This window comes from Streptomyces sp. NBC_00075 (assembly GCF_045041225.1).
Lineage (GTDB): Bacteria > Actinomycetota > Actinomycetes > Streptomycetales > Streptomycetaceae > Streptomyces > Streptomyces adonidis.
On record NZ_CP108243.1, the window covers coordinates 10,106,192 to 10,163,862 of the forward strand.

At 71.4% G+C, this 57,671-nt stretch carries 47 protein-coding genes (2 of these 47 running past the window's edge); 25 read left to right on the top strand and 22 right to left on the bottom strand.

Translation table 11 applies throughout. The annotated features are described in order from the left end of the window. The 5 genes from OG787_RS44190 to OG787_RS44210 form a co-directional block, all read left to right on the top strand. On the top strand, positions 1 to 48 hold the 3' portion of the coding sequence (locus tag OG787_RS44190) for a MurR/RpiR family transcriptional regulator (RefSeq protein ID WP_369029947.1). 819 nt of this gene lie to the left of the window's left edge; 48 of the gene's 867 nt are visible here — the last part of the coding sequence; its start codon lies beyond the left edge, outside the window; its stop codon occupies positions 46 to 48. A 46-nt stretch (positions 49 to 94) separates the two neighbouring features. Next, complete coding sequence (locus OG787_RS44195) at positions 95 to 1,276, top strand: cytochrome P450 (protein WP_405539070.1); 1,182 nt, start codon at positions 95 to 97, stop codon at positions 1,274 to 1,276. Positions 1,277 to 1,329: 53 nt separating this feature from the next. Then, positions 1,330 to 2,115 (top strand): cyclase family protein, encoded by a 786-nt coding sequence (locus OG787_RS44200; protein WP_369029945.1) that lies wholly within the window; start codon positions 1,330 to 1,332, stop codon positions 2,113 to 2,115. Next, positions 2,112 to 3,752 (top strand): thiamine pyrophosphate-binding protein, encoded by a 1,641-nt coding sequence (locus tag OG787_RS44205; RefSeq protein ID WP_405539071.1) that lies wholly within the window; start codon positions 2,112 to 2,114, stop codon positions 3,750 to 3,752. The genes OG787_RS44200 and OG787_RS44205 overlap by 4 nt, the downstream gene beginning before the upstream one ends. 325 nt (positions 3,753 to 4,077) lie before the next feature. Then, positions 4,078 to 7,944: a glycoside hydrolase family 2 TIM barrel-domain containing protein gene (locus tag OG787_RS44210; protein ID WP_405539072.1), complete on the top strand. Its 3,867-nt coding sequence runs from the start codon at positions 4,078 to 4,080 to the stop codon at positions 7,942 to 7,944. A 19-nt stretch (positions 7,945 to 7,963) separates the two neighbouring features. On the opposite strand, the gene OG787_RS44215 is transcribed toward OG787_RS44210, so the two are convergent. Further along, on the bottom strand, positions 7,964 to 9,163 hold the full coding sequence (locus OG787_RS44215) for a CdaR family transcriptional regulator (protein WP_405539073.1): 1,200 nt from the start codon (positions 9,161 to 9,163) through the stop codon (positions 7,964 to 7,966). Between the two features lie 170 nt (positions 9,164 to 9,333). Between OG787_RS44215 and OG787_RS44220 the strand changes: the two genes are divergently transcribed. From OG787_RS44220 to OG787_RS44235, 4 genes are read left to right on the top strand one after another with little or no spacing between them, the layout of a single operon-like run. Beyond that, positions 9,334 to 10,266 (top strand): substrate-binding periplasmic protein, encoded by a 933-nt coding sequence (locus OG787_RS44220; RefSeq protein WP_405539074.1) that lies wholly within the window; start codon positions 9,334 to 9,336, stop codon positions 10,264 to 10,266. A 12-nt stretch (positions 10,267 to 10,278) separates the two neighbouring features. After that, complete coding sequence (locus OG787_RS44225) at positions 10,279 to 11,055, top strand: amino acid ABC transporter permease (RefSeq protein WP_405539075.1); 777 nt, start codon at positions 10,279 to 10,281, stop codon at positions 11,053 to 11,055. Beyond that, the gene (locus OG787_RS44230; protein ID WP_405539076.1) at positions 11,052 to 11,846 is read left to right on the top strand and encodes an amino acid ABC transporter ATP-binding protein; all 795 of its coding nucleotides are present in this window, start codon (positions 11,052 to 11,054) and stop codon (positions 11,844 to 11,846) included. Before OG787_RS44225 ends, OG787_RS44230 begins: the two co-directional genes overlap by 4 nt. Further along, positions 11,843 to 13,132: an NAD(P)/FAD-dependent oxidoreductase gene (locus OG787_RS44235; RefSeq protein WP_405539077.1), complete on the top strand. Its 1,290-nt coding sequence runs from the start codon at positions 11,843 to 11,845 to the stop codon at positions 13,130 to 13,132. Before OG787_RS44230 ends, OG787_RS44235 begins: the two co-directional genes overlap by 4 nt. Positions 13,133 to 13,176: 44 nt before the next feature. Here the strand turns inward: OG787_RS44235 and OG787_RS44240 are convergent, their stop codons facing one another. Then, positions 13,177 to 14,922 (bottom strand): SpoIIE family protein phosphatase, encoded by a 1,746-nt coding sequence (locus OG787_RS44240; RefSeq protein ID WP_405539078.1) that lies wholly within the window; start codon positions 14,920 to 14,922, stop codon positions 13,177 to 13,179. A 784-nt stretch (positions 14,923 to 15,706) separates the two neighbouring features. After that, a complete protein-coding gene (locus tag OG787_RS44245; protein WP_405539079.1) occupies positions 15,707 to 16,459 on the bottom strand; it encodes an SDR family NAD(P)-dependent oxidoreductase in 753 nt (250 codons plus the stop codon). Between the two features lie 271 nt (positions 16,460 to 16,730). Between OG787_RS44245 and OG787_RS44250 the strand changes: the two genes are divergently transcribed. From OG787_RS44250 to OG787_RS44265, 4 genes are all read left to right on the top strand, one after another. After that, entirely contained in the window at positions 16,731 to 18,251 is a 1,521-nt protein-coding gene (locus OG787_RS44250; protein ID WP_405539080.1) for an aminotransferase class V-fold PLP-dependent enzyme, read from the top strand. A gap of 87 nt (positions 18,252 to 18,338) precedes the next feature. Continuing rightward, positions 18,339 to 19,454 (top strand): NAD(P)-dependent alcohol dehydrogenase, encoded by a 1,116-nt coding sequence (locus OG787_RS44255; protein ID WP_405539081.1) that lies wholly within the window; start codon positions 18,339 to 18,341, stop codon positions 19,452 to 19,454. Next, positions 19,451 to 21,562, top strand: a complete 2,112-nt coding sequence (locus OG787_RS44260) for an AMP-binding protein (RefSeq protein WP_405539082.1) — start codon at positions 19,451 to 19,453, stop codon at positions 21,560 to 21,562. The genes OG787_RS44255 and OG787_RS44260 overlap by 4 nt, the downstream gene beginning before the upstream one ends. An 8-nt stretch (positions 21,563 to 21,570) precedes the next feature. Then, positions 21,571 to 22,965: a salicylate synthase gene (locus OG787_RS44265; RefSeq protein ID WP_405539083.1), complete on the top strand. Its 1,395-nt coding sequence runs from the start codon at positions 21,571 to 21,573 to the stop codon at positions 22,963 to 22,965. Here the strand turns inward: OG787_RS44265 and OG787_RS44270 are convergent. Continuing rightward, positions 22,916 to 23,317 (bottom strand): DUF5997 family protein, encoded by a 402-nt coding sequence (locus OG787_RS44270; RefSeq protein WP_405539085.1) that lies wholly within the window; start codon positions 23,315 to 23,317, stop codon positions 22,916 to 22,918. The genes OG787_RS44265 and OG787_RS44270 overlap by 50 nt on opposite strands. A 79-nt stretch (positions 23,318 to 23,396) precedes the next feature. Here OG787_RS44270 and OG787_RS44275 point away from each other — a divergent pair, with 79 nt between their 5' ends. After that, positions 23,397 to 24,119: a LysR substrate-binding domain-containing protein gene (locus OG787_RS44275; protein WP_369029929.1), complete on the top strand. Its 723-nt coding sequence runs from the start codon at positions 23,397 to 23,399 to the stop codon at positions 24,117 to 24,119. Between the two features lie 103 nt (positions 24,120 to 24,222). Here OG787_RS44275 and OG787_RS44280 read toward each other — a convergent pair whose 3' ends face one another. Continuing rightward, a complete protein-coding gene (locus tag OG787_RS44280; protein WP_405539086.1) occupies positions 24,223 to 25,623 on the bottom strand; it encodes an esterase/lipase family protein in 1,401 nt (466 codons plus the stop codon). A gap of 323 nt (positions 25,624 to 25,946) precedes the next feature. On the opposite strand from OG787_RS44280, the gene OG787_RS44285 reads away from it, so the two are divergent. Then, the gene (locus OG787_RS44285; protein ID WP_405539088.1) at positions 25,947 to 27,779 is read left to right on the top strand and encodes a helix-turn-helix domain-containing protein; all 1,833 of its coding nucleotides are present in this window, start codon (positions 25,947 to 25,949) and stop codon (positions 27,777 to 27,779) included. Between the two features lie 88 nt (positions 27,780 to 27,867). Here OG787_RS44285 and OG787_RS44290 read toward each other — a convergent pair whose 3' ends face one another. Both OG787_RS44290 and OG787_RS44295 read right to left on the bottom strand, forming a co-directional pair. Continuing rightward, a complete protein-coding gene (locus tag OG787_RS44290) occupies positions 27,868 to 28,566 on the bottom strand; it encodes an HAD family hydrolase (RefSeq protein WP_405539089.1) in 699 nt (232 codons plus the stop codon). Between the two features lie 31 nt (positions 28,567 to 28,597). After that, a complete protein-coding gene (locus tag OG787_RS44295) occupies positions 28,598 to 29,074 on the bottom strand; it encodes an Lrp/AsnC family transcriptional regulator (protein ID WP_369029925.1) in 477 nt (158 codons plus the stop codon). Between the two features lie 208 nt (positions 29,075 to 29,282). Between OG787_RS44295 and OG787_RS44300 the strand changes: the two genes are divergently transcribed. Next, positions 29,283 to 30,794: an FUSC family protein gene (locus OG787_RS44300; protein ID WP_405539090.1), complete on the top strand. Its 1,512-nt coding sequence runs from the start codon at positions 29,283 to 29,285 to the stop codon at positions 30,792 to 30,794. A 37-nt stretch (positions 30,795 to 30,831) separates the two neighbouring features. Further along, on the top strand, positions 30,832 to 31,905 hold the full coding sequence (locus tag OG787_RS44305; protein ID WP_405539091.1) for a lactonase family protein: 1,074 nt from the start codon (positions 30,832 to 30,834) through the stop codon (positions 31,903 to 31,905). A gap of 118 nt (positions 31,906 to 32,023) precedes the next feature. On the opposite strand, the gene OG787_RS44310 is transcribed toward OG787_RS44305, so the two are convergent. The 3 genes from OG787_RS44310 to OG787_RS44320 all read right to left on the bottom strand — a co-directional run bounded on the left by OG787_RS44310 (position 32,024) and on the right by OG787_RS44320 (position 35,129). Next, positions 32,024 to 32,944 carry a sirohydrochlorin chelatase gene (locus OG787_RS44310; protein ID WP_369029922.1) on the bottom strand — a complete coding sequence of 307 codons (921 nt, stop codon included), beginning with the start codon at positions 32,942 to 32,944 and terminating at the stop codon, positions 32,024 to 32,026. Between the two features lie 267 nt (positions 32,945 to 33,211). Then, on the bottom strand, positions 33,212 to 33,889 hold the full coding sequence (locus OG787_RS44315; protein ID WP_369029921.1) for a uracil-DNA glycosylase: 678 nt from the start codon (positions 33,887 to 33,889) through the stop codon (positions 33,212 to 33,214). Positions 33,890 to 34,043: 154 nt separating this feature from the next. Continuing rightward, positions 34,044 to 35,129, bottom strand: coding sequence for a WD40/YVTN/BNR-like repeat-containing protein (locus OG787_RS44320; protein WP_369029920.1), 1,086 nt, complete (start codon positions 35,127 to 35,129; stop codon positions 34,044 to 34,046). 212 nt (positions 35,130 to 35,341) lie between these two features. On the opposite strand from OG787_RS44320, the gene OG787_RS44325 reads away from it, so the two are divergent. Continuing rightward, a complete protein-coding gene (locus OG787_RS44325) occupies positions 35,342 to 35,908 on the top strand; it encodes a hypothetical protein (RefSeq protein ID WP_369029919.1) in 567 nt (188 codons plus the stop codon). A gap of 527 nt (positions 35,909 to 36,435) precedes the next feature. Here the strand turns inward: OG787_RS44325 and OG787_RS44330 are convergent. The 3 genes from OG787_RS44330 to OG787_RS44340 all read right to left on the bottom strand — a co-directional run bounded on the left by OG787_RS44330 (position 36,436) and on the right by OG787_RS44340 (position 40,482). Further along, a complete protein-coding gene (locus tag OG787_RS44330; protein ID WP_369029918.1) occupies positions 36,436 to 38,436 on the bottom strand; it encodes a HEAT repeat domain-containing protein in 2,001 nt (666 codons plus the stop codon). Between the two features lie 196 nt (positions 38,437 to 38,632). Continuing rightward, positions 38,633 to 39,439: a pectate lyase gene (locus OG787_RS44335; RefSeq protein ID WP_369029917.1), complete on the bottom strand. Its 807-nt coding sequence runs from the start codon at positions 39,437 to 39,439 to the stop codon at positions 38,633 to 38,635. A gap of 62 nt (positions 39,440 to 39,501) precedes the next feature. Then, positions 39,502 to 40,482: a polysaccharide lyase family 1 protein gene (locus OG787_RS44340; protein ID WP_369029916.1), complete on the bottom strand. Its 981-nt coding sequence runs from the start codon at positions 40,480 to 40,482 to the stop codon at positions 39,502 to 39,504. A gap of 402 nt (positions 40,483 to 40,884) precedes the next feature. On the opposite strand from OG787_RS44340, the gene OG787_RS44345 reads away from it, so the two are divergent. From OG787_RS44345 to OG787_RS44355, 3 genes are all read left to right on the top strand, one after another. Further along, the gene (locus tag OG787_RS44345; protein WP_405539092.1) at positions 40,885 to 42,207 is read left to right on the top strand and encodes a PHB depolymerase family esterase; all 1,323 of its coding nucleotides are present in this window, start codon (positions 40,885 to 40,887) and stop codon (positions 42,205 to 42,207) included. A gap of 119 nt (positions 42,208 to 42,326) precedes the next feature. Then, complete coding sequence (locus OG787_RS44350) at positions 42,327 to 43,670, top strand: SGNH/GDSL hydrolase family protein (protein WP_405539093.1); 1,344 nt, start codon at positions 42,327 to 42,329, stop codon at positions 43,668 to 43,670. Positions 43,671 to 43,711: 41 nt separating this feature from the next. Then, the gene (locus tag OG787_RS44355; RefSeq protein ID WP_405539094.1) at positions 43,712 to 46,093 is read left to right on the top strand and encodes a SpoIIE family protein phosphatase; all 2,382 of its coding nucleotides are present in this window, start codon (positions 43,712 to 43,714) and stop codon (positions 46,091 to 46,093) included. A gap of 27 nt (positions 46,094 to 46,120) precedes the next feature. Here the strand turns inward: OG787_RS44355 and OG787_RS44360 are convergent, their stop codons facing one another. Next, positions 46,121 to 47,203 carry an NADH:flavin oxidoreductase/NADH oxidase gene (locus OG787_RS44360; RefSeq protein ID WP_369030111.1) on the bottom strand — a complete coding sequence of 361 codons (1,083 nt, stop codon included), beginning with the start codon at positions 47,201 to 47,203 and terminating at the stop codon, positions 46,121 to 46,123. A gap of 143 nt (positions 47,204 to 47,346) precedes the next feature. Between OG787_RS44360 and OG787_RS44365 the strand changes: the two genes are divergently transcribed. Then, the gene (locus tag OG787_RS44365) at positions 47,347 to 47,715 is read left to right on the top strand and encodes an ArsR/SmtB family transcription factor (protein WP_369029913.1); all 369 of its coding nucleotides are present in this window, start codon (positions 47,347 to 47,349) and stop codon (positions 47,713 to 47,715) included. On the opposite strand, the gene OG787_RS44370 is transcribed toward OG787_RS44365, so the two are convergent. Both OG787_RS44370 and OG787_RS44375 read right to left on the bottom strand, forming a co-directional pair. Next, positions 47,626 to 49,023, bottom strand: coding sequence for a nucleobase:cation symporter-2 family protein (locus OG787_RS44370; protein WP_369029912.1), 1,398 nt, complete (start codon positions 49,021 to 49,023; stop codon positions 47,626 to 47,628). The two genes, OG787_RS44365 and OG787_RS44370, sit on opposite strands and share 90 nt — an antisense overlap. 171 nt (positions 49,024 to 49,194) lie before the next feature. Further along, on the bottom strand, positions 49,195 to 50,547 hold the full coding sequence (locus tag OG787_RS44375) for an FAD-dependent oxidoreductase (RefSeq protein ID WP_405539097.1): 1,353 nt from the start codon (positions 50,545 to 50,547) through the stop codon (positions 49,195 to 49,197). A 204-nt stretch (positions 50,548 to 50,751) separates the two neighbouring features. Between OG787_RS44375 and OG787_RS44380 the strand changes: the two genes are divergently transcribed. Then, complete coding sequence (locus OG787_RS44380; RefSeq protein ID WP_405539099.1) at positions 50,752 to 51,225, top strand: DUF6214 family protein; 474 nt, start codon at positions 50,752 to 50,754, stop codon at positions 51,223 to 51,225. A gap of 67 nt (positions 51,226 to 51,292) precedes the next feature. On the opposite strand, the gene OG787_RS44385 is transcribed toward OG787_RS44380, so the two are convergent. After that, positions 51,293 to 51,949, bottom strand: coding sequence for a DUF305 domain-containing protein (locus tag OG787_RS44385; protein WP_405539100.1), 657 nt, complete (start codon positions 51,947 to 51,949; stop codon positions 51,293 to 51,295). Between the two features lie 192 nt (positions 51,950 to 52,141). Here OG787_RS44385 and OG787_RS44390 point away from each other — a divergent pair, with 192 nt between their 5' ends. Further along, the gene (locus tag OG787_RS44390) at positions 52,142 to 53,644 is read left to right on the top strand and encodes an LVIVD repeat-containing protein (protein WP_369029908.1); all 1,503 of its coding nucleotides are present in this window, start codon (positions 52,142 to 52,144) and stop codon (positions 53,642 to 53,644) included. Between the two features lie 294 nt (positions 53,645 to 53,938). Here OG787_RS44390 and OG787_RS44395 read toward each other — a convergent pair whose 3' ends face one another. The 5 genes from OG787_RS44395 to OG787_RS44415 form a co-directional block, all read right to left on the bottom strand. Next, positions 53,939 to 54,628, bottom strand: coding sequence for an HAD family hydrolase (locus tag OG787_RS44395; protein ID WP_405539103.1), 690 nt, complete (start codon positions 54,626 to 54,628; stop codon positions 53,939 to 53,941). 52 nt (positions 54,629 to 54,680) lie between these two features. Next, positions 54,681 to 55,034, bottom strand: coding sequence for a twin-arginine translocation signal domain-containing protein (locus tag OG787_RS44400; RefSeq protein ID WP_369029905.1), 354 nt, complete (start codon positions 55,032 to 55,034; stop codon positions 54,681 to 54,683). A 134-nt stretch (positions 55,035 to 55,168) separates the two neighbouring features. After that, entirely contained in the window at positions 55,169 to 55,855 is a 687-nt protein-coding gene (locus tag OG787_RS44405; RefSeq protein WP_405539105.1) for a phosphatase PAP2 family protein, read from the bottom strand. A 64-nt stretch (positions 55,856 to 55,919) separates the two neighbouring features. Beyond that, a complete protein-coding gene (locus OG787_RS44410; RefSeq protein WP_369029903.1) occupies positions 55,920 to 56,855 on the bottom strand; it encodes a M56 family metallopeptidase in 936 nt (311 codons plus the stop codon). A gap of 79 nt (positions 56,856 to 56,934) precedes the next feature. Beyond that, entirely contained in the window at positions 56,935 to 57,504 is a 570-nt protein-coding gene (locus OG787_RS44415; protein ID WP_369029902.1) for a DUF5134 domain-containing protein, read from the bottom strand. A 156-nt stretch (positions 57,505 to 57,660) separates the two neighbouring features. Between OG787_RS44415 and OG787_RS44420 the strand changes: the two genes are divergently transcribed. Beyond that, on the top strand, positions 57,661 to 57,671 hold the 5' portion of the coding sequence (locus OG787_RS44420; protein WP_405539108.1) for an FUSC family protein. Its footprint extends 1,672 nt past the window's final position; 11 of the gene's 1,683 nt are visible here — the first part of the coding sequence; the start codon lies at positions 57,661 to 57,663; its stop codon lies off the right edge, out of view.

Here is a 57,671-nt window from a genome sequence, read left to right on the forward strand (position 1 = left end):
GAGGAGTTCGACGCGCGGGCCGCAGCGCGCGGACTGTTCGTCGAGTGAGCGCTTCCTGCCCAAGTGCCGCCCACCGAGAGGGAGTTCGCACCCCATGACACCCCACCTCGTCGACTCCTGCCCCCTCGGCGCCGAGACCACCCTCGCCGAACTCGCCGACGACCCGCACGCCCGCCTCGCCCTGCTCCGCGCACACGAACCGGTGTCCTGGCTGCCGGAGTTGGGCGGCTGGCTGGTCACCCGACGTGACCTCGCGCTGACCGTGATGCGGGACTCCGGGACGTTCACCGTCGACGACCCGCGCTTCTCCACCGCGCAGGTCGTCGGCCCCAGCATGCTGTCCCTCGACGGCGACGAACACACCCGTCACCGCGAGCCCTTCAACGCCCCCTTCCGGCCCCGGGATGTGCGCGACGGCTTCACCGCGTGCATCGAACGCGAGACCGACCGGCTCATCACCGCCCTCCCGCCGACCGGCGCCGCCGAACTCCGGCGCGCCTTCGCCGGACCGCTCGCGGTCGCCGTCGTGACCGAGGCGCTCGGCCTCACCGGCACCACCGCCGACACCGTCCTCTCCTGGTACGACGCCATCGTGCGGTCGGTCTCCGACATCACCGCCGGACACACGGCGAGTTCCGCCGGCACCGCGGCCTACGCCCAACTGCGGGCCGCCGTGGAAGCCACCGTCGCCGACCGGGACACCGCCTCCCTCCTCGGCTCCGCCGCCGGACGGCTGACCGTGCCCGAGGTGGCGTCCAACGCGGCCGTGCTGATGTTCGGCGGCATAGAGACCACCGAGGCGATGATCACCAACGCGCTGCTCCACCTGCTGGGGCATCCCGACCAACTCGCCGACGTCCGGGCCGACTTCGACCTTCTGGACGGTGCGATCGAGGAGTCGCTGCGCCTCGAACCCGGCGCGGCCATCGTGGACCGCTACGCCACCCGCGACACCGTCCTCGGCCCGGCCACGATCCGCCGCGGCGACCTGGTCACCGTCTCCCTCACCGGCGCCAACCGCGACCCGGACGTCTTCCCCGACCCCGACCGCTTCGACGTCCGCCGCGACAACGCCCGCCTCCAACTGGCCTTCGCCCACGGCCCGCACTACTGCATCGCCGCACACCTGGCCCGCCTGGAGACCCGTATCGCCCTCCACCGCCTCCTCGAACGCCTGTCCGGCCTGCGCCTCGACCCGGACCACCCCGTCACCCCGCAGGGCCTGGTCTTCCGCAAGCCGGCCACCCTGCATGTGCTCTGGGACGCTCCCGCCTGACACCACGTCGGACTGGGATGCTGGAGGCTCCAGCAGCGTCCCAGGAGGCATCCATGTCCCAGCCGTCCGTCCTCGCTTCGTTGGTGTCGGGCCTGCGCGGCGGGTCGATCGAAGTCGTCGACCTCACCGCGCCGTTGTCGTCGTCCACACCGGTGCTCCAGCTGCCTCCGCCCTTCGGCCAGACCGCCGTGTTCGAACTGGAGGAGATCAGCAGGTACGACGACCGGGGGCCGGCCTGGTACTGGAACAACTTCCGCAGCGGTGAGCACACCGGCACCCACTTCGACGCACCCAACCACTGGGTCACCGGCAAGGACCTCGCCGACGTGGCCTCCGTTCCGGCGGGCCGGCTCATCGCCCCGGCGGCGGTGCTGGACTTCACCGCCGAGGCGGCACAGGACCCGGACTTCCTGGTCGAGGTCGACCACGTGAAGGCCTGGGAGGCCGAGCACGGCCAACTCCCCGATGGGGGCTGGCTGTTGCTCCGTACGGGCTGGGACGCCCGCTCGCACGCCCAGGAGCCGTTCCTCAACGCGGACGAGAACGGCCCGCACACCCCCGGCCTGTCCCCGGAGTGCGCCCGTTGGGTGGCCGAGGAGTCGCCGGTGATCGGTCTCGGCGTCGAGACGGTGGGCACGGACGCCGGAGGCGCGCACTCCTTCGACCCGGCGTTCCCCTGCCACACGTATCTGATGGGCAGCGACAAGTACGGCCTGACCCAGCTCCAGAACCTCGCCGCGCTGCCGCCGACCGGTGCCGTCGTCGTCGCGGGCCCGCTGCCCATCGTCAGCGGGTCCGGGTCCCCGGCGCGTGTGCTCGCCCTGGTGGAGCGGTCATGAAGGTCGCGGAAGTCGTCGGACGGGCGCTGGCCGCCTCCGGCATCGACCATGTGTTCGGCGTCGTCGGCTCGGGCAACTTCCACGTCACCAACGCCCTGGTGGCGGCGGGTGCGCGGTTCGTCGCCGCACGGCACGAGGGCGGCGCGGCGACGATGGCCGACGCGTACGCGCGGACGAGCGGCGCGGTGGCCGTGCTGAGCGTGCACCAGGGGCCGGGCCTGACGAACGCCGTCACCGGGATCGCCGAGGCCGCCAAGAGCCGCACCCCGCTCCTCGTACTGGCGGCCGAGGTCACCGAGCCGAAGTCCAACTTCTACGTCGACCAGGAGGCCCTGGCCGAGGCGGTCGGCGCGGTCACCGCGCGGATCACCTCGGCCGAGGACGCCGTGGACGTGACCTGCGACGCTGTCCGACGCGCCCTGCACGAACGGCGCACGGTCCTGCTCAACCTGCCGCTCCAGGTACAGAGCCTGGACGTCCCCGACGGAGCCCTGGCACAGGTCGCGCCACCGCCCGAACGGCAGCCGGTCGTACCGTCGGCGGCCGACGTGACGGCGTTCGCGGACCTGCTCGGGCGCGCGCGACGCCCGGTCTTCGTCGCCGGCCGGGGAGCACTTGGGACCGGCGCCCGGGATGCCCTCATGGACCTCGCCGAGCGCCACGGCGCACTGCTCGCGACCTCGGCCGTCGCCCGTGGCCTCTTCCATAGCAGCCCCTGGTCGCTCGACGTCTCCGGCGGCTTCGCGTCACCCCTGGCCGTCGAACTGATCCAGGGCGCCGACCTGATCGTGGGCTGGGGCTGCGCCCTCAACATGTGGACCATGCGGCACGGCGCCCTGATCGGCCCCGAGGCGACGGTCGTCCAGGTCGACGACCAGGCATCGGCGCTCGGCGCCCACCGGGAGGTCCGGCTCGGCGTCACCGGCGACGTGGCACTCACGGCGCGGCACGTGCTCGACGCGGGCGGCGACCAACGGCAGGGCTACCGCACGGTCGAGGTCGGCGAGGCGATCGCCGCCCGGGTACGGATGCGGGACGTGCCGTACGAGGACGAGGGCGGCCGGGAGCGGATCGACCCGCGCACGCTCAGCATCGCGCTCGACGACATCCTCCCCGCCGAACGGGTGATCGGCGTCGACTCGGGCAACTTCATGGGGTATCCGAGCGCGTATCTGTCGGTACCGGACCAGCACGGCTTCTGCTTCACGCAGGCCTTCCAGGCGATCGGCCTGGGCCTGGCGACCACGATCGGCGCGGCGCTCGCCCGGCCGGACCGGCTTCCGGTGGCCGCGCTCGGGGACGGGGGCGCGCTGATGGGTGCCGCCGACCTCGACACGGTCCGGCGGCTCGGGCTGCCGATGGTGGTCGTCGTCTACAACGACGACGCGTACGGCGCGGAGGTCCACCACTTCGGGCCCGACGGGCATCCGCTCGACACGGTTGTGTTCCCGCCGACGGACATCGCCGCCGTGGCCCGGGGCTACGGCTTCGAGGCGGTCACCGTGCGCGCGCCGGCCGACCTGAAGGCCGTACAGGACTGGGTGGCGGGACCGCGCTCCGCGCCGCTGCTCATCGACGCCAAGGTGACGCGCGAGCACGGGTCCTGGTGGCTGGAGGAGGCGTTCAGGGGGCACTGAGCCCCGCCGACCGAGACGGAGTCCTGCCGAGCCATCAGAACCCGACCATCAGAACCGACCATCAGGATCGAACAGAGTCCGACAAGATTATTGCTTCGGCTGTGTTCGAAGTCCTAGGGTGAGGCTGGCTCGGCAGCTCCCACTGTCACCAGCAGTTGTGTGCTGACCCCATGTCAACTCCCGCACCGCCCAGGTGGGTTGAGCCGCCACCGATGACCACAGCGCTGCCGGATTCCGGGTCGGATTGTCAACAGGAACGAACAGGATCTGACGCTCTCTCAGTCCGTGCGGCGCACTGTCTGTCGTACCGAGGAAGGTCACGGTCATGCCGCACCCCCACGACTTCGCCGTCAGCCGCCGCCGTCTCCTGGAGGGAGGGGCCGCCGTTCTCGGCGCGCTCGCCCTGTCCGGAGCGACCACCGCCCAACGGGCCGTCGCGGCAGACGCGTTGGACGCCACGCCCGAGTGGAACGGCCACATCGACGTCTTCCGCCTCGGCACCGAGCCTCCGCACACCACGCTGATGCCGTACGCGACCGTCGCCCAGGCCCTCGCCGCCGACCGCACCCGCTCCCCGTACCGGCTGACCCTCGACGGCACCTGGAAGTTCGCGTACGTCGACCGCCCCGACGACCGGGCCGCCGACTTCTACCGCACCGATGTCGACGACAGCACCTGGGACACCATCCCCGTCCCCTCCGCCTGGCAGCTGCACGGCTACGACAGCCCGATCTACATCAACAGCGACTACCCGTGGTGGGGCGCCAACGGCCGGGGTGAGGACGCGCAGCCGCCCGCAGCCCCGACCCGCCACAACCCCGTGGGCCAGTACCGGCGCACCTTCACGCTCCCGCGCGACTGGTCGGGACGTCGGACGTTCCTGCACTTCGAGGGCGTCAAGTCCGCCCACTACGTATGGATCAACGGGCAGTTGGTCGGCTACCACGAGGACTCCTACGACCCCTCCGAGTACGACATCACCCCGCACCTGAAGCCCGGCACCAACCAGATAGCCGTCGAGGTCTACCGCTACTCCGACGGCGACTGGCTGGAGGACCAGGACATGATCCGGCTGAGCGGCATCTTCCGCTCGGTCTACCTGTACTCGACGCCCGCCGTGCGGCTGCGCGACTTCCGCCTCGACACCCCGCTGAGCGACGATTACACGGCGGCGGATCTGTCGGTCACCGCGAACGTGCGGGACTACGGCGGCCAGGGCGCCGGCCAGTACTCCGTCGAGACCCAGCTGTACGACGCGGGCGGGCACCCGGTCTGGTCGCGTCCGTTGCAGCAGACCGTCGCGCTCGGCGCAGGCGAGGAGACGTCCGTACAGTCCGCGAAGGCCGTCCCCGCGCCGCGCCTCTGGTCGGCCGAACACCCCAACCTCTACACGGCGGTTCTGCGGTTGCGCGACCCCGCCGGCAAGGTGATCGAGACCCTCTCCCACCGGGTCGGTCTGCGCGAGTTCGCCCTCAAGGACGGGCTGATGCGCATCAACGGTCGGCCGGTCTCCTTCCGGGGCACCAACCGACACGAGATGCACCCGGTCCACGGCTCGGCGCTCACCCGCGCGGACATGGTCGAGGACATCGGCATCATCAAACGGCTGAACATCAACACCGTCCGCACCTCGCACTACCCGAACAACCCGCTGTGGCTGGAACTCGCCGACGAGTACGGCCTGTACCTCGTCGACGAGACCAACCTCGAGACCCACGGCATCCGGGGCGAGTACCCCGGCAACCACGCCGAGTGGACCACCGCGTGCGTGGCCCGCGCCCAGAACATGGTCCACCGAGACAAGAACCACGCCTCGGTCGTCATCTGGTCGCTCGGCAACGAGGCGGGCGGCGGCACGACGTTCAACGCCATGTACGACTGGATCCGCTCCTACGACACCACCCGCGTCATCCAGTACGAGGGCGACGACCGCCCCGGGATCAGCGACATCCGCTCCGAGATGTACGACAGTCCCGCGCGCGTCGAGCAGCGGGCGAAGGACACCGCCGACACCCGGCCGTACGTGATGATCGAGTACTCCCACGGCATGGGGAACTCCAACGGCAACTTCAAGAAGTACTGGGATCTCGTCCGCCGCTACCCCGTCCTCCAAGGCGGCTGGATCTGGGACTTCGTCGACCAGGCCCTCGCCTGGCCCACCCCGACGCGCAAGCTGTTCACCGAGTCCGGGCCTGCCGCACTCCAGGGCGAGACCGTCGCCGGTGGCGCCACCTTCAGCCGCGACAAGGGCGTCTCCGGCGGGACCGTCTTCGCCCGCGACGCGGGCCTCGACCTCACCGGCTCCCTGACGCTGGAGGCGTGGATCACCCCGCACGTCCTCGGCTACCACCAGCCCGTCATCGCCAAGGGCGACACCCAGTACGCCCTCAAGCAGTCGGACAGAGGCCTGGAGTTCTTCATCTACGGCGGCGGCCAGTGGATCAGCGCCTACTGGGCCCTGCCCGACGACTGGACCGGTACGGAACACCACATCGCCGGTGTCTTCGACGCCACGACGGGCACCCTGACCCTCTACGCCGACGGCGTGGCCCGGGCCACCCGCACCACCACCCGGCGCCCCGACAACAACACCGCGTCCCTCGCCCTGGCCACCGACGTCGACAACCCCACCCGCGAGTTCAGCGGCACCATCCGACGGGCCCGCGTGTACGCCCGTGCCCTGAGCGCCGCCGAGTTGGCCTCCGACAGCCGGGGCCCCGGCGACGACGGCGTACGGTTCTGGTTCGACGCGGCCACCGTCGGCCTCACCGAGAAGCGGCCCCGCGACAAGACGTTCTACGCGTACGGCGGCGACTGGGGCGACAACCCCAACGACGGGGCCTTCTCCGGCGACGGCATCGTCACCGCCGACCGTGGCCTCACCGGCAAGTCCGCCGAGGTCAAGCGGATCTACCAGGCCGTGCAGATCAGTTCGGGGTCGGTGCCGGGTGCCGTCACCCTCACCAACGAGTACCTGTTCACCAACCTGCGGGAATTCGACGGGCGTTGGGAGCTGGTGAGAGACGGAAGGGTTGTGCAGCGCGGCAAGTTGAGCCGCAGTCAGTTGGATGTGCCGCCGCTGTCCGCGAAGGACATCACCGTGCCGTTGACGCTGCCCGGCGACCCGGCGCCGGGTGCCGAGTACTTCCTCCAACTGTCGTTCCACACCAGGGAGTCCACGGAGTGGGCCAAGGCCGGCTTCGAGGTGGCCCGGCAGCAACTCCCCGTCGACGCGGGCAGTCCCGCCGTCACGCCCGTACCGCTGGACAGCGTCCCGGCGCTGAGCCACGAGGACGGCGACGCGTCGGTCACCGTCAAGGGCAAGGGTTTCTCCGTCACCGTCGACAAGAAGACCGGCGCCATCACCTCGTACAAGGCGGGCGGCGCGCAGCTGATCTCCTCCGGGCCCGTCCCGAACTTCTGGCGGGCGCCCACCGACAACGACCGGGGCAACGGGCAGCACACCCGCAACCAGACCTGGCGCGACGCGGGTTCGCTGCGCACGGTCACCGGCGTCACCGTCCGGGCCCTGCGCGACCTGGCCGTCGAGATCAAGGTCGCCGGCACGCTGCCCACGACGACGGCATCGACGTACACCACCACCTACACGGTCTTCGGCAACGGCGAGATCAAGGTCGACAACACCCTTCACCCGGGGGCGAGTTCACTGCCGTACATCCCGGAGGTCGGCACCCTGCTGCTCCTGCCGGGCAGGCTGGACCGGCTGCACTACTACGGGCGAGGCCCCGAGGAGAACCACTGGGACCGCAACAACGCCACCGACGTGGGCCTGTACTCCGGCACCGTCGACGGGCAGTGGAGCGGATATCTGCGCCCGCAGGAGAACGGCAACAAGACCGACGTCCGCTGGATCGCTCTCACGGACCGCCGAGGCGCCGGTCTGCTGGTCTCCGCCGAACCGCTCCTTGAGGTCAACGCCTCGCACTTCACCCCGGAGGACCTGTCCGTCGGGATCCGTCACGACTACCAGCTCACCCCGCGCGACGAGGTCGTCCTGCGGCTGAACCACCGGCAGATGGGCGTCGGCGGTGACAACAGCTGGGGAGCGCACACCCACGACGAGTACAAGCTGTTCGCCAACCGCGACTACTCGTACAGCTACCGGCTGCGCCCGCTGACGGACGTCGACGAGGCGATGGCGGCCTCTCGGCGGCCCACGGCAGGGGAGTAGCCAGGTAACACAGGGGGCGTCATCCTTCGTCGGGGGTGGCGCCTTCGCCCAACTCGTCGGTCAGACAGGCGAGATACAGGGCCATCGTGGTCCGGTGTTCGCGGAGCGGGCGGCCGGTGAGCTGCTCGATCTTGTTCATCCGGTAGACGACGGTGTTGCGGTGGATGTGCAGGGCGGCGGACGTCCGTACGAGGTTGAAGCCGCTCTCGCACCAGGCGGTGATCGTGTCGCGCAGCACCGGCCAGTCCGGCTGGGCCCGCAGATTCGCGGCCGTCAGTTCGACGAGACGCCGCCGGGCAGGCTGGTTCACCGCCGCCAGGACCTGCTGGACGCGCAGTTCGGCGATCAGATGCACCCGGGGGCTACCCGTCACGCGGGCGCCGAGGCGCAGCGCGTCGCGGGCGTCCTGCCAGGAGTCGCGCAGACCGGCGACGGACACGGCCGGTTCGCCGATGCCCACGCGGGCGGTCAGGCCGTCCTGCGCGGCGATGACATCGGTGAGGCGTCGGCAGTCGGCGGCCAGGGAGGCAACTTCGGCCCGGGCCGGGAGGCGGCGCAGTACGCCGATCCAGCCGGGGGCGGTGGAGGCGACGATGTCCTGGGGGTCGGCGAAGACCTCACGGACCGTACGGAGCAACTCCGAGCGGATCAGCGCCATGTCCCGGGTGGGCGTGCTGCCCTGGCGTCGGGTGCCCGCGTCGGGCACGCTCACCTCGATCGCCACCGCGACCCGCTGAAGCCGCAGGTCGAAGCCCAGTTCGGCGGCCCGGAAGACGAGGAAGTCGCCCTCCACGACCTGCGGGTCGTACGAGGCGATGTCGGCGAGCAGGGTCTCCGCCGCCCGCTCGGCGAGCAGCCGGGAGCGCAGCATCACGGACTCCCTGAGCAGGATCTCCGTCTGGCGCTTCACCAGCAGGCCGAACCGGCGCACCTGGGCGGGCGTTCCGGTGATGCCGACCGTGCCCACCGCCTGTCCGCCCGTGACCAGCGGCAACGTCATGCCGGGGCGTACTCCGCGGAGCTGGTGGGCCTGTGAGGCGTTGTGCGTGGTGGGCTCCTGGGTGCGGATCACCTCGACCGATGCCTCGTGGAAGGTGCCGACGCGGCTGCTGTCGCCGCTGCCGATGACCATGCCGGCCGCGTCGGTGATCAGCACGTTGAAGCCGATGACGGCGGAGGTGTCCCCGGCGATCTCCTGCGCGAGTGACGGGCTCAGCACGCTCGTTCCTCCCGTCGTCGTCCTCTCGGCCGTCTTCGTGCCCCCGACGACTGGACGCAACGTACAGGAGAACGATCGAATTCAGCCACAACCTCGTACGGAGTGACCGGTGACGCAGCGTGCCCGGGTCCTTAGCGTTTGGGCCTCACCAGTACGGAAGGCCGACGCCCATGACCCGTATACGCTCCCTCGCCGCCGCACTCTCCGCCGCCCTCCTGACGCTGACGGCCGCCGCCTGCGGTTCCGGCGACGACGACGCCCCGACCAACGTGTCCGCGAAGACCGCCGCGCTGGGCACGCTCACGCCCGGTGTCATCAAGGTGGCCGTCCAGCCGTACGCCCCCTACACCACCGTCCAGGGCGACAAGATCGTCGGCCTGGACGGCGACATCCTCACCTACGTGGCCGAAAAGCTCGGTCTGGAGATCAAGCCCCAGGTGACCGACTTCGCCGGCATGCTCGCCGGAGTGCAGTCCCGTCGCGTCGACATCACCATCGGCGGCGTCGCCTGGTCCGCCGAACGGCAGAAACAGGGCCTGTTCACCGACCCGCCGTACTACTCGCCCCCGGCGATGGCCGTCCGCAACGGCAAGACGTACAAGACGGTCGACGACCTCAAGGGCCTCCAGCTCGGCACAGTCGAGGGCTATGTATGGGTCAAGTCGATCCAGTCCGTCCCGGACGCCAAGCTGCATGCCTACCCCGACGCCAACGGGGTCTTCGACGACCTCGGCGCGGGCCGCGTCGACGTCGGCTTCCTCGACCCGCTGATCATCATCGCGGCGCAGAAGGAACGTCCCGAGCTGAAGATCAGCACGCAGTACCTGACCCCGCCGACCGCAGCCGAGGTCAAGGCCAAGCCCGACTACCAGTACTTCCAGCCCTACCAGACCGGCTTCTACCTCCCCAAGAAGGCCACCAAGCTGGAGCAGGCGATCTCCGCGCAGATCGACGCCATGTACACCAACGGCGAGATGGCGAAACTCGTCAAGAAGTACGGCGGTGACCCCGAGCAGTTCCTCGAGCCCGCCGCCGATGTCGCCACCGCCCGCCGGGGCGTCGACCGGCCCCAGGACTGGACCCCGCCGTCCGTCGCACAGTGAGGGGATGCTGACATGTCCGACCTCGCCGGCGCTTTCGAAGTCCCCTGGTCCGACTACCGGTCCGACCTCCTCGACGCCCTCTGGCGCACCCTCTCCTACACGGCCGTGAGCTTCCTCGGCGCGGTGCTGCTCGGCCTGGCCGTGGCGCTGCTGCGGCTGAGCAGGGCATGGCCCGCGCGTGCCGTCGCCGCCGTCTACACCGAGCTGTTCAAGAACATCCCGCTCCTGGCCATCATCTTCCTCAGCTACTTCGGACTCGCCTCGGCGGGCATCCGGCTGGACGTCTTCACCGCCGGCTGTCTGAGCCTCGTGGTCTTCTACGCCGCCTACCTCTCGGAGATCTTCCGCTCGGCGATCAGCGGCGTGCACGCCGGACAGACCGAGGCGGGCCAGGCCCTTGGCCTCGGCAGGGCGGGCATCTTCGGCCAGATCGTCTTGCCGCAGGCTGTACGACAGGCGCTGCCCGGCACCAACACCATGCTCGTAGACCTGCTGAAGTCCACTTCCCTGCTCGTCACCGTCTCCGCCGCCGAGCTGATGTCCGAAGGGCGGCTCATCACGTCGTCGACCTTCCGTGCGCTGGAGGTGTACCTGGTCATCTCCGCCATCTACTTCGCCCTCTGCTACCCCCTCTCCCAACTGCTCCTCCTCCTGGAACGCAAGGTCCGGGCGGGCGTCCCCCTCTCCCCGTGGCGCCGCCGACGCCTGCGGGCGGCGCGTGCGCTGCTCGCCCAGGACGCCGCTCCGGACCAGGCCTCGGCCGCCGACATGAAGGCAGGTGCCGTATGACCGAGTCGCTCGCGGCGGAGCGCGACATGCCGTCGGCGCTCCCGGAAGCAGTCGTACGGATCGAAGGGCTGCGCAAGTCCTTCGACGGGCGGCTCGTCCTCGACGACGTCCACCTCACCATCGGCCGGGGACGCATCGTCAGCGTCATCGGCCAGAGCGGCGGCGGGAAGACCACCCTGATGCGCTGCGTCAACCTGCTCGAACAGCCCGAGCACGGCACGATCGAGGTCGCGGGCGAGGTCGTGCACCAGGACGGCCGTACGGTCTGCCGCGATCTGCCGCGCCTTCGCCGTACCGTCGGCATGGTCTTCCAGCGCTTCAACCTGTTCCCGCACCTCACCGCGGTGGAGAACGTGGTCCTGGCCCAACGCAGGGCGGGGGTGGCGGAGTTGGAGGCGCTGGAGCGCTCTGTCGCACTCCTGCGCCGGGTCGGCGTCGCCCACCGAGCGCTCGCCCTGCCCGACCAGCTCTCGGGTGGCGAGCAGCAACGCGTCGCCATCGCACGGGCGTTGGCCCTCAAACCCGAGCTGCTGCTCTTCGACGAGCCGACGTCCTCCCTGGACCCCGAGGCGACCCGGGAGGTACTGAGCGTGATGCGGGAACTGGCCGCCGACGGAATGACGATGATGCTGGTCACCCATGAACTTCCCTTCGCCCGCGAGGTGTCCGACCATGTCGTCTTCGTGGACGGCGGCCGGATAGTGGAGGAGGGCACGCCTGAGGACGTCCTCGGCGCCCCTGCCCAGCCCCGCACCCGGGAGTTCCTCGCGTCGTACGGCTCGACCTCATGACCGGCGGTGTGCCGGACAGCAGCCCTGTGGCCGTCGTGGGAGGCGGTGTCGTCGGCCTGTGCACGGCGTACTACCTGGCCGCGGCGGGCCTGCCGGTGGTCGTGATCGAGCGGCGCGGACTCGGGTCGGGCGTCTCCCGCGGCAACGCGGGCTGGGTCTGCCTCAGCCATTCGACGCCCGTCCCGGCCCCCGGCGTACTGCGCTACGCCCTGCGCTCGCTCGGCCGCCCCGACTCGCCGCTCTACCTCCGCCCGCTGCCCGACCCCGCGTTCGCCCGCTGGCTGTGGCGGTTCTGGCGCAGCAGCACACCGGCCGTGTTCCGGCGCGGCTACGCGGCGATCGCCGAGCTGAACCGGCCCACCTTCGACCTCTTCGACGGTCTGCGCGAGGCCGGGGTGGCCACGACCCTCACCCGGCCCGGCATGGTGCACGCGTTCCTGTCCGAGGCCGAGGCCCGCCATCACCTCGCGGTCCAGCGGGAGATGGCGGACGGCCACTATCCGATGCCGTCCGATGTCACCACGGGCACGGAGGCACATCTACTGGACGCCGCGTTGTCACCGCGGGTGCGCGCGGCCTACCTGGTGGAGGGGGAGGGGGTGGTGGACCCGGAGGCGTTCGCCCGCGCCCTCGGCGAGGCGCTCGGCGCGGCCGGGGTGAAGGTCCACGAGAACGCGGAGGTGACGGGGTTCAGGACCGAGGGAGGGAAGATCACCGCGCTGAGCACGAACCAGGGCGACATCCCCTGCTCGACGGTCGTCGTCGCGGCCGGCATGCGCTCACCCGACCTGCTGCGCACCCTCGGACACCGGCTGCCGCTCCAGGCGGGCAAGGGCTACAGCTTCTCCGTCGACCTGGACCCGGCACCCCGGCACACCCTCTACTTCGGCGAACGCAGGGCCGTCGCCTCACCGATCGGCGGCACCACGCGGATCGCCGGCACCATGGAACTGAGCGGCAACAACAACCGGCTCGACTGGCGCAGAATCGTCGCCGTGGCATTGGCGAGCCGCCACTACCTGGGCAACTGGTTCGACGACCCGGACGACCTGGTGAGCCTGATCCGCGAACCCTGGGTCGGCGGACGCCCGTTCCTCCCCGACGGCCTCCCGGTCATCGACCGCCTCCCCGGGTACGACAACGCGTACACGGCCACGGGCCACGGCATGCTCGGCGTCACCCTGGGCCCGGCGACCGGGCACTGGCTCGCGGAGTACATCCGGACGGGGAGCCGGCCTGAGGCGCTTGTGCCGTTCGGGTTCGATCGGCTGGGCCGGCCGCAGTGAACCAAGGCGCTGTGAAGCAGGCGGCGACCTGGTTCGCCCGCCGGTCAGGACCGCCGTGAACGGGCCGCCAGTACAGCGATGTCGTCCTCGGCGGGAGCGTCCGCGAGCTGAGCCAGTACGTCGTCGAGGATGACGTCCAGGGAGGCGCGCGGCGACAGCCGCAGCTGGGTCAGGCGGTGCAGCGAGACGTCGATGTCCTCGCCGCGCCGCTCCACCAGCCCGTCCGTGTAGAGCAGCAGCACGCCGTCCGGGACCGCCGGGCGGGTGAGCGTCGTGTAGCTGCCGAAGCCGGTGCCCAGGGGCGGGCCGGCGGGGACCTCGACGAGGGCGACCCGGCCGTCGGGGGAGAGGAAGGCGGGCGGGAGATGGCCGGCGTTCGCGTACGACACGGTGCGCCGGGCGGGATCCTCCAGGGCCACCAGACAGGTCGCGACCCGGTCGAACCCGGAGTCGGCGACCGTGCGGTCGGCGTGCGCGAGCAGCAGATGCGGGGGGAGGCCCGCCATGGCCAGGGCGCGCAGCGCGGAGCGGTAGTGGCTCATCGCGACGGCGGCCTCGACCCCGTGCCCCATGACGTCCCCGATGACCAGCAGGTTCCGGCCGTCGGGCAGCTGAAGGCGGTCGAACCAGTCGCCTCCGATGAGGGCCACGTCGTCGGCGGGCAGATAGCGGAACGCCGTCCGCGCGTGCGGGTCCGGCGGCGCGGTGGTCTCGGTGAGCAGGGCGTGCTGGAGTTCCAGGGCCATGCTGTGCTCACGGGTGTGCAGGGCGGCGCGCTCCAGGGCGCGGGCCGCCCGGTGCGCCAGTTCCTCGGCCACCGTCACGTCGTCGACCGTGAAGCCCGGGGAGTCGAACGCGCGCACGAGCGACAGGGTGCCCAGGGGGCGCCGGCCCGCGATCAGCGGCAGGACGAGGACCGAGTGGACGCCGAGGTTCCGGTAGGCGGTGGCCCGCCGCGCGTGCACCGCCCCGGACTGCCACTGCTGCTCGGAGATGCCGTTGCTCAGCCAGGGGCGGCCGGCGTCCAGGCATGCGCGGATCTCCGTGCCCGGCGGATAGTCCAGGGTGTCGCCGAGACCGGCCAGGGCCTGCACCGCGTCCTTGACGCCGGGCACCGCCGCGAGGGCAGCCCGGCGCAGCCGCAGCACGCCCGGCGGCGGCCGGTGCGGACCGGCCTTCACGTCGAGGTTCAGCTCGACCCCGGCCGCGTCCGCCAGGTCCGGCACCATGAACTGGGCCAGCTCGACGCAGGTCGTCTTCACGTCGGAGGTCGTGCCGATGAGCGCGGTGGCGGTGTCCAGCAGGGTCATCCGGCGGTGCGCCCGCTCCAGCTCGTCCACGTGCTGCTGCGGGGCGCTGATCTCCAGGAAGATCCCGGCGAGTCCCAGCACCCGGCCCTGCCCGTTCTGGAGCCGGTGGTAGGTGGCGTGCCAGGCGCGACGCGTGAAGGGCTGGTCCGCGCGGGTGTGCCCGGTACCCACCAGCTCACGGGGCTGTCCGTCGTACAGCACCTGCCGCAGCACGCTCTCGGGCCGGTCGACGTCCGGCGATGCCTCGGCCAGGGTCCGCCCCAGGAGTTCCTCCGCCGACAGACCACTGAGCCGGACCATGTGCGGATTGACGTACAGGAAGCGCAGGTCCGGATCGAGGACGACCACACCGGCCTCCGTACCCTCGACGAGCTGGTGCAGCAGCCCGTACTCCTCGACCAGCCGCGGCAGGTCCGCGGCGCTGGGGCCGTCGAGCAGCGCCTCGACGTTCTCGAAGAGCAGCGGCCGGAATGCGTCCATGGCCACCGCACCTCTCGTCGTCGTAACGCTTGCCGCACGGCAGAGACAATGATCGGCCCCCCGGCGGACCAGCGCACGTCGAGACGGGCCGTGAACCGGCCGCACGACACCCGACGCGGATGCGCTGGCCAGGGCCCACACCGTGCGGACCGGGCGGCCCCGCGCGCGGGTCACCGCGTTACGCGGCCCCCAGGGGCGGTCGGGGGATGCGAGGCAGCTGCCGGGCGGGCTCGGCTGCTGGGCGTGCCCAGGGTCCATGCCGTGCGGAACGGGCGCCCCGCGCGCCACCGGGTACGTGGCTTCCCAGGGGCGGTCGGTGGACGCGAAGCGGATGCCGGGCCGGTTGGGTTCGGCTGCTGGGTGTGCGCGGGGTCCATGCCGTGCGGCATCTGCCCCGGGCGCGCGCCACCGGGTTGCGTGGCTTCCCACAGGCGGTCGGCGGACGCGAGGCAGGCGCCGGGCGGGTTGGGTTCGGCTGCTCAGTGTGCCCGGGGTCCATGCCGTGAGGTCTCGGCTGCCCCGCGCGCGGGGCGCCGGGCTACGTGGCCCGCGGCCGGCAGACGCGAGGCAGGTGCCCGACCGGTCGGGCTCGACTGCCTGGCGGGCCGAGGGCCCCACCTCCCACGCCCCCGCCCGGCGTGCCAAGGGCCCCCACGCCCCCGCCCGGTGGGCCCGGGGACCTTGCCTCCCACGGCCCCGCCCGGCGTGGCCAGGGACCGCACCTTCCACGACCCCGCCCGGCGGGCCCAGGGACCCAGCCCCCCATGGCTCCGCCCGGCGGGCGTCACTGCACCAGCCCCCCGTCCACATGCACGCTCTGCCCAGTCAGTGCCGCGTTCTCGATGAGTGCGCCGATGACAGCCACGACCTCCTCCGGGGTGACCATGCGGCCGATGGGCTGGAGGTCGTTCACATGGCGCAGGGCCTCGTCGCGGGTCCAGCCCGCCTGGGTGACGATGGTGTCCACCGTCCGGGCGGTGAGGTCTGTGTCGACGTAGGCGGGGCAGACCGCGTTGACCGTGACGCCGGTGCGGGCCAGTTCCAGGGCCGCCGAGCGGACGAGGCCGATCACGCCGTGCTTGGCGGCGGAGTAGGCGCCGAGGTGCCGGAAACCGCGCTTGCCCGCGATGGACGACACGACGACCGCGCGTCCCCAGCCCGCCGACGCCATCGGGGGCAGCGCGGCGCGCAGCCACTGGAAGACGGAGGTGAGGTTCAGGGCGAGCATCTCCTGCCAGTGCGCGTCCGAGGTCCGCTCCAGTGGCGCGGACCGGTTCCGGCCGGCCGCCACGACCAGGATCTGCGCGGGCCCCCACGTCTCGGCCACCGCGTCCAGGACCTCGCCCGCCGAGTCGGCACCGGTGACGTCCGTGGGCAGCACGAGCGTCTCCCCGGGGCAGGACGCCGCCGTACGCAGCAGCTCGTGCTCGGTCCGCGACACCAGCGCCACACGGTGGCCCTCGGCGGAGAGACGCAGTGCCGCCGCGTGGCCGATTCCCCGGCCCGCCCCGGTGACGACACAGATCCGACCGGTCAATGTCCACCTCCCGCTCCCGTTTCCTGCCCAGGCTTCCCCGGCGGGAGATCACGAACGCGGACGAACGCATGGGACGGAGGCATTGAAACGCTCCGGAACATCATCACACCAATACTTGTGCGCTCCCCGCTCACGGCCCGTGCGCCCTTTCCGCAAGTGCGCCCTTGAAGCATTTCTTCGGATTCCGTGAACATCAGTTGACGCAACCGGCGGCGGCCCCGGAAACGGGCCGACGGAATCGGCGGTGGAATGCCGCGATGGGGTGGTCAGGATGAGTGGTGATGCCACTGCCGAAGACTTCCAGTCCTGTGTGCGAAGGGAATTTCCCGTACTGGCCCGCAAGACCTATCTGGACAGCGCGTGCATCGGAGTGGCGTCCGCGCGTTCCGTTCGCGCGGTCACCGACCTGGTGCAGGGCATGCAGTACTGCAACGCCGAATCCGGGACCGAAATGCACGGCGGTCTCAACGAGATCAGGGCAGCGGCCCGCCCCACGGCCGCACGGCTGATCGGAGCCGAGCCCGCCGACATCGCCCTGGTGGAAAGCACCACCCACGGACTGAAGATCGCCGTGGAGTCCTTACCCCTCGACGCCGGCGACCAAGTCCTCATGCCCGACCTGGAGTTCATCCAGATGGGACTGATGTGGCGCCAGCTCGCGGAGCGCGGCATCACGGTAGGCACCGTGCCGCACGACGAGGCCGGACGCGTCACCGTGGACGCCGTCCGCGCCCTGCTGACCTCCAACGTCCGCGTCCTGGCGCTGAGTTCGGTCCAGTGGACCAACGGCTTCCGCGCCGACCTCGCGGCCCTCTCCGAACTCTGCCGGCAGCACGGCGTGTGGCTCGTCGTGGACGCGGCACAACACCTGGGCGCGCTTCCCCTGAACGTCCGGCGGACGCCCGTCGACATTCTCGTGTGCGGCGGACACAAGTGGCTGTGCTCGCCCTTCGGCGCCGGATTCCTGTATCTCTCCCCGAGGATCCGCCCGCGACTGCGCCGACCCGTCGCCGGATTCTTCGCGGCGAAACCACCGGCCCGCACCTGGGGCGAGGCATTTCTCCGTACGGACATCACCCCGCTCCAGGACTACGAGTTCAGCGACGACGCCCATGCCTGGGAGACCGGCGGAACGGGCAACTACGCCGGGGCCGTGGGACTTTCCGCCGCTCTCTCGCTCATTCTCGAACTCCGGACCGAGCGGATCGAGTCCCACATCGGAATGCTCACCGAAATTCTCGTGGAGGGACTGGACCGGCTGGGCGTCGGAATCGTCAGCCCACGCGATTCCCGGCACCGCTCCGGGATCGTCACCTTCAGCACGGGGCGCGCTACCTCCGACATCGCGCTGATGCGCGCGCTGCTCACGGCGGGAGTCGCCGTCAGCGTGCGCTACACCTCCGGGGTCGGCGGCATCCGCGTCAGCTGCCACCACTACAACACCCTCACGGACCTCGACCTGCTCCTGACGACCGTCCAGGCCTGGCAACGCCGTCCGCGCAACTCCCAACGGCCTGTTTCCCGCGCTGAGTTGACCGGCGCACGCGCCGCCGTCGCCCAGGTTGCCCGCCAACGCGCCCTGATCGACGCCCTCGACGACGACCTGATGGGCCTGATCACGGCCCGTGGCGGAGTCAGCCGGGGCATCCGCGTCTCCCGCCTCGAAGGCGCCATGTCCCGCACCGACCTCGCCCGCGAGCGCGAGATCGTCGAGCGCTTCCACCACCGGCTCGGCCAGGACGGCACCCGACTCGCCCTGGAACTCCTGCGCATGTGCAAGGGCGACACCTGACATGCCCTGACCGGCATGCCTGACATACCGTCATCTCCCTTCCCCTTCCCACCAGTTGTGCCCACCCATGCTCCAGGAAGGGCCGTCGTGAAGATCACCGCAGCCGTCGCCGAAGGACCCCGGCTCCCCTTCGCCGTCCGCGAACTGGAACTCGAACAGCCGCGCCACGGCGAGGTGTTGGTGCGGCTCGCGGGCACCGGCATCTGTCACACCGATCTGATCTGCCGCGACCAGTGGTACCCGGTCCCGCTTCCCGCCGTACTGGGCCACGAGGGCGCCGGAGTCGTCGAGGCCGTCGGCCCGGGTGTAGGGCATCCGCTCCCCGGCGACCGGGTCGTCCTCAGTTTCAACTCCTGCGGCAGCTGCCGGACTTGTCTGGCGGGCCGGTCCGCGTACTGCGACGACTTCACCGCTCGCAACTTCACCGGGAACCGCCCCGACGGCTCCACCCCACTCCTCGACCGCACCGGAACCCCGGTCCACGGCACGTTCTTCGGCCAGTCGTCCTTCGCCACGCACGCCGTCGCCGCCGCCCGCTCCGTGGTCAAGGTCGACACGACCCTGCCCCTGGAACTCCTCGGACCGCTCGCCTGCGGCTTCCAGACCGGCGCGGGCAGCGTCCTCAACTCCCTGCGCTGTACGCCCGGCAGCAGTCTCGCCGTCTTCGGCGCGGGCGCCGTCGGCTGCGGCGCGGTCATGGCCGGTGCCGTCGCGGGCTGTACGACCATCGCGGTCGTCGGACGCAACCGGGCCCGCCTCGCCCGCGCGAAGTCCGTCGGCGCGACCCACACCATCGACCTCACCGCCACCGACCCGGTGACCGCGCTCCGCGACCTCACCGGCGGAGCGGGCGTCGACTACAGCATCGAGGCCACCGGGTCGGCGCGGATACTGCGCCAGGCCGTCGACTGCCTTGCCCAGGAAGGGATTTGCGGCCTCCTCGGCGCGGCGGCCCTCGGCACCGAGGTGTCCCTCGACATGGCGGCCCTGCTCTTCGGACGCCAGGTGCGGGGCATCGTGGAGGGCGACTCCACCCCCGCCTTCTTCATCCCGAGACTGCTCGACCTCCACCGCGCCGGACGCTTCCCCTTCGACCGCCTGATCTCCCTCTACCGCCTCGGACAGATCAACCAGGCCGTCGACGACATGCGCCACGGCCACGCCGTCAAACCGGTCCTCACCTTCCTCGGAGGCCCGGCATGAGCGCCCCCTTCAACGCCGCCGCCCATCTCGTCGACCGCCAGGTCACCCGTGGCCTCGGCGACCGGCCCGCACTGATCGGGCCCCGCGCCACCCTCACGTACGACACCCTCGCCGACCGCGTCGCCAGGGCGGGCGCGGGTTGGCGGGCGCTCGGCGTACGCCCCGAGGAACGCGTGCTGATCCACGCCGCCGACACCCCGGAGACGGTCGTCGCCCTGCTCTCCCTGCTGCGGATCGGCGCGGTCCCCGTCCCCGTGTCCACGATGAGCCCGCCCCGCGAACTGGCGGTGCTGGTCGCCGACTCCCGCTGCCGCTACGCACTGGTCGACGCGGAGTTCGCCCGGCACGCGCAGGGCGCCCTGGAGGATCCCTCGTACGTTCCCGATCTGCTCGGTGTCGTCGTCCTGGACGACGCCCCGGTGCGGCCCCCGTCCCCGGTCATCCGGATCAGATGGGAGCACCTGATGGCGGTCGGCGACTCCTGCGGCGACGGCGACCGGGCCCCGGACCGCACCACCGAGGACTCACCGGCGCTGTGGCTCTACACGTCCGGTACGACCGGCACCCCGAAGGCCGCGATGCACCGGCACGGCAGCATCCGCGTCGTGGCCGACCGCTACGGCCGCCAGATCCTGGGCCTGCGCCCCGGCGACCGCTGCTACTCGGTCGCCAGACTCTTCTTCGCCTACGGCATCGGCAACTCCTGCTTCCTGCCGCTCGCCGCCGGAGCCGCCGCGATCCTCGACCCCGCCCCGCCGACCCCGGCGAGCATCGCCCGCCGTCTCTCCGAGGACGAACCGACCGTCTTCTTCGGCGTCCCCACCTCGTACGCCGCCCTGCTGCGCGCCCCCAACCCCGTCGACCTCCTCTTCCACGCCGCCGGACAGCACGCCACCCACCCCGAGGCAGACCCGAGGGTCGGAGCCGTACTGCATTTCACGGGCAATCCGCCGGACCTGGCCCAACTACGCGGCCGGGTCAGCCGGCGGCTGGACCGGCTGCCGTGCCTCAGCCATGTCCTGCGCGCCGACGACGGGCCGCCCCGCTGGGCTCCCGTCCGGCCCGACCTGGAGCAGCACATCGGTGCACACCGCTCCCGCGCGGGCACCGACGGCGTCGACGACGCCGTACGGGAGCTGCTGCGGCAGCCCCTGCCCGTCGGCGCGCCCGCCTGGCGGCTGGTCGTGCTGGCCGGGCACGCGGCCCACGAGTACTGCCTCGTGTATCTCACGCCCCACTCGGTCCAGGACGCGGGGAACATCGTCTCCGTCCTGGAGACCCTCTTCGGCCCCGACCAGGACGGCACGCCCACCTCGTCCACCGTCCCGAGGTTCGAGGGCGCAGGCCTGCCCGGGCCCCGCCAGGTGATCAGCACCGTCGCGCACACCTGGCGCGGCACCCGCCCGCACGGGCTGTGGAGTTCGCCCGCCCAGCCACTGTCCGGCCGCCGCCACACCCTCTGGCAGGACATGCCGAACCGGCTGCTGCGCGAGACCGCACGCGCGTACGGCGCCACCCGCAACGACGTGCACCTCGCCGCGCTCACCCACGCGATCAGCCAGTGGGCCGCCGAACACCGGCCCGAGGCCTGCCGGGACCCGCTCCCGATGATGGTCCCCGTCAATCTGCGCACCCACGACGAGACGGCCCTGCCCGGCAACCGCTTCTTCCTCGCCCGCCTCGACCTGCCCGGCGGCTCGATGCCGGCCCCCGTCCGGCTGCGCCGCACCCTCGCGCCCACCGCCCCGCTCAAGGACCCGGCCTACCGGCAGTCCCTGTACCGGCTGACCCGCCACACCCCCAGAACTCTCCTCGACCAGGTGATCGCCCGCAGCGCCCAACCGGACAGTCTGACGGCCGTCGGCTCGATCTTCACGGCCCGCAAGCCCTTGCGGTACCACGGCGACCCCGTACACCGCTTCGCCCCGATCATCTGCTGCCCGAACGGCTTCCCCCTCGCCGTGGGCCTCTTCCTCTACGGCGAGACCTCCACCGCCTCGTTCCGGATCGACAGCGCGCTGACCGGCGCCGAGGCGATCCCCCGGCTGTGGCGGCAGGCCGTCGACGACATGGCCGCGAGCGTCGGCGCAGCGGTGGGCGGGGAGTGAGGCGCGCCGTGCGACAGACCCTCCGTTACGTGACGGAAGCGGGCCCGCCGGTCCAGGACCCGCCCTTCACCCTCGCCGCCCTCGCCCGCGCCTCCGGTGACCACGACCCCTACCTCGCGTACGAACAGGGGGAGTCCTGGTTCTTCGCGCGGGGCGCCCTCGCCCGGATCACCGTCGGCCGGACCCACCTCCACTACACCTGCGGCACGGACCGCAAGGACATCCCCTGGCACGACCGCCCCCTGCCCGCCCTCGCGGGGCTCCTCGCGGCACTCCCCGTCGAGGACTGGCGCGTCTACGGCACAGCCTGCTTCGAACTGGCCCACGCCCAACAGCAGGACACAGACAGGGACTTCCTCGACCGGACCCTGCACCGCCCCCTCCTCCACCTCTTCGTCCCGCACGAGGAGGTACGCCTCACACCGGCCGGAACCCTGCTGCGCGCGAGCGATCCGCACCGGCTCAGCCGCCTCGCCGAGCAGCTCCGCACCCCGCCCGCCCCGCCGCTCACCCCACCCCCGATGCCCTGGCCGGAACCGCCCGCGGACCCCTCGTACACCGCCGCCGTCCGTGCGGCGGTCGACGGCATCCGGGCGGGCGCCCTCCAGAAGGTGGTCCTGTCGCGCAAGGTGCCCGTCGGCTTCGCGGTCGACTTCCCGGCGACCTATGTCACGGGACGCCGCGCCAACTCGCCCGCCCGTTCCTTCCTCCTACGTCTGGGGGAGACAGAGGCAACGGGTTTCAGTCCGGAGACCGTCGTCGAGGTCACCCCGGACGGCACGGTCCGTACCCAGCCGCTCGCCGGCACCAGGGCCCGCCCCGCCGATCCTGGGGCAGCGGCGGCGCTGCGCGAGGTCCTGCGCCACGACGGCAAGGAGATCGTCGAACACGCGATCTCCGTACGGGCCGCCTACGAGGAACTGGCCGCACTCGGCGCACCGGGCAGCACGCATGTCACGGAGTACATGACGGTGAGGGAACGCGGCAGCGTGCAGCATCTCGCCTCGACCGTCGAAGCCCGCCTCACCGCCCCGCTCACCTGCTGGGACGCCTTCGCCGCCCTGTTCCCGGCGGTCACCGCCTCGGGCATCCCGAAGGCGGCGGCCTATCCCTGGATCAGAAGGCTGGAGGGGGAGGAACGGGGGCTGCACGCGGGCGCCGTCCTCACCGCCGCGAGTGACGGCTCCCTGGACGCGGCGCTGGTCCTGCGCACCGTCTTCCAGGAGGGCGACCGGACCTGGGTGCAGGCGGGCGCGGGCATCGTCGCGGACTCACGCCCCGAACGGGAGACGGAGGAGACCCGGGAGAAGCTCGCCAGTGTCGCGCCCTACCTGGTGCCCAGGCCCAGCGCGTCTACTTGCCCTGCCGCTCCCGCTCCTGCTTGTCCTGCTGCAACTCCTTGATGCGCGCGGCTTCCTTGCGGACGTCGGCCTGCACGGAGCGCTCGCGCCGGAGCCAGCCGGGGTCCTCCTGCTTCAGTTCGTCGATCTGCTCGGTGGTCAGGGGTTCGGTGACCCCGCCCCGGGCGAGCCCCGCGATCGAGATGCCCAGCTTCGCGGCGACCACAGGACGGGGGTGCGGGCCGTCGCGGCGCAGGTCGCTCAGCCAGGCCGGCGGGTCGGTCTGTAGCGCGGTCAGCTCGGCACGCGTGACGACACCCTCCTGGAACTCCGCGGGGGTGGCCTGGAGGTACACACCCAGCTTCTTCGCCGCGGTCGCGGGCTTCATGGTCTGGGAGGTCTGGTGCGTCGTCATGGTGCCAAGGGTATCGAGCGTACGAACCAGCGCCGACCACGACGATCAGGGGAGGTGGCGGGGCAGGTAGCCTGGCGCGGTGACTGGCTCGGAAGATTCCCCCGCGTTCCGGCTCGCGTACGTCCCGGGAGTGATCCCCGCCAAGTGGGTGCGGATCTGGAACGAGCGGCGCACCGACGTCCCCCTGACCCTGCTCCAGGTGTCCACCACCGAGGCGCACGACCTGCTGCTGGCCGGCGACGCCGACGCCGGCCTCGTACGCCTGCCGGTCGACCGTACGGTGCTCAGCGCGATCCCCCTCTACACCGAGACGACCGTTGTCGTGGTCCCCAAGGACCATGTCGTGGCCGCCGTCGACGAGATCACCGCCGAGGACCTCGCCGACGACATCGTGCTGCACCCCCTCGACGACACCCTCGCCTGGGAGAGCCTCCCCGGCCGCCCCGCGCTCGAGCGCCCCGCGACGACCGAGGACGCGATCGAACTGGTCGCCGCCGGGATCGGCGTCCTCGTCGTCCCCCAGTCCCTGGCCCGCCTCCACCACCGCAAGGACCTCACCTACCGCCCGGTCACCGACGCCCCCGAATCCCAGGTCGCCCTGTCCTGGCCGGAGGCCCGCACGACCGACCTGGTCGAGGACTTCATCGGCATCGTCCGAGGCCGCACGGTCAACAGCTCCCGCGGCCGCCGGGAGGAACCCAAGCAGGCCCAGCCGAAGCCCAAGAAGCGCTCCCAGCCTCCTGCGGGAAGGTCGGCAGCCCGGGGCAGGGGCACCCGCCAGGGCAAACCCCGCCGCAAGTAGGAGAACGGCCCTGGGAAGGCGGCGCGGAACGCGCCCCGAAAGGGGCGCGGGGAACTGCGCGACCAGCCCCCACCGGCCCGCGGCGAAGGAACCGCCTGTCCAGTTATCCGGGCCTCGACAACACCACGAAACAGTCCTGAACCCGCCCCGGAACCGGCGCCCCCGACTCCGCCACGAACTCGACCTCGTACACCCCCGCCGCCAACACCCTCCGCACCTCGTACCGCCCCGGCGAAACCTCCCGCAGAACCAGAGAAAACGTCTCCCCGTCCTCCCGAGTCACCGTCGCCCGCACCCGCTCCGGCGCCCGAGCAGCCCCCACGACCTGCGCACGCAAAGTCACCGGCACCGAACAGACATACGCGTCGTCGACCTCACTACTGATAGCCGGCGCCACCCGCGCCGGCGGATCCGACGGACCACGCACGTCCATCAGGCCCGGCGCCTGGAGACGCAGCAGCAGTTCGAGGAGCCGACCGGACAGCACACGCGGTGACTGGAGAGCGCCATGCGCCTCCGGCACGAACCGGCACCGGTCCTCCGGCATCGCCGGCGGCATCGCCGAGACCCGCGGCACCGCACCGTCCCCGTCCGCCAGCACCGCCGGAACCAGCGCTCCCGGCGGCTCGGCCGAGCAGACCACCCCGTGGCCGTTCCACCGCGCCGACTGGAGCGTGCCGCCCTGCCGGGTACCCACCAGAGGCAGCGTCACATGCTGGTGCGCGTACGCGGGAAAGCTCTCGGCGTTGTACGCGGCCGCCGCCGCGATCTCCCGGTGGAAGCCCAGACCGTCACCCACGAGATCCTGGCGCACCCCCGGCAGCGGCGCCGCGTCCTCGATCCGGATGTGCCCCGCCCCGGTGTCGATGACCGAGTACACCGGCAGCAGTTGGTGCACCGAGGGGAAGCCGCGGGTCAGGGTCCGTACGCCGGGCAGGTGCCGGAATCCGTTGGCGAGCGTGTCGAGCGCGCGTACCGAACCGCGGTGCGGGGTGCCCAGGGTGATCAGCGCCCGGCAGTCGCGCCAGCCGCCCAGCACCTCGACGTAGTAGCGGGCGATCAGGCCGCCCATGCCGTGGGCGATGACGACGGCCTTGGTGTCCTGCGCGCCGGTCCGCTCCCGGAACTCGGCGACATGCAGGTCGATCACCTCGGCCAGCCTGCGGGCATGGACCCGGTTGTCCAGCCGCCAGTCGTACGGGAACGTCAGCAGCCCGCCGCCCGGACCGTCCGTCACGTCGAAGTGCCGGCGCACCCAGTCGACGGTCTGCGCGTAGCCCCTGCTCCGCAGCAGGCCGGGCAGCACGGCGACGTCGGGAAACAGCCGTGACGCCCTGACCGACGAGGTGTCGCAGCGCAGCGTCAGCGGATGCCCGGTGGTGTCCGGATCCCGCAGCTCGGCCAGGGACTGGAGCAACGGCTTGCCCGGCGCCCACAGCGGACCCGTCGGCCCCTCCAGGACACTGCCGAGGATTCCCGGGACCAGGACGATCGGATGTCTCACAGGGCAACGCATGTGTCCGCCTCCGGTGGCCGGATACGGAGGCCCCAGGTGCCCACCCCCGTGGAGCACCCGGGACCTCCTCCTCGGTACCTCGGACCGGTACCGAGGAGACAGGGGACAGGAAGGGGGGAGCCGTTTCCGGCCCGGCCCGGGGACTCCCTTCGCCCGATCCTGTTCCTCAATGTGTTCTCCATACATTCGACGGGACGCTCCGTACGCCTTTTGGGCCAGCTTTGTCCGATCTCGCCGTCAGAGGGAGAGATCCGGTGTTGCCAGGGCATATTTGGCAACACCGGGCAACAGGCGGGCGAGGGCGGGCAGTCGTGGGGCGTACGGACGACGTGGTGAACGGCGTGGCGGACGAATCGGCGCGGTTCGGCGGGGAGTTACGCCGCCGGCGGCTCGCCGCCGGACTCTCCCTCGCCGACCTCGCGGGCCTCGTGCACTGCAGCCGGGGCTACCTCAGCCGTATCGAGAACGGCCACCGCCGGGTCACCCGTGAACTGGCCGAAGGCTGCGACGACGCGCTGGACGCCAAGGGTGAACTGCTCGACCTGGTCCCCGAGTCCCGCGGCGACACCCCCGGCGTACCGCCCGCGCGAACACCTGGCCTCCGGCGCGCGACACCGACGCACAACGCCGGCGCGGTCCCGGCCCAACCCTCCCGGTACGGCGCCGAGTTCGACCGGCTGCTGCACCGAGGCGACACCAGCTACCTCGCCGGGCGCATGGAGGAGGCGGACGCCTACTACCGCCAGGCCTACCGGCAGGGCACCGACAACCCCGAAGCGCAGGCGGTGGCCGTCGTACGGCGGGCCAGGCGCTGGTCCGATCCGGGCCGCGTCGACCACGAACTCCTGCACCTGATCCGGGAGACCCTGGCCACGCTCAAGAGCCGCGACGGCGCCGAGGCGGCCGGACTGCGCCTCCGTCTCGGCGCGCATCTGGCGAAGAAGCTCTCCATGTCCGTCAGCGAGGACACCGCCTGGCCGGGTGCCGGACCCGAACGCGGCGCCGACCTGGCCCGGCGGACCCTGGAAGGCCTCGCCACCGGCGGCCAGGACGAGGAGACGCGCTGCGAGGTGCTCACCGAGTGCCGCTGGGGCCTCTACGACTTCGTACCGCCCATCGAGTCGCTGACCACCTCCCTGCGGCTCCGGGACTGCGCGCTGCGCGCCCGCTCCCCGTACTTCCTGGGCGAGTCCCTCGTCGCACTCGCCATCGACCAGCTCCGCGTCGGCCGGGTGCACGGCGCCACGGGCACGGTGGCCGAGCACCGCAGACACGCGGCCCGTACGCGCAGCACCCTCGCGCGCTGGCAGCAGTGCACCCTGGACACCCTGCTCGACCTGTGGTGCGGCCGGTTCGACTCCGCCACCGACTGGATCTTCGGTGAGTCGCGGGAGATCGTCGCGAGCCTGGAGGCGGACCTCGCGGTACCCGCCGACACCCTGCTCCAGACCCGGCTGGGCCAGGTGTACTGGCTGCTCAGGGAGCAGGGCAGGATGGCCGAACTCTTCAGCTCCGGGCTCGCCGACGGCGTCGAACGGCACGGATACTTCCCCGTCTGGCGGGCCGGGTTCGCGCTCGCCCGCTGCGAAGTGGGCGACCACGACGAGGCGGCCGACCGACTGCTCGCCTTCCTCCGGGAGACCGCCGACTGCACGTCGCTCCCTCCGCACGGCTGGTCCGTACCGGCGCTGGTCCTGCTCGCGGAGGTCTGCGCCGGCCTGGACGCGCACGGCGGTTACAAGACCGAACTCGCCCACGCCGTACCGGTGTTGCGTGAGGCGCTCGCCCGCAGGCCGGCGGGGATAGCACTGGCGGGCTGGCCGGTGGTACTGGTCGGCCCGACCGAACGAGCCATGGGCCTGCTGGCGTTGGCGGAGGGAGACACCACGACAGCCCTGGGCCACTTCCGCCAGGCCGAACGCCTGGTGGTCGGCAGCTCCCCACCCCAGACGGCCCGCCTCAGAGCGAACGAGGCCCGCGCACTGCTCCGCGAGAAGGCCGGCACACGACGTTCCGAGGGCGTGGCACTGCTCCGCTCGGCACTGACCGGAGCGGAGGCGAACGGGATGCGACTCCTGGCGACGGAATGCCGAGACCTGCTGGCGGCGGAGGAACCCTCGCCCACTCGCCGGCCACGTCCTTGACGGACCTGAGGGGCTCGCCCTGCTTTTAGGGGCGCGGGGAACTGCGCGACCAGCCCCCACCGGACCCGCACCCGACAACGAACCGGCCCTATCCCTCCTGCCCAGCCGTCCCCACGAGCCACTCAAACGCAGCCCTGGCCATGAACTCCCCCTGCCCACCCCGCACCAACAGCCCCACCGAAGCGAACCCGGGATCATCGGCCTGCGCGGCAAGATACGGAATCGCGACGCACCGCATACCGGCCGCGCGCGCGGCAGCGGCACCCGGAGCCGCATCCTCCACGACCACACAGTCCGCTGGGGCCACCCCGAGCCGCCGCGCGGCCTCCAGGAAGACATCCGGCGCGGGCTTGCCGCAGGCGACCTCGTCCGAGGACACGAAGGTCCGCAGACACGCGTCCAGCCCCGTGCCCGCCAGGATCGCCTCGATGGCCCGCAGGGCGGACCCCGAGGCCACCGCCATCGGAACCCCCTCGCCCGCCAGCAACTCCACGAACTTCCGCATCTCGGGGTAGACGGGAGTGTCGGCCCGCGCCAGTTCCAGGTACCGCCGGTTCTTCTCCGCGAGCAGCTCCTCGACCGGCGCGTCCAGCCCGTACCGCTCCCGCCACAGCGTGACCGTCTCCCGGGTGCTGATGCCCACGGACTTCTCCTGGTCGGCCCAGGTGAAACCGGTGACGCCGTACGCGGCGAGGGTCTGCCGGCTCGCCTCGTAGTAGTTCGGCTCGCTGTCCACGAGGGTGCCGTCGAGATCGAAGATGACCGCGGTGGTGCCGAGAGTGCTCATGGCTCCCAGGATGCCAAGGGGCGAAGAAGGATCAGCCGGCGGCCGTACGCCCGATCGACTCCACCAGCGGCAGCAGCCGGTACGGGACCCGCTCGCGCAGCGCCACCTCCGTACGGGTACGGACCACGCCCGGCACACTGATCAGCGACTGGATCACGTCCTCCAGATGCGCGTTGTCGCGGGCCACGACCCGCGCGAGCAGATCACCGCCACCGGCGATCGAGAACGCCTCGACGATCTCCGGTACGGCCGCCAACGCGTCCCCGACCTCGTCGAGATGGCCCTGGGTGACCTCGATGTGCACGAATGCCAGCACAGGATGGCCGAGGGCGGCGGGGGAGAGCGACGGACCCGTCCCGGTGATCACGCCGTCCCGTTCGAGGCGGTCCAGGCGGGCCTGGAGGGTGCCGCGTGCGACACCGAGGACCCGGGCGTACTCGCGCACGCTGGTGCGCGGCTGCCCCAGCAGCAGCCGCAGGATGCGGGTGTCCAGCTCGTCCACGGCCATGGGTCCGGCCCTCCTTGTTGTTCATGGTCCGTTGGCTCGACAGTTGACACCCGTGGACCGATATGTCTGTGCCAATGGCTCAGCATATTCGACCCCACTTGAGCCAGTGGCGACTGTGATGCTGCAATGTCCCCGTCGATGGCGCTGCGGACCCCGCGGCGCCTTTTGCATGCCGATCTCGGATGGATCAGATGGGGGCGGGACAGCAGTGCTGAAGAGGGTGTTCATGGCGCCGGACCCGGGCCGCGCGCGGCTGCGCTTCGCCGCGCGGGGCGTGCTCGGCATCGGGCTGGCCGTCACCGGCTGCGGCCTCGCCGGGCACTCGCTCACCGGGGCCGTGACCGGCGGACTCGCCGCACTGCTCGCCCTGTTCACGGTCACCGACGCCACGGTGCGCGCCCAGGCGGTCACCACCGCGCTGCTGCCCGCTGTCGGTCTCCCGGTCCTCGCCGCCGCGGCCGAGCTGCACGATCGTCCGGTCGCCCGAGGGCTGGTCCTCCTCGCCGTCGTCGGCGCGGGCGTCTACGCGCGCCGCTGGGGCCCGCGCGGCCACAGCCTGGGCGTCTTCGCGTTCATGACCTTCTTCGTCGCCCAGTTCCTGCACGCGGGACCGGAGCAGCTGCCCGAGCTGTACGCCGCCGTCCTCCTGTCCGTCCTCAGCGCCTCGGCGGTGCGCTTCGGGCTGTGGTGCTACGAACGCCGTACGCCCCCTCCGCCCGCCCCCGTCGCCCCGGCCGGCGAACGGGGTCTGGCCCGCGCCACCACACGTCAGGCCGTCCAGGCGACGGCCGCCGCCGCCTTCGCGCTGGTCGTGGGCCAGTTGGTGTCCGGCGACCGCTGGTACTGGGCGGTCGGCGCCACCTGGTGGATCTTCGTGAACACCACCTCGCGCGGCGAGACCCTGGTCCGGGGCTTCCGCCGCATCCTCGGGACGGTGCTGGGTATCGGACTCGGCCTCGCCGTCGCGGTCCCGGTGGCGGGGGCTCCCGTACCCACCGCGGTGCTCGTCGCCGTATGCGTGTTCGGGATCTTCTACTCGGCCGCCGTGTCGTACACCTGGATGATGCTCTCGGTCACCCTGCTCGCCGAACTGCTGTACGGGCTTCTGGGCGTCCTCGATCCGGCCCTGCTCGCCGTACGGTTCGCGGAGACCGGCGTAGGAGCCCTGGGTGCGCTGCTGGCCGTGCTGTTCGTCCTGCCGATCACCACGCACGCCACCACCGACGCCTGGATCCAGCGCGCCCTGCGCTGCGTCCACGCCTGCACCGCCGAGGCCACCGCCCGCCTCGCCGGTGCACCGGGCGCCGCTGCGTCCACCGACCCGGCGGCGCGCGTGGCCGAACTGGAGCTGCTGCTGGGGCGTGTACGGCTCTCGGTCGCGCCGCTCGTGCATCCGCTCAACCCCGTACGCGCCCGTAAGCGCCGGGCCCGCCGGGTACTGGCGCTGCTCGACGACTGCGCCTACGAGATCCACGGCCTGGCCGCTGTGACCGCCGGCCCGGACGCCTCCCGCAACCTCGGGCTCGCCGCCGCCTTCCGGCGCGTGGAGACCGCCGTGGAGGCGCTCACGGAGGGGCGCGCAGACACCGTCACGGCCCCCGTCGACCGCCCCCACGCCACCGAGCCCGCCCTCGCCCATCTGCACGGCCTGGAACGGGCCCTGGCCGAAATGGCCAAGCCCCTGCGCGGCCCCTCGGGTTCGCCGCTGGTCGGGGCCTGAGGCCTCTCACGTACGCACCGGTTGTTGGTCTAGACCGATGAGGTACGGTCGCCCCGATCGAACAGCACATCGAGAGGGGACGGCAGTGGGACAACGGCGAGCGTTCATCGGCTCGTTCACGGCGGCCGGAGGGCCTGGGGTCCTGGTCGCCGCCGTGGACGACGACAGCGGCGCCCTGACGGTGCTCGGTGCGGCGGACGACGTACCCGACCCGTCGTATCTCGCCCTCGCCGCCGACGGGAACACGCTCTACGCGGTCAGCGAGACGGCCGAGGGCGCGGTGGCCGCCTACCGAGTGACCGGCGACAAGCCCGAACTCGCCGGGCCGCCCGTGCCGGTCGACGGCGACTCGCCCACGCACCTCGCCCTCTTCGCCGGGCACGTACTGACCGCCAACTACGGCTCCGGCAGCGTCTCCGCACTGCCCGTCCGCGCCGACGGCACCCTCGCCGACAGCGCCTCCGACGTGCTCCTGCACAGCGGCTCGGGACCGGACCCGGCGCGCCAACAGGGGCCGCACGCCCATCAGGTGCAACCCGACCCGAGCGGCCGGTGGGCCGTCGGCGTCGACCTCGGCACGGACTCCGTCCATGTGTACGCACTGCGCGACGGCACACTCGTACCGCACCGCGAGACCGCCCTGCGCCCCGGTTCCGGACCGCGCCACCTCGCCTTCCATCCGGAGGGCCTGTACGCCTATGTGCTGAACGAACTCGCCCCGACCGTCACCGTCTGCCGCTGGGACGCCGCCGAGGGCCTCCTGACGCCTCTGTGCGAGACGTCGGTGCTTCCGGGCGCCCCGGACGGCGAGGCCTATCCGTCGGGCATCGTCGCCTCGCCCGACGGCCGCTTCGTGTGGACCGCGACGCGCGGCCAGGACGTCGTCTCCGTGCTCGCCGTCGACGGTGACGGAGCCGCCCTGCGGCTGGTGGACACCGTGCCGTGCGGCGGCCACTGGCCCCGAGCGCTCGCCGCCTCCAACGGCTTCCTGTACGCGGCGAACGAGCGCTCCGGAGACGTGACCTGGTTCGCCCTCGACCCCGACACCGGCCACCCCCGCCGGACCGGCTCGATCGAGGTACCGGCCGTGTCCTGCGTGATCTTCGGCTGAGTGCGCGTCCGCGTCCGCCGGAAACGCCGAGGGCCCGCTCCTGGGAAAGGAGCGGGCCCTTCGGCGTACCGTGTTCCGGCCGTCGTACTGCGCCGCCGTACGGGGAGTGCTGCGCGGGTCAGCGGACCGGTGCGCCCTGCGGCTGCTGCGGGGCGATGCCCAGCGCCGTCGTGTACTTGGCCAACGCCAGCTTGCCGATGGCCGGATACGGGCCCAGCGCGTCGGAGGAGGCACAGCCCGCCTCCTTGGCCGCGGCCTCCAGCAGACCGGCGTCGATCTCCGGGCCGATCAGATACGGGGCCAGCGCGAGGTTCTGCGAGCCCGAGGCGCGCAACTGCTCGGCGATGGCCGCGATCGAGCCGTCCTGGTCGAGCGCCGCCGCCATCACCGGCACGGCGAGCCGCGCGGCGAGCAGCATGCCCGTGATACCGGCCGCCTGCACGGCCTCCTCGCCGCCCACGGAGGCCAGGATGATGCCGTCCGCGGCGGTCGCCACGGTGAACAGCCGGGCCCGGTCGGCGCGCGCGAGGCCCGCCTCGGACAGCCGTACGTGCAGCCCCTCGGCGAGCAGCGGGTGCGGGCCGAGGACATCGGTCAGGTCGGCCGCGATCCGGCTCTCCATGACGGCCTGGCGGACCTGGCGCAGCAGCGCGTTGTCCGGACCGGCGAGCAGCGGCACGACGACGGCCACGGGCCCCTCGGGCTGCTTGGCGTCCACACCGGCGGCGAGGGCCTGCTCGTAGCGGGCGGTGCGCTCCTGCGCGGTGTGCGTGAGCACCGACTGGAGCGTGGGGAACTCCGCGTCGTCACCGTCGAGGTACCCGATGCGGGCGTCGAGGCCGGGCAGCTCGGAGCGGGCGATGCTCACGACCTCCTCGGCGAGGCCGCGGGTGGCGGCACTGGGCGCGCCCGGCACCGCGAGGACGAGCGCGGGCGCACCCTCGGGAGCCGCCAGCGGTTCGGGGCGGCGGTGCCGGCCCGGCTGGCGGGGGCGCGGCATTCGTACGGGCAGGCCGGCGGGCCCAGTGGGGGAGCTCATGGCGCCGCATGTTACTGGCTTATTGGGCTCCCCTGTTCGGGGAGGGTGCAGGTGAGCGGTATCCGTCCGCTTTTGTCTGATGAGTTACGTACGGATCAGAAGTGGTCAGTACGTGGTGACTTCTCCGCCAGACGGAGGGGCGGGATTCGGCCGTCACGCTCCTCCGGTGCTGGTCAACCGCGCGTGATCGGCAACACCCGGTGGAGCGGCCCGACTTGCCCGGCAGGGGGACGAGTCGCCCCCTGTCCGACAATCCGGCCTGCCTGGTCAGGGCAGGCGCCAGTCCACCGGGGCGGCTCCCTGCCCGCTGAGCAGGTCGTTGGCGCGGCTGAAGGGGCGGGAGCCGAAGAAGCCGCGGTCGGCCGACATGGGGGAGGGGTGGGCCGACTCGACCGACGGCAGACTGCCGAGGATCGGACGGATGTTGCGGGCGTCGCGGCCCCACAGGATCGACACCAGAGGCTTGCCCCGCGCGGCCAGCGCGCGTATCGCCTGCTCGGTGACCTCCTCCCAGCCCTTGCCGCGGTGTGCGGCGGGACTGCGCGGAGCCGTGGTGAGCGCCCTGTTGAGGAGCAGCACCCCCTGCTGGGTCCAGGGCGTCAGATCGCCGTTGGACGGCTGGGGCGCCCCCAGGTCGGTGTTCAGCTCCCGGAAGATGTTGATCAGGCTGCCGGGCAGCGGGCGCACCTCGGGCGCGACCGAGAACGACAGCCCCACCGCGTGCCCCGGGGTCGGATACGGGTCCTGTCCGACGATCAGGACCCGTACGTCGTCGAAGGGTTGCTGGAAAGCCCTCAGGACGTTCGGTCCGGCCGGGAGATAGGTGCGTCCCGCGGCGATCTCCGCGCGCAGGAAGTCGCCCATCTCGGCGATCCGTCCGGCTACGGGTTCGAGGGCTTTCGCCCAGCCCGCTTCGACAATCTCATGCAACGGTCGTGGTGCCACGGCGTCACCCTACTGCCGTACACACGACAGAGATCAACCGGTGGTCGAAGGCCGACCGAGGATGACCGGACCGTTGCTGCTTCTGACCCTGCCCGTGCACACCGCCCCCTACAGTTCTGCCAGTTGGACCCGAGCCGTTCTCCGTGACCGTGTGTCAGTCGATCACCGCCGCCCGCACGCACAGCACGTCCGGGAGGTGGGACGCCAGCTGCTGCCAGCTGTCGCCGTCGTCCGCCGACGCGTACACCTCGCCGTTGCGGTTGCCGAAGTACACGCCCGCCGGGTCCGCGTCGTCCGTGCACAGGGCGTCGCGCAGCACCGTGCCGTAGTGGTCCTCCTGGGGCAGGCCCGCCGACAGGGGCTCCCAGTTGAGGCCCGCGTCCGCCGTACGGAAGACCCGGCAGCGGCGGTCGGCCGGGACACGGTCCGCGTCGGCGGTGATGGGGAAGACGTACGCCGTGTCGCCGCGGTGCGGATGGGTCGCCGCCGCGAAGCCGAACGTCGAGGGGAGGCCCGCGCCGATGTCCGTCCACTGCCCGCCCGCGTCGTCGCTCCGGTACACACCCCAGTGGTTCTGGAGGTAGAGCCGGTCAGGGTCGGCCGAGTCCTTCGCGATCTTGTGCACGCACTGGCCGAACTCCGGGTTCGGATCCGGCAGGAACACCGCGGAGACACCGGAGTTGGAGGGGGCCCAGCTCGCGCCGCCGTCGGTCGTGCGGAACACGCCGGCCGTCGAGACGGCGACCGTCATCGCGCGTGGGTCGCGCTGGTCGGTGATGATCGTGTGCAGGCCCTCACCGCCGCCGCCCGGCACCCACTGGGAGCGGGTGGGGTGCTCCCACAGCGGGCGGACCAGCTCGAAGGACTCGCCGCGGTCCTCCGAGCGGTACAGCGCCGCCGGTTCCGTGCCCGCGTAGACCACGTCCGCCTCCGCTGTCGACGGGTGGAGCTGCCAGACGCGCTCCAGCGAGGCGCCCGTGTCCTTGGGGAACCTCACGGCGGGCCGCTCCGGTTCGGTCCAGGTCCGGCCCAGGTCGTCGGAGTGGAAGACCGACGGTCCCCAGTGGGCGCTGTCGCCGCCGACCAGCAGCCTGGGAGTCTCTCGCCGGGTGTCGATCGCGACCGAGTACACGGCCTGTGCGTTGAAGTAAGGGCTCTCGTCGAACTCCCACGTGCCACCGCGCCGATGCCCGATGAACAGGCCTTTGCGCGTGCCGACCGTGAGCAGTACCTCGGTCATTCCGATCACCTCCGGGACGTCTTTGTCCAGTCATCGGCCAGTCTGCACCCCACCACTGACAGTCACCTCTGGAGACGGCGTCTGTACAGGTCAGAGCGGTCTGTCGGCGGGATGTGACGGAGACCTCGGAGGAGCCCTGAGCAGTGGCGGGAGATCGCGCGTATGGGAGGACGGCAGGGCATGTCCGTGTGCGCGTGAGGAGGATGCCTTCGATGGCGGCATTCCGTGGTCCGAGGGTGTGGCTGTGGCGTTGGCGGCGCAATCCGCTGAGGCGTCGCGTGGATGCCGTGGAGGGGTGGGCCGTGCTGGCCACCTGGGTCCTCACCGTGCTCACCGGAGTCCTGGTCGGTCTGGTGGCGACCCACTCCGTCGAGCAGGGGCTGGCCAGAGAGCGGGCCGAGTGGCGTGCCGTGACGGCGCTGGTCGTCGAGGACGCGCCGGGCACGGTCGGCAGCGAGAAGGTGTGGGCGAAGGTCCGCTGGACCGCCGCCGACGGCACCCCGCACACGGGGCAGGCCCGGGTCGACTCGGGCAGCACGGCAGGCAGCCCGGCGACGGTCTGGACGGACCCGCAGGGCCGCCTGGTGACCAAGCCGGCCACCGAGTCGGAGGCCCGCTTGCGGGCCGCCCTGGTCGGCGCCCTGGCGGGCGCGAGCGGCGCGACGGTGCCGTACGTGGCCTGGCGCCTCCTCCGTGGCCGTCTGGAGCGACGGCGAATGGAGGAGTGGGAGGAGGCGTGGGAGCGGTTCGATCCCATGTGGGGTCGCAATACACGCTGACACGTGTCGCGAAGGACGGGTTGCCACTCATCCGGCTGCGGGTCGGTGGGGGCTGGTCGCGCAGTTCCCCGCGCCCCTGAGAGCCTGCCCGTCCCGATTCGTTCGGCTGCGGGGCGATGGGGGTTGAGCGCGCGGTTCCTCGCGCCCCTGAAAACCCCGTCCTTCCCGGTTCGTTTGGCTGCGGGCGGGTGGGGGCTGGTCGCGCAGTTCCTCGCGCCCCTGAAAGATCCGTCCGTCCCCCGCTGTTCGGCTGCGGGTCGGTGGGGGTTGAGCGCGCGGTTCCTCGCGCCCCTGGAGGGGCGCCTCGGCGGGGCGGGGTTGGTAGGCACCGGGGTGCGGGTGCGCGGTCAGCGTGCCCAGCTGTGGGCGTGCGCCCACAGCTGGCGGTCCGTCAATCCGCCTTGCCGCGGGAACCCGCCTAGCTGCGGGCATGCGTGCCGCTAGGGGCGGCACGGGTGGGCGCAGCGGCACCCCGTACAGCGCCGGGCTGCGCGACCTCCCCCCCCGCCTCAGCCAACTCCGGAGCCTCAGGCCAGCTCCCTGCACGCCTTCAGCAACCGCTCGTCCTCCAGTACGTCCTGGCCGGAGAAGCCGCCCTGGCGTGCTCGGTGTCGTCGGTGGGTTGTGAGTTCCGTGTGGGGTAGGTCCCGTAAGGGGGCTGCCGCCGGGCCCAGCGCTATCAGGCAGGTGGCTATCGTGCCCCGGGTGTACGGGCTCCGCGTCCATGCCGAGCGGAGTACCGGGGCGACGACCGGAGCGGCGTCCCCGGTGATCTGCCACAGCGCGCACGCCGCCCGCGTCCGCTCCCACACCTCCTCGGACTCGCACAGGCGAAGCAGCCCCGGCACGGCAGCCCGGCCCGCAGGACCGAGCCGCGCCAGCACCTCGGCGGCGGCAGCGCGCCGGCGCCAGTGCTCGCCCGTCAACTCCCGCAGCAGCACGGGCAGTACGGCGTCCACGTCCCCCTCGACCGACCACAGCGCGTCGGCCGCCCGCACCGCCTGCGCGGAGTCGAGCAGCCCGCGCAGCACGGGCACGGAGTCACGCGCGGCGGCTCCGAAGGCGCCGATCGTCTCGAGCGCCCGTTCCGTCAGCCACCCCCGCTGACGCTCGCTCAGCCCGGGGCCCGCCGGTATCCCGCGCAGCACCCCCAGCACCTCCGGCGTGGCCGCCCCGTCCCCCAACGCCGCGAGCGCCGACAGCAACGGCACGGCACGGTCGTACGCGTCGGGAAGGTCGAAGCGCATGCTTCCGAGCCTCGCGCGCAGGGCAGGGGCCAGAGACACCGCGGCCCGGCCCAGGTGCGCGACCGTGTGGCCCAGGCCGTCCGGTGCGGCGGGGTCGGACAGCAGCTCCGCCAGGACGGGTATCGCCCGTGGATCCCCCGTGCGGGCCAGGGCGTTGAGCGGGCTGCCCACGGCGGGTCCGCCCCGCTCCCGTACGCGTACACGGACCTCCGGGCGTGCGGTGACGAGGGCGAACAGGTCGTCTGCGGCGGGGGCGGCCAGGGCGAACAGGTCCTCCAGGACGGCCGACGCTGCCTCCCTCAAGCGGTCCTCGTCGGCGCCGAGCTGCCGTCCTATGAGGGTCACCGGTCGCGTGAAGTCCGCGCGCCATTCGCGGAACAGGCCCGCCGACATCCACACCGCGTTGCAGCGGTCGGTCGGTGCGGGACTGCTCAACTGCCCGTTGAGCAGGGCGATCCGGGCGTCCACCCGGTCGTCCAGGGCGAGATGGAAGGTCCGCAGCAGCTGCGAGCCCTCCTCGTCCGAGGGACGCAGCCTGCGGAGGTGACGCGTGAGGGTGTCCTCCGCCAGGAAATCGGAGCACTGCGGCCGTCCCGTACGGCGTGCCGATCTCTCCCTGAGGAGAGCCACGACCGTCGGGACCAGATCGGCGGGGCGGTGCTCGGGCGCGGTCAGCGCGAGCTGGCCCAGCGCGGCCAGGCGCAGCCCCGGGTCGAAGGGCGGGGCGCTCAGCGTGACCAACTGGCCGATCGCCTCCGCCTCGTGCCCGCCGTGCAGGCGGGCGAAGAGGCCGAGGCTCTCCGCCAGGGCGAGCAGGACGCTGTCGTTCCGCTCCACCGTGATGCGCTGCCGCAACACGGCCAGCACGCGCGCGGGTTCGTCGAGAAAGCGGACCAGGGCCGCCGGCGCCGCCCGCCGCACCCCGGTGTCGCGGTCCCCGACCAGTTCGACGAAGACCTCTGCACCGGCCCGGACCGCCGCGGCGGCCTGTTCCGAACAGGCGCCGCCCGCCTCGCCGATGCTCATCACCAGCTCCACGATCCCGCCCCGGTCCCGCACCTCCTCCCGGGCGGCGAGCGCGAGCAGAAACGGAACGCAGGCGAGCGTCGAGTCGTACACGGCCCCCTGGTGGTGCACCGAGCCGTACATCCCGTCGAGTGCCGACTCGCGCTCCTCGGGGTCCGCCGAGGCCAGCCCCCGCAGCAGTCCGGGCACGTCCTCCGCGCTGCCGTACGCATGGTGCAGCGAAGCCCAGTCGACATCGTCGATCCCCGTGAACACGCTGCCCCTCCCGCACGAAGTACCACCTGATCGGGAGTCTGCACCACGGCACTGACAATCAAGCGGAATCGGGGGAGGGAGTGTGAACGCACCTTCGACACGGCGATCGGGAGGCCGCCGGACACGGGAACGGCGGTTGTACGAGGCGGGTGCGGGCCGCCTCGTACAACCGCCGGAGGGGGGTGGTTCAGCGGCGTCAGCGGTAGGTGATGTCGCTGCTCGCGTACTTGCAGTAGGTGCCGTCGGCGCCCGAGCCGTTCGTGGTCGGCTCACTGCCCGTGTTGTTGCCGATGTACTTCTGGCAGGGGACGATCTTCTTGCTGCTGTCCCCGACGATCGTGATGCCCTTCAGGGTCGCGCTGTCGCCGTAGTTGGTGTTGATGCCGACGAGCCTGCCGCCCGACCAGGTGGCCTCGATGGTGTTGAGGTTGATCGTCCGCTTGTACTGCGTCGAGCAGTTGCCGCAGGAGCGGATGAAGGTGCCGAAGTTCTGCACCGCGAAGTTGGAGACGTTGAGCGTCCCGGCGCCGTTGAACTGGAACACCTTGTCGCTGGCCGCCCGCGCGCCACCGCCGGAGACGGTGTAGACGTTCGACGACGAGCTGCCCCGGAAGGTGGCGGCGTCCTCGCCGACGTCCTCCCACCACACGTTCTGTAGCGTGCAGCTGCCCTTGCAGTGGATGCCGTCGGCGGCCGGGGCGCCGATGATGACGTTCTTGAGGACGGCGCCCGCCGCCAGTTCGAGGATCGGCCCCTGGTCCTCGTCCTGGCTGCCGGAACCGAGGTCCCCGGTGCCGTAGAGGCGCAGCATCCCGTAGTCCTTGGTGCCGGAGATCGGGATGGTGGCGGAGACACCCTGGCTGCCGCTGGCGGTCGGCCAGGTCGCGGCGCTCGCCGGGGAGAGCGCGCCGCTAGTCATGATCATGCCAAGCGAAAGGCCGAGGGTGGCCAGGGTGCCGGTCAGTGCGCGCCCGCGCGCGCGTGGAGGTGCCGTAGAAGTCATGTCCCGATGCCTTCTTCCAGTCGGTCGTGCTGTGTGGGGAGTTGACGCGGTCGGCGGAGATGTCAGAGTTTTCCGGCGCCCGCACCCGAGGTCACCGAGGCGACGACGGTCGAGGCCGGCTCCGCGGTGTAGCTGTACGGAGCGGTGGTGAAGGTGCCCACCTGCGAGACCTCCGTGGCGGCTCCGCCGAGGTCGTTGCCGCGCAGGTTGGCGTATCCGTCGACGTCACTGCTGCGGTTCGTGGTGACCGCGACCGGCGTCGAACGGAAGACGTTGTTCTCGACGAGCATCTGCGCGCCCATCCGGGAGTGCACGGCGGTCTCGGCGCCCTCGACGTAGTTGTCGTAGAAGTGGCCGGTGCCGAACCGCAGACTGGGGATGCGCGAGTAGACGTTGCTGAAGTGGTTGTGGTGGTACGTCACCTTCAGGTGGCCGGTGTCCTCGGACGCGTTGTTGTCGCTGTGGCCGACGAGCGAGCCCTTGAAGTGGTCCTTGAAGGTGTTCCAGGACACCGTCACGTTGTCGGAACCGTGGTTGATGTCCAGCAGACCGTCGTAGTAGTCCTTGTCGTGAGTGCGGTCTGCGGAGAAGGAGTTGTGGTCGATCCACACCTTCGTGGACTCCTGGACGGTCACCCCGTCGGAGGGTGCGAGCGGCTTGCTGATGTTGAGGTTGCGGACCACGACGTTCGTCTCCTCCTTGATCCTCAGGCCGCCCCCGGTGAACCCGGAGGACGAACCGACGCCCAGGACCGTGGTGTTGGAGCCGATGTCGACCTGACCGCTCAGCGTGATCAGACCGTTCACCCGCACGACCTTCGCCGCGTTGCCCGTGACGGCCGTCGTGAAGGCGGCGAGCGTCGTCACGGTGACCGGAGTGGCGCTGCCGCCACCGGTCGTTCCGGCGCCGAATCCGATGGGCGCGGTCTCGGCCGCCCCGGCCGGCTGGGAGGTGGCCAGAACGGCGACGGTCGCGAGAGCGGTGGCCACGGCCGCCACCGCCGCGGATCTTTGCGTCTGTGTACGTGGGGGGCTTGTACGCATGCGGGTGCGTCCCTTCACGAGGGCTGGCTGACCGTGGGGGCGATCAGATACATAAATTCTGTTCACCATGTTGTGTGTCGTGATGCTCCCTCGGGGAGTGCACTGTCCCCGGAGGTATGGGCTACAAGGCCGCTTCGAGGTCGTCTCGTCGAATGCGGATCGACATCGATGGGTCACATCGATGAACGGAAGGTAGGGGGTAAGCGCTTTCTGGTCAACGCTTTGCGCGCAACACGTGCCGATCGGCTCAGCAACCGCTGGTCAGCGAATGTTTTCGACGTGTGGGAGCGCTTCCATGAGGGCCATGCTCATGTCACGATGCGGGCGGGCAGCCCCGCAGAGCGGGACTTCGACTTCCGCCACGCGTACCCCCACGAGCCGTGTTGAGGAAGGGACAAGGACGTGTCCACCACTGTCGGCAACATCGCGAAGAGGCGCCTGCGCCGGGTGCTCGTCGCACTTCTCGGAGGTCTGCTGCCGTTACTCGCGGCGACACTGCTCACCGCGCCCGCGGCGACGGCCCGCACGGCGGCCCCCATCAAGGCCGCCGCCACGCTCACCGAGGTGACGAACTTCGGGACCAACCCCAGCAATCTTCAGATGTACGTGTACGTCCCGGACACCGTCACCACGCGCCCCGCGGTCCAGGTGGCCGTGCACTGGTGCACCGGCTCCGGGCCGGTGTTCTACTCCAACACCGAGTACGCCTCGCTGGCCGACCGCTACGGCTTCATCGTGATCTACCCGTCCGTCACCCGTGCCAGCAAGTGCTTCGACGTCTCCTCGCCACAGGCGCTCACCCGGGGCGGCGGAAGTGATCCGGTGGGCATCAAATCGATGGTCGACTACGTCACCCGGACCTACAACGCCGATACGGGCAGGGTCTTCGCCACCGGGGTCTCCTCCGGCGCGATGATGACCAACGTCCTGCTCGGCGACTACCCCGACGTGTTCGCGGCCGGATCGGCCTTCGCGGGCGTCCCGTTCGGCTGCTTCGCCACCACCAACGGCTCGGAATGGAACAGCGAGTGCGCCCAGGGGACGGTGATCCGTACCCCGCAGGAGTGGGGCGACCTGGTGCGCAACGCCTACCCGGGCTACACCGGGGCCCGGCCGCGCATGCAGCTCTGGCACGGCACCGAGGACGACACCCTGCGCTACCCCAACTTCGGGGAGGAGATCAAGCAGTGGACCAATGTGCAGGGGCTCACCCAGACGCCGACCGCGACCGACTCGCCCCAGTCCGGCTGGACCCGCACCCGATACGGCTCCACCGGTGACAGGGCGCCCGTGGAGGCCATCAGCCTCCAGGGCGTCGGCCACAACCTGATCACCACCGGCATGGCCGCCCGTGTGATCACCTTCTTCGGCCTGGACAGCGGCGGCACCGTGCCCCAACCCCCGGCCGGCCCCTGCAAGGTGGCCGTCTCGGTCAACGCCTGGAACACCGGGCTGACCGCGAACGTGACGATCACCAACAACAGCACGACGCCGGTGAACGGCTGGACGCTGGGCTTCACCCTGCCCTCCGGCCAGACCATCACCTCCGGCTGGAGCGCCACCTACGCACCGGCCTCCGGCACGGTGATCGCCAGCAACGCCACCTACAACGCGGTCATCGCGCCCGGCGCGAGCGTCGGCATCGGCTACCAGGCGAGCCACACCGGCAACAGCGCCGCACCGTCCGGCTTCACGCTCAACGGCACGGCCTGTACGGCCGGTTGAGCCCGAGCTGCCGGGTGCGTGCCACGAGCGCGCACCCGGTCGTCCCGCCCGAAGCGATCGACCCGACAAGACGTCCGTACGTCCGACAGGGCGTCGATACAGAGGAAGGCACCCGGCCCGTGAAGTCGCCCCGCCCCCAGCGGCCGTCCGGAAAAGCAGCGCTCGCCTACCTGGTCGCCACCTGCGTGTTCGTGCTGGCCCTCGCCGTGGCGTCCTCCGCCGTGGTCGCCCTGGTGAGAAGCCCGCAGCCGACGGTCGCCGACCCGGGCCGGGCCGCCCCGAAGTGGGTCAACACCTGGACGTCGATGCCGCAGCTCACCGAGCCCGGCAACATGCCGCCCGCGCCCTTCACCGGGGAGCGTGCCACCCTCGTCGACACCACCCTGCGCCAGACCGTGCGCGTCTCCACCGGCGGCGGGCGCATCCGGCTGCGCTTCTCCAACGCCTTCGGCACCACACCGCTGCCCCTGACCGCCGTGACGGTCGCCCTCCCGCTGAACGGGCAGGCCGGGGTCAGCGCCGTCGAGCCCGGCACCCTGCGCGAGGTGACGTTCGCCGGACGCCGGTCCACCACCGTCCCCGCCGGGGCCCAGGTCGTCTCCGACCCGCTCGACTTCGGGCTGCGCCCCGCGACCAACCTGACCGTGACGACGTACCTGGCCGGCGGCCAGGCCTCGCTCGCGCTCACCTCGCACCCGGGCTCACGCACCACCTCGTATCTGCTGGGCGGCGACGGCACGGCCGAGCAGGATCTGCCCGGGGCCACCCCGGTCAACCACTGGTACCTGCTCAGCGACGTCGAGGTGCTCTCCCGGCCGGGCACACGGGCCGTCGCCGTGCTGGGCGACTCGCTGTCGGACGGCCGGGGCTCCACGACCAACGGCAACAACCGCTGGCCCGACCAGCTCCTGGACCGACTCAGGGGTCTTCCGGGCGGCGACCGGATCGCCGTACTCAACCAGGCCGCGGGCGGCAACCGGGTCCTCAACGACGGCCTCGGGCCCAACGCCCTCGCCCGGTTCGACCGGGACATCCTGGCGCACAGCGGGGTCTCCTGGCTGATCGTCTTCGAGGGCGTCAACGACATCGGCACCGCCGAGGCCACCCCGGCCGCCCAGCAGCGCGTCACCGACGGCCTCGTCGCCGCCTACCGGCAGATAGCCGTCCGCGCACACGCCCAGGGCATCCGTGTCTACGGCGCCACCCTCACCCCCTTCGGCGGCAGCACGCCGTACGACGACCCGGCCGGCCTGCGCGAGACGACCCGGCAGGCCGTGAACGACTGGATCCGCACCGGGGGCGCCTTCGATGCCGTCGTCGACTTCGACCGGGCCGTACGCGATCCGGCCGACCCGCGGCGGCTGCGCGCGGACCTCCACGACGGGGACTGGCTGCATCTGAACCCCGAGGGGTACCGGATTCTGGCCGCGACCGTTCCCGCGCACCTGTTCAGGAGCGACTGACCGGGTTGTTGCCCGCCGCCAATGCGCCCATCCTGGGACATATGGCTACTGGGCCGCGCGAGGAAGAGCGGGTGGTCCCGTCCGGTGACGCCCTGGCGGTGATCGACGCGCACGGCATCCTCACGGGCTGGAGCGAGGGCGCCCGCCGGCTCACCGGGTACACCGCCGCCGACGTCACCGGCCGCCCGGCGGCGGACCTGGTGGCGGGCGACCCGCGCACGGCCTGGCGGGAACTGCGCGCGTCCGGCGCCGCCGTCGTGGCCGTACGGCACCGGGACGGGCGCCGCCCGGAGCTGGCGTTGCGCCTGTCCCCGCTGCTGGGAGAGCGGCGGGCGTACGTGGTCACGGCGGCGCCCGACGACGCGGGGCGGGAGCTGGGCGTGCTGGCGTTCCAGCAGTCCTCCGTGGCGATGACCGTCTTCGACACCGGGCAGCGGTATCTGCGGATGAACGACGCCTCCGTCGCCACCATGGGTGAGCCCGAGGCCACGTTCCTGCACCGGTACTTCCTGGACACCGTCGAGGACAGCGAGTTGAGCCGGGACTTCCTGCGCCATCTGGAGCTCGTCGTGGAGACCGGGCGGCCGGTCCACTACGAGTTCTGGACCCGGTCGCCCCTGAGAAGGCGTGAGCACGCCTGGACCATCGAGATGTGGCCGCTGCGGAACCCGGCCGACGAACTGCTCGGGGTCGGACTCACCGCCTTCGACAGCAGCGATCAGCACCGTGCGCGGCAGCGGCTGGCCATGCTCAACGAGGCCGCCGCGGGCATCGGCACCCGGCTCGACGTCGCCCGGACCGCCAGGGAACTCGCCGAGCTGGTGGTGCCCCGGCTTGCCGACTTCGCCAGCGTGGACCTGTTGGACTCGGTCCTCCAGGGCGACGAACCGACGGTCGGACCGGTGGACGCCGACGTGGAACTGCGCCGGGTCGCCCACCACTCGCTCACGGCCGGGGTCCCGGAAGCGGCGATCGGCCTCGGCGCGGCGGACGTCTACCCGCCGTACTCGCCGCCCGCCCGCGCGCTCGCCACCGGCCTGCCCGTCCTCGCCCGCACCGGCGACCCCGACCTCGACCGCTGGTTCGGCCTGCACGCGGCCCGCTCCGCGAAACTCCGAGACTCCGAGACCCACGACCTCGCGCTGATGGCCGTACCGCTGATGGCACGCGGTACGACGCTTGGCGTGGCCGTGTTCGTACGGCTGCTGACCCCCGAGAAGCCCGACGTCTTCGACGACGACGATGCGTCGCTGGCCCGGGAACTGGCCAGCCGGGCGGCCGTGTGCGTGGACAACGCCCGCCGCTACACCCGCGAACGCACCACCGCCCTCGCCCTCCAGCGCAGCCTGCTGCCGCAGACCATGGCCGGTCAGGCGGCCGTCGAGTTCGCCTCCCGCTATCTGCCCGCGCTGTCCCAGGCGGGCGTCGGCGGCGACTGGTTCGACGTGATCCCGCTGTCCGGGACCCGCGTGGCACTGGTCGTCGGGGACGTCGTCGGCCATGGTCTGCACGCCTCGGTGACCATGGGCAGGCTCCGTACGGCGGTCTGGACGCTGGCCGACGTCGATCTGCCGCCCGACGAGCTGCTCACCCACCTCGACGACCTGGTCGGCCACCTCGGGACCGACGAGAGCGGCGAGGCCGGTGAGATCGGCGCGACCTGTCTGTACGCGGTCTACGACCCGGTGTCCCGGCGCTGCACGCTCGCCGCCGCGGGGCATCCGCCGCCGGTCGTCCTGTATCCCGACGGCCGGGTCGAGGTGATCGAGGTGAGCGCGGGTCCCATGCTCGGCGTCGGCGGGCTGCCGTTCGAGGCGACGGAGCTGGAGCTGCCCGAGGGCGCGGTGCTCGCGCTCTACACGGACGGTCTGGTCGAGGCCCGCGATCTCGACCTCGACACCGGAACGGCCGCTCTGTGCACGGCACTCGGGGTCCCGGCCGACAGTCTGGAGGAGGTCTGCGACACGGTGCTCGACTCGCTGCTCCCGGAGACACCGGGCGACGACGTCGCCCTGCTGGTCGCCCGCACCCGCGCCCTGGACGCCGAACAGGTCGCGGTCTGGGACCTGCCCGCCGACCCGGCCGTGGTCGCCACCGCCCGCAAACACGTCACCGACCGGCTGACCCGCTGGGGCATCGACGAGGCCGCGTTCGTCACGGAGCTGGTGGTCAGCGAGCTGGTCACCAACGCCATCCGGTACGGCGGCGAGCCCATCCAGCTCCGGCTGATCCGCGACCGCACCCTCATCTGCGAGGTCTCCGACGCCAGCAGCACCTCGCCGCATCTGCGCCGGGCCCGCACCTTCGACGAGGGCGGCCGCGGCCTCCTCCTGGTCGCCCAGCTCACCGACCGCTGGGGCACCCGCCCGACAGGCATGGGCAAGACCATCTGGGCGGAACAGGCACTGCCACCAACTCTCTGAGAAACCGGGGGACTTACGCCCCTCGCCTCACATGGACCGGTGGTACTGGTCCGGCACGTGCACCTCGCCGCCCAGTTCACGGGCCGCGTGCCGGGCCCACGAAGGGTTGCGCAGCAGCTCACGCCCGAGCAGCACCGCGTCGGCCTCACCGTTGGCCAGGATCTTCTCGGCCTGCTCGGCGTCGGTGATCATCCCCACGGCGGCGACGGGCAGCGAGGTCTCGGCCTTCACCCGTGCGGCGAAGGGGACTTGGTAGCCAGGACCGGTCGGGATGCGTACGCCGGAGGCGTTGCCGCCGGTGGAGACGTCGAGCAGGTCGACGCCGTGCGCGTGGAGTTCGGCGGCGAGGCGCACGGTGTCGTCGGCGCTCCAACCGCCCTCCTCCAGCCACTCGGTCGCCGAGATCCGGAAGAACAGCGGCTTGTCGTCGGGCCACACCTCCCGTACGGCGTCGACGACTTCGAGCGCGAGGCGCACGCGGTTCTCGTACGAGCCGCCGTAGGCGTCGGTGCGGTGGTTGGAGTGCGGGGAGAGGAAACCGTTGATCAGATAGCCGTGCGCGCCGTGGATCTCGGCGACCTCGAAGCCCGCATCGAGGGCGCGCCGGGCCGCGTCCGCGAACTGCGCTACGACCTCCCGTATTTGATCGACCGTCAGCTCGGCCGGAACCTGGTGCTCCTCGTTGAACGGCACCGGGCTCGCGCCGACCGGCTGCCAGGCGTACGCGTCGTCCGGGCCGAGCGGCGCGCCGCCCTTCCAGGGCAGCCCGGTGGAGGCCTTGCGGCCGGCATGAGCGAGCTGGATTCCTGGAACGGTGCCCTGCGAGACCAGGAAGCGGTTGATCCGGCGGAACGCCTCGACCTGGGTGTCGTTCCAGATGCCCAGGTCGTACGGCGTGATCCGGCCCTTCGGGCTGACGGCCGTGGCCTCGACGATGACCAGGCCGGTGCCGCCGGCGGCGCGTGCCGCGTAGTGCGCGAAGTGCCAGTCGTTCGGCGCGCCGGTCCCGGGGCCCTCGGGAGCCGCTGAGTACTGGCACATCGGGGGCATCCACACGCGGTTGGGGATGGTCAGGCCGCGGAGGCGGAAGGGCTCGAAGAGCGCGCTCACGGCGGACTCCAATCGTCTCGTCATCGTCGTTCGTCACGGGTCACGGGGTCGCTGGACGACTCGTACGATAAGCATCGTAGTACGGCGAGTGTCAAACTACGAGAGTTCTCGTACAATGGGTTTCCCGACGAAGTGGAGCAGCCGTGACCACCGCAGCCCCCGCCCCCAGCAGCCGTGACCTGCCGCACCCGGTGCGCGAGGAGATCCGGCTGGAGGGCGTGCTGCACGCGCTCTCCGACCCGATGCGGCTCCAGGTCGTGCGAGAGCTCGCCGCCGTGAGCGACGAGCTGTCCTGTTCGCACTTCGACCTGCCCGTCACCAAGTCCACGACCACGCACCACTTCCGGGTGCTGCGCGAGAGCGGGGTGATCCGGCAGGCCTACCGGGGCACGGCCAAGATGAACGGCCTGCGCAGGGGCGACCTAGACGACCTCTTCCCGGGGCTTCTCGACAGTGTCCTGGCTGCCGCCGCCGGTCAGGCCGCCCGCCTCGGCAGTGTCACCGTCGGCTGAACTGCCTTTCCCCGCAAGGTGGTTGAAGAGCAGGTTCAGGACGATCGCCGTCAGGCAGCCCGCGCTGATGCCGCTGTTCATCACCGTCTGGAACCAGTCCGGGAACTTCGCGTAGACCGTCGGCACGCCGACCGGCAGCATGCCCACGGCCACCGAGACCGCCACGACCGTCAGATTGTGGTTGTCCTTGAACTCGACCCCGGCCAGCGTGCGCAGCCCGCTCGCGGCGACCGTCCCGAACATCACCAGACCCGCGCCGCCCAGCACCGGTGCCGGTATGGCCGCGACCACCGCGCCCAGCTTGGGCAGCAGACCGAGCAGCACGAGGATGCCACCGGCGGTTGCCACGACCCAGCGGCTGCGCACCCGGGTCATCCCGACGAGGCCGACGTTCTGCGCGTACGCCGTGTACGGGAAGGTGTTGAAGATGCCGCCGAGGACGGTGGAGAAACCGTCGGCGCGCAGTCCGTCGGCGAGGGAGCGCGGCTCGACCTTCCGGCCGGTCATCTCACCGACAGCGATCAGGTCACCGGTCGTCTCGGTCATCGTCACCAGCGCCACCACCAGCATGGAGATGATCGCCGACGCCTCGAAGGTGGGCGCCCCGAAGTGGAACGGCGTGCTGATGCCGAGCCAGTCGGCGTCCCCGACCCCGTCGAAGTCCGTGAACCCGAAGGGAACGGCCACGGCCAGCCCCACCACGATGCCGATCAGCACCGCGATCCGGCTCAGGAACACCGGCGCGAACCGCTGCACGCCGAGCACCACGGCCAGGACGAACGCGGCCAGGCCCAGGTTCTTCGGCTCGCCGAAGTCCGCCGAGCCCACTCCGCCGGCCGCCCAGTTGCCCGCCACGGGCAGGAGTGACAGGCCGATGATCAGGATCACCGTGCCGGTCACGAGGGGCGGGAAGAAGCGCAGGAGCCGTCCGAAGACGGGCGCCAGCAGGACGATCGCGAGTCCCGCGACGATCACCGAGCCGTAGATGGCGGGGAGGCCGCCGCCCGTCGTACCGATGAGGACCATGGGTGACACGGCCGCGAAGGTGCAGCCCTGCATGATCGGCAGGCGGACGCCGAAGCGCCAGAAGCCGACGCACTGGATGAGGGTCGCGATGCCGCACACCAGCAGGTCGGCGGTGATCAGGTAGGCGAGGTCGGCGGGGGAGAGCTTCATGGCTCCGCCGACGATCAGGGGGACGGCCACGGCGCCGGCGTACATCGCGAGGACGTGCTGGAGGCCGAAGGCGGCGAGTTGGCGTGCGGGTGGGACTTCGTCCACGGGGTGTACGGGTGGGGGTGGGGTCATGGGTGCTCCAGGAGCGGCGGTGGGGGAGCGGGGGTGCTGGACAGGGGGGATTGAACAGTTTGTTGATTGCTTACCTGTTGCCGATGTGTGTCATGCCCACCTGGATGCCCCCGCAAGGCTGTTTGTCGTCTGCGGGCCGGTGGGGGCTGGTCGCGCAGTTCCCCGCGCCCCTTAGGGGGTGTCCGTGCCCCGTGCTGCTGCCATCAGGGAGTTCCAGTCGGGGAGCTTCACCACGCTTCGGCCCAGCGTTGCGCCCAGTTCCGCCTCGGCTCGCTCGATGGCCTGCCAGCCTGCCCACTCCACCGGCCGGAATCCCTCCGCTCGCAGTGCCGTCAGTGGGTCCTCGGGGCGCTCCTGCTGTACGAGTTCGGGGGCGTCCGCGAGCAGAGACGTTGCCGTTTCCTTTGCGCAGGGGCGGTTGGTGCCGATGACGCCGGTGGGGCCGCGTTTGATCCAGCCGGCCACGTACTCGCCGGGGGAGGGGTGGCCGTCGCGCAGGACCCGGCCCGCGAGATGGGGGACTGTGCCGGTGGTCGTGTCGAAGGGCAGGTCGTCGAGCGGGACTCCGCGATAGCCGACCGAGCGGAGTACGAGCTGGGCCTCGATGTCCTCGTACTGGCCTGTGCCTGTGACGCCGCCGGTTCCGTCCGGCACCGTTCGTTCGAAGCGGACGGCACTCACCCGGCCCCCGGCGGCGAGCAGTTCGACCGGGCGGCGGAAGAAGCGCAGCCGGATGCGGCGGGCCGTGCTTGCCGGGGGCGTGGCCGCCCAGGTACGCAGTGCCTCCACGTTGCGGCGCTGGGCGGCCGGCAGGGTGGAGGGGTCGGTGTATGCCGGGTCGAGCCGCAACTCGTCCTCGTCCACGACGACCTGGGCGTCCGGCAGGGTGCCCAGCTCGCGCAGCTCCTTCGTGGTGAAGCGGGCCTGCGAGGGGCCGCGCCGACCCACCATGTGGATGTCGGTCACCCGGCTCGCCGCCAGCGCGGTGAGCGCCGCCTGGGGCATGTCCGTCGGGCTCAGTTCGGCCGGGCCGCGTGCCAGCATCCGGGCCACGTCCACCGCCACGTTCCCGACACCGATGACCACGGCAGACCGCGCCCCCTGGACGAAACCGTCGTCGACGGCGTCCGGATGGGCGCTGTACCAGGCCACGAACTCGGTCGCCGACCAGCTGCCCGGCAGCTCCTCGCCGGGAATCCCCAGGTGGCGGTCGGTGGCGGCGCCCACGCAGTAGACGACCGCGTGGTACAGCTCCCGCAGCCGGGTGCCCGGCAGCTCACCCGGTCCGGAGCCGATCCGGACACCGCCCAGGAAGCGCACCCGCTCGTGCTCCAGGACCGTGCGCAGGTTGTTCTGGAGCGACTTGATCTTCTCGTGGTCCGGCGCCACCCCGTACCGCACCAGACCGTACGGCGCCGGCAGCCGGTCCAGGACGTCGACCAGTACCTCCGGGTCCTGCTGGACCAGGCTCTGGGCGGTGTAGACCCCGCTCGGACCCGAACCCACGACGGCGACACGCAACACGGCGGAACCCCTCACTGCGGGACGCGGTGGAACTCCCTGTTGCTGACACCTTCAGGATCGCACCGCGGGCGCTGCGCTGACAGGGTGCCGGGCCAGACGGGTGTGCGTGTCCGTTCGTATGGAAAGTGATCATGCGGTTACGTTCCGTATGTGCTAGAAGCATCCTTTCTTAATCTCTCCGGTCGCTGCCCGACGGAAGGCACCGTGTCGGTACGGCCCGCCTGGGAAGTGCAGGAGTGCGAGGGCTCGGCGACCACGGCCTGGTTCGACGTCCGGCTCGCCTTCACCGACGGAGCCCAGGTCGACCTGCTCGCCGTGGTCCGGGAGGCGGGCGTCTCCATCGAGGACGTACGGGCACAGCCCGCGCTGTCCCTCGACGATCTGGCGGCGCTCGCGGACTGGATCGAGGGGCCGCTCTTCGATGCGTGCGGCGACGGGCCCGTGGAGGCCGGGGAGGTTGAGGTGTGTCTGCGACCCCGGCGTGCCCGGCCCGCCTGGCCGCGGGGCGTCGAGGGGCGGTGGCTGGTCGCGGAGGAGTACCGCGCGGCCCAGGAAGAGGGCGCCGACCCCGTTCTCGCCGTGATGTGCGCGACCGGGCGCAGTCGTCGACGATCGCTCAGGCTGATCTCGCAGGCGCGGGACGCGGGATTCTTGACACCTCGTCACGCTCGGCGCTGAGTAAGAGGGTTGAGGGGTTCGGGCAAGGGCTTTGAGGGAGCCGCCCGCCCAACTCTCCTCGCCCGCACTACATTTCGCGCATCCTGTTGATCTCCGTCGTCTGCTGCGCGATCACGTCGTCGGCCATCTCCTCGACGCGGACGTTGTTGCCCTGTCCCTTGACCTCCGTGGCCATGGTGACGGCACCCTCGTGATGCGTGATCATCACCGTCAGGAACAGCTCGTCGAACGCCTTGCCCTTCGCCGCGCGCAACTTGGCCAGTTGGGCCTCGGTCGCCATGCCGGGCATCGTCTCGTGGGTGTGCCCGGTGGTCTTCTCGTCGCCGCCGTTGTCCTTCAACCAACCCTGCATCGCGGCGATTTCGGGGCGCTGAGCGGCGGCGATGCGCTCGGCCAGCCGCTTCACCGGTGCCGACTCGGCGCGTTCCGGGACGAGTTCGGTGATCTCGATCGCCTGCGAGTGGTGCTCGATCATCATGCGGGCGTACGCGAGGTCCGCCGAGTTGGGCGAGTCGTCGGGCAGTTCCGCCTTCGCCTCGTCCGGGGAGAGTGTCCGGGCCGCCTCGCCGGGCAGGCCGGGCGCGATCACCGAAGGCCCTGTCGCCTTCACGGACTTGGCGTCCGCGTCGGAGGACGAGCCCGAGTCGCAGGCGCCGAGCGCGAGGGTGAGCGCGAGCACGGCCAGGACCGGACGGCAGGTACGGGACGCGCGACGGACGGGCACAACGACCTCCTGAGTCAGTTGAGTTGACGGACACCTCGTGAGTGCTGTGTCCGTCCTAACACGCTTCCATTCGCTGGTGATCAGAAACTTTCATTACAAATGCGTTGCTCCCTTTTGATCGGTGCATGATGAAGACGATACTTCGGAGGACCGTGAACCGTTCTGACCCGAACGGCTACCAGGGAGGAAGCAGTGACCCTGTTGAACGAATCCCGAACGCGGCGCAGACGCCTGGGGGTTGTCGCCGCGGCGGCCGGACTCCTGGCCGCGCTGCTGACCGCAGGACCCGCCACCGCGAGCCCCGACCCGGGGGACGGCCCGACGGTGTCGGAGGAGATCTCCCAGAGCGTGCAGAGCCAGGTGAAGAAGGCCCTGGCCGAGGGGGAGATACCCGGGGTGGACGAGATCGTCCACTCCGACAACATCACGCACCTCACGAACATCCCCAAGGACGCGCTGCCCGGCACCAATTCGGACCTCGCCTTCCAGGGGAAGTACGCTTTCTCCGGCAACTACGACGGCTTCCGCGTCTTCGACATCAGCAACCCGAAGGCCCCGAAGACCGTCTCCCAGGTGCTGTGCCCCGGCGGCCAGAACGACATCTCCGTCTCCGGGAACCTGCTCTTCCTGTCCACCGACGCCTCGCGCAGCGACAGCAGTTGCAGCAGCGTCTCGCAGCCCGCGACCGAGAAGTCGTCGTGGGAGGGCATGAAGATCTTCGACATCAGCGACAAGGCGAACCCCAAGTACGTCGCCGCCGTGGAGACCGCCTGCGGCTCGCACACCCACACGCTGGTGCCCGAGCGCAAGAACGTCTACATCTACGTCTCCTCCTACTCGCCCAGCGCCACCTTCCCCGACTGCCAGCCGCCGCACGACGGCATCTCGATCATCAAGGTGCCGCGAAAGGCCCCCGAGAAGGCGGCGGTTGTCGGCTTCCCGGTCCTGTTCCCCGGTGAGGGCCCCGACGGCGGCGGCAACCCCGGCTCGCCCACCAACCCGGGCGTCTCCAAGACCACCGGCTGCCACGACATCACCGTGCTGCCCTCCAAGGACCTCGCGGCGGGCGCCTGCATGGGCGACGGCATCCTGTTCTCCATCAAGGACCCGGAGCACCCGAAGGTCATCGACCAGGTCCAGGACAACGTCAACTTCGCGTTCTGGCACTCGGCGACCTTCAACCAGAAGGCCGACAAGGTCGTCTTCACCGACGAGTTGGGCGGCGGTGGCGCGGCCACCTGCAACGCGGCGATCGGGCCGAACCGTGGAGCCGACGGCATCTACGACATCGTTGGCAAGGGCGACAAGCGCAAGCTCGTCTTCAAGAGCTACTTCAAGATCCCGCGCTACCAGGCGGACACCGAGGTCTGCGTGGCGCACAACGGCTCGCTGATCCCGGTCAAGGGCAAGGACATCATGGTCCAGGCCTGGTACCAGGGCGGTGTCTCCGTCTGGGACTTCACCAACTCCTCGAAGCCCAAGGAGATCGCCTACTTCGAGCGCGGCCCGATCACCACGGACCGCGTCACGACCGCCGGCCCGTGGTCGGCGTACTACTACAACGGCTACATCTACTCGAACGACATCGCCAAGGGCTTCGACGTCCTGAAGCTCAGCGACCGGCGCACCGACCCGGCCAAGAAGGTCCGCGTGAGCGAGTTGAACGTCCAGACCCAGCCGGACTACTTCGACTGACCGTCGGTACCGACTACTGACTGTCGAGTCAGAAGCGCGACAGATCCCTGTCGCGCGTCCCGCCGGGCACCTCGGTGTCCGGCGGGACGCGCATGTCCGGGCAAGGCCACCGCGATTCCTCATTGACCAAGGGGCCGTGTGGGGACATGCTGTTACTTCTGCATTGACTTTTTGTCAGCTGGCACAGGTCAAAGCAGCCGAAACGGCTCTCTGAGGGCGGTTTCGGGCGGCCCGCCTGTCTGGGGTGACGCGGGGGATCACCTCAGACCGGCGTGCCCTTCCCGGAGCGGAGCCTCAGTCGGCCAGGTCCAGCACCGGCCGCAGCCCGTCCGGGCGTTCGGACACCGGCAGATGGTCCACGAAGTGCACCGCGCAGCCCAGCTCCGCCGCGCCACCGTCCGCGCGCCGGTCGTCACCGACCATGAGCACGTCCTGCGGGGCCACGGCGAGCGCGTCGCAGGCGACCTTGAACAGACGCGGGTCCGGCTTCTGGACGCCGTGCTCGTACGACAGGACGTAGGCGTCGACGTACGCGTCCAGCCCGTGCGCCCGGAACACGGGCCGCAGATCCCACCCGATGTTGCTGACCACCCCGACGGAGATCCCCCGCTCCCGCAGCGCGCCCAGCACCTCGACGGCATCGGGATACGGGGCCCACGCGGCCGGCGCCATGTGCCGCTCGTACAGCGCGTCGTACAACGCCGGGTCGGGGAGCGGCACTTGACGGGCGAGCCCGGTGTACGCGGCCCGGTGCAGTTCGGCGCTCTCGTCGCGGATCCCCCACACGGCGGCCAGTTCCTGAGGCAACCGCTGCGGCGAGGCCCCGCCCGGCAGTGCTCCCGCCACCTCCAGCGCCCGCGCCGTCACGGCGAACTCCGCCTCCGGCAGACCGAGTCCGTGCTCGGCGAGGACGGCACGCAGCCAGGACTCGGTGGACTCGATACGGAAGAGGGTTCCGGAGAAGTCGAACAGCACGGCAGCCATGCGCCGGACTTTACCTGGGCGTCTGTCCGGCGCACGGCCGTCGTGACGGACGTCAGTTCAAGGGCGCGGGCACCGGGGTGCCGTAGAAGGTCATGGTCGGCCAACCGCGGGATTCGAGATAGGCGTTGAGAGCGTTCGCGACGTCGATGGGATCGATCTGGTTCGGCCGGGCGGCGCCGGTGGTGGAGCAGCTCACCCGGAACGAGAGGGTCACGTGTCCGTCGGCCTCACTGGATTCAGGGTTGGGGATGTTGGAGTCGCCGCTGAATTCGGTGTTGTACGGGAACTCGGGCAGCGCGGTGGGGTCGTCCTCCGCCGCCTCCGCCTGTGTCGCCGTCCCCAGGGCCGCGCCCGCCGCGGCCGTCCCCGAGTAACCCAGCAGCGAACGTCTCGAAATGCTGGACAAGTTGCCCCCTGTTCGTCGACTTCTTGCGATGGCTCGGTCGGGTGTCTCCCGCAGCCGTCGTCGATCGTATGTACGGGTACGGGGCGGGTGGGGCTGAATTGGACCGTCCGTAAGTGGAGGAGCGAACCGCCAGGTCAGCGCCGCTCGGGCAGCCGCCAGAACCGCTCGTACGACACCACCGCCACCGTCACCACCAGCGCCCCGAGGAGCCAGCCGCCGAGCACGTCCGACGGCCAGTGCACGCCCAGCCAGATCCGGGTCAGACCGGCGCCCGCGACCGAGACCGCCGCGACCGTGACCGCCGTACGCCAGACCGCGCGTCCGACGCCGTACCGGTGCAGCAGCCACAGCAGGAGGCCGCACACCACCGTGGCGGTCATGGCGTGGCCGGAGGGGAAGGCCGCGTAGTGCGCGGAGTCGACGGGGTCGGGCCAGACCGGGCGGGCGCGGCCGACCGCCGCCTTCAGGGTCTGCTGGAGGATCGTGCTCAGCGCACAGGTGACCGCCAGCCACCACGCGAGCGCCCACGCCGAGTGCCGCCACACCAGCCACACCGCGGCGGCCGCGCACAGCAGGCGCATCGTCAGCGGGTCCCACACCCAGTCCGTGAGGATCCGGAACGCGTGCGTGAGCCCGGGCTCGTCGACCGCCCAGCGATGGGTGGCGCGTGCGATGTCGCCGTCGAGCGCGATCAGCGGATGCCAGTCCACCGCGACCAGGGTCAGCAGCAGTGCGGAGGTGAGGGTCAGGGCGACGGCGACGCGGACGGCCGGGTGGTGGACCGAGCGCCGGAGCCGGGGGAGGAGGTGCATGGGGGGCATGGTGCGATCCTCGCCGACCCATGGGGCGGGAGGCCAACCCAGGGGGTGGCGGGAGGCCGGCGGGCTATCCGAGTGCCCGCAGTCCCGGTACGAATGCCACCAGCACGGGAACCACCGGCACCAGGGCCGCCGCTGCCGTCAGCCGAAGCCTGTGGAACGGCGGCAGCCGGTCAGGTGCGGTCAGGAGCCGGTGCACGCGCTGGGGGAGATGGGCCTGCGGGGTCGGGGACGGGCCGAACACGCCCCGGTCCTCGTTGAGTTCGACCAGGGCGAGGGCGGTTGTCAGTCGGCCGAAGCGGCGGGAGGCCATGTCGTCGGCGGCGAGTTCCACCAGCCGGTGCATCTCGTCCTGGAACGAGGCGAAGACCGGCACCTGCGGAAACCCGTTGGCCAGCGCCCCCGAGCAGTGCAGCAGCCAGTCGTGCCGGGCCCGCGCGTGCCCCTGCTCGTGCGCGAGCACGGCGTCCAGCTGGCGCCCGGTGAGGCGGCGCATCGCGGCCGTGGTGACGACAAGGCCGGGCGCGGTGCCGGGCAGCCACCAGGCGTCGGCGCGCTCGCCCTCCAGGACCACCAGCCGGTCGGGACGCGGCTCCTCGCCGGGCAACAGCGGTGCACGCAGGAGGAGTTCGGCACGGTGTGACCTGCGCCGCCTGCGCGCCCGTACGACCTCACGGACCAACATCGCCGCGGTCCACAGCCCACCGCAGGCGAGCGCCACGGCCGTCGTCGCGGCCCAGGGACGGGACGCACCGAGGACGTACGCCTCCACGACCGCGTGCGGTGCCGGGGCGAACACATGGCCGCGCACGGCCTGCCAGGCCGCCGCCGCGCTGAGCGTCATCGACAGCGCGCAGCACATCAGTACGGCCGCCACCACGCACTGCCACACCCACAGGGCGACCACCGGTTCGCGGTCCGGCCAGTCGGCGCGGGCGAGCAGCCGCGGGGCGACGACGGCGGTCAGCGCGCCGAGCAGCAACAGTGCTGCGGGGACCATCATGGGTGCACCCTATGAGCGCGGCGGCGCTCGGACCTACGGTCCGTCGCGGCAAAGTGACGCAGACCACGGATTCGTACAGTCAGAGCGTGAGCAGCATGGCGACCGTCGCGATACCCATCGACAACCGGCAGGCGCGCGCCAGTTCGGGCCGGTCGCCCCAGCCGACCGAGCCGGTCCGGACCCCGCTGCCGCCACCGCCGACGGCCAGCACCGGCACCGACAGCAGCCGGACGCCGGACAGCAGCACGTACCCGGTGAAGTAGAGGAGCAGCGCCGTCGTCAGCAACGGGACTCCGGACACGCCGGACACGTGGTGGTGGGCGGGTGCTGCGGCCATCGCGGCCGCCATGTAGGCCATGGCGAACGCGCCCACCAGGTGGTGCAGATGGTGCGGCCCGGTGCGGACCGCCCACAGGGCGCGCAGCGCGGCCGTGCCGAACACGGCCGTGTACACCAGCCAGGCCCAGCGCGGCGGGGTCAGTACGGCGGCGGGCACGGCCATCGCGGCCATGCCGAAGCCCATCAGCGCCTCGCCGCCCGCGGCCCGGCGCTGCTCCTCGACCGTGCTGCGCATCCGCAGCAGGCAGTAGGCCCCGGTCGCCGCGCACAGCGCGACCAGCAGCCACCCGGGCGAAGCCGGACCGTGCACACGAACCTCCCCCTCGACCCCGAGACCTCCGCTGAAGAGATGCCCGCGCCGGCCGGTGCGCATGCAAGCGCAAGGGTGTACGCGGGGGAGCGTACGCCGGAGCACCGCAGGTGGGGGTATATATTTTACGAGTAAAACACCTGCTAATCTTCAAGGTTGAGCCCCGA

Excerpts from the sequence above, each read along its gene's own strand:
- OG787_RS44195 (WP_405539070.1), top strand. The coding sequence starts at position 95 with ATGACACCCCACCTCGTCGACTCCTGCCCCCTCGGCGCCGAGACCACC.
- OG787_RS44200 (WP_369029945.1), top strand. The coding sequence starts at position 1,330 with ATGTCCCAGCCGTCCGTCCTCGCTTCGTTGGTGTCGGGCCTGCGCGGC.
- OG787_RS44205 (WP_405539071.1), top strand. The coding sequence starts at position 2,112 with ATGAAGGTCGCGGAAGTCGTCGGACGGGCGCTGGCCGCCTCCGGCATC.
- OG787_RS44210 (WP_405539072.1), top strand. The coding sequence starts at position 4,078 with ATGCCGCACCCCCACGACTTCGCCGTCAGCCGCCGCCGTCTCCTGGAG.
- OG787_RS44220 (WP_405539074.1), top strand. The coding sequence starts at position 9,334 with ATGACCCGTATACGCTCCCTCGCCGCCGCACTCTCCGCCGCCCTCCTG.
- OG787_RS44225 (WP_405539075.1), top strand. The coding sequence starts at position 10,279 with ATGTCCGACCTCGCCGGCGCTTTCGAAGTCCCCTGGTCCGACTACCGG.
- OG787_RS44230 (WP_405539076.1), top strand. The coding sequence starts at position 11,052 with ATGACCGAGTCGCTCGCGGCGGAGCGCGACATGCCGTCGGCGCTCCCG.
- OG787_RS44235 (WP_405539077.1), top strand. The coding sequence starts at position 11,843 with ATGACCGGCGGTGTGCCGGACAGCAGCCCTGTGGCCGTCGTGGGAGGC.
- OG787_RS44240 (WP_405539078.1), bottom strand. The coding sequence starts at position 14,922 with ATGGACGCATTCCGGCCGCTGCTCTTCGAGAACGTCGAGGCGCTGCTC.
- OG787_RS44250 (WP_405539080.1), top strand. The coding sequence starts at position 16,731 with ATGAGTGGTGATGCCACTGCCGAAGACTTCCAGTCCTGTGTGCGAAGG.
- OG787_RS44260 (WP_405539082.1), top strand. The coding sequence starts at position 19,451 with ATGAGCGCCCCCTTCAACGCCGCCGCCCATCTCGTCGACCGCCAGGTC.
- OG787_RS44270 (WP_405539085.1), bottom strand. The coding sequence starts at position 23,317 with ATGACGACGCACCAGACCTCCCAGACCATGAAGCCCGCGACCGCGGCG.
- OG787_RS44290 (WP_405539089.1), bottom strand. The coding sequence starts at position 28,566 with ATGAGCACTCTCGGCACCACCGCGGTCATCTTCGATCTCGACGGCACC.
- OG787_RS44295 (WP_369029925.1), bottom strand. The coding sequence starts at position 29,074 with ATGGCCGTGGACGAGCTGGACACCCGCATCCTGCGGCTGCTGCTGGGG.
- OG787_RS44305 (WP_405539091.1), top strand. The coding sequence starts at position 30,832 with ATGAGGTACGGTCGCCCCGATCGAACAGCACATCGAGAGGGGACGGCA.
- OG787_RS44310 (WP_369029922.1), bottom strand. The coding sequence starts at position 32,944 with ATGAGCTCCCCCACTGGGCCCGCCGGCCTGCCCGTACGAATGCCGCGC.
- OG787_RS44320 (WP_369029920.1), bottom strand. The coding sequence starts at position 35,129 with ATGACCGAGGTACTGCTCACGGTCGGCACGCGCAAAGGCCTGTTCATC.
- OG787_RS44325 (WP_369029919.1), top strand. The coding sequence starts at position 35,342 with ATGGCGGCATTCCGTGGTCCGAGGGTGTGGCTGTGGCGTTGGCGGCGC.
- OG787_RS44335 (WP_369029917.1), bottom strand. The coding sequence starts at position 39,439 with ATGACTTCTACGGCACCTCCACGCGCGCGCGGGCGCGCACTGACCGGC.
- OG787_RS44340 (WP_369029916.1), bottom strand. The coding sequence starts at position 40,482 with ATGCGTACAAGCCCCCCACGTACACAGACGCAAAGATCCGCGGCGGTG.
- OG787_RS44355 (WP_405539094.1), top strand. The coding sequence starts at position 43,712 with ATGGCTACTGGGCCGCGCGAGGAAGAGCGGGTGGTCCCGTCCGGTGAC.
- OG787_RS44370 (WP_369029912.1), bottom strand. The coding sequence starts at position 49,023 with ATGACCCCACCCCCACCCGTACACCCCGTGGACGAAGTCCCACCCGCA.
- OG787_RS44395 (WP_405539103.1), bottom strand. The coding sequence starts at position 54,628 with ATGGCTGCCGTGCTGTTCGACTTCTCCGGAACCCTCTTCCGTATCGAG.
- OG787_RS44405 (WP_405539105.1), bottom strand. The coding sequence starts at position 55,855 with ATGCCCCCCATGCACCTCCTCCCCCGGCTCCGGCGCTCGGTCCACCAC.
- OG787_RS44410 (WP_369029903.1), bottom strand. The coding sequence starts at position 56,855 with ATGATGGTCCCCGCAGCACTGTTGCTGCTCGGCGCGCTGACCGCCGTC.